47 protein-coding genes, 1 tRNA gene and 1 pseudogene are annotated in these 57671 nt (G+C 53.9%); 16 read left to right on the plus strand and 33 right to left on the minus strand.

Annotation, left to right across the window (positions count from 1 at the left end; genetic code table 11):
* The 6 genes from AC1RN6_RS13190 to AC1RN6_RS13215 all read right to left on the minus strand — a co-directional run.
* Nucleotides 1–1943, minus strand: a 1943-nt coding sequence (locus AC1RN6_RS13190) for a PAS domain S-box protein (protein WP_493005906.1), incomplete at its 3' end; no start/stop codon positions are given.
* A 33-nt stretch (nucleotides 1944–1976) separates the two neighbouring features.
* Nucleotides 1977–3140, minus strand: a complete 1164-nt coding sequence (locus AC1RN6_RS13195) for a response regulator (RefSeq protein WP_493005907.1) — start codon at nucleotides 3138–3140, stop codon at nucleotides 1977–1979.
* 406 nt (nucleotides 3141–3546) lie between these two features.
* Nucleotides 3547–5064: a sensor domain-containing diguanylate cyclase gene (locus AC1RN6_RS13200; RefSeq protein WP_493005908.1), complete on the minus strand. Its 1518-nt coding sequence runs from the start codon at nucleotides 5062–5064 to the stop codon at nucleotides 3547–3549.
* 399 nt (nucleotides 5065–5463) lie between these two features.
* On the minus strand, nucleotides 5464–6207 hold the full coding sequence (locus AC1RN6_RS13205) for an SDR family NAD(P)-dependent oxidoreductase (protein WP_493005909.1): 744 nt from the start codon (nucleotides 6205–6207) through the stop codon (nucleotides 5464–5466).
* A 96-nt stretch (nucleotides 6208–6303) separates the two neighbouring features.
* A complete protein-coding gene (locus AC1RN6_RS13210; RefSeq protein ID WP_493005910.1) occupies nucleotides 6304–7158 on the minus strand; it encodes a pirin family protein in 855 nt (284 codons plus the stop codon).
* Between the two features lie 8 nt (nucleotides 7159–7166).
* Entirely contained in the window at nucleotides 7167–7931 is a 765-nt protein-coding gene (locus tag AC1RN6_RS13215) for an isochorismatase family protein (protein ID WP_493005911.1), read from the minus strand.
* A 104-nt stretch (nucleotides 7932–8035) separates the two neighbouring features.
* Between AC1RN6_RS13215 and AC1RN6_RS13220 the strand changes: the two genes are divergently transcribed.
* Nucleotides 8036–8989: a LysR substrate-binding domain-containing protein gene (locus AC1RN6_RS13220; RefSeq protein ID WP_493005912.1), complete on the plus strand. Its 954-nt coding sequence runs from the start codon at nucleotides 8036–8038 to the stop codon at nucleotides 8987–8989.
* A gap of 800 nt (nucleotides 8990–9789) precedes the next feature.
* On the opposite strand, the gene AC1RN6_RS13225 is transcribed toward AC1RN6_RS13220, so the two are convergent.
* From AC1RN6_RS13225 to AC1RN6_RS13240, 4 genes are read right to left on the minus strand one after another with little or no spacing between them, the layout of a single operon-like run.
* Complete coding sequence (locus tag AC1RN6_RS13225; RefSeq protein WP_493005913.1) at nucleotides 9790–10644, minus strand: transporter substrate-binding domain-containing protein; 855 nt, start codon at nucleotides 10642–10644, stop codon at nucleotides 9790–9792.
* Nucleotides 10645–10695: 51 nt separating this feature from the next.
* Entirely contained in the window at nucleotides 10696–11484 is a 789-nt protein-coding gene (locus AC1RN6_RS13230) for an ABC transporter ATP-binding protein (protein WP_493005914.1), read from the minus strand.
* Entirely contained in the window at nucleotides 11481–12206 is a 726-nt protein-coding gene (locus tag AC1RN6_RS13235; RefSeq protein WP_493005915.1) for an ABC transporter permease, read from the minus strand. Before AC1RN6_RS13235 ends, AC1RN6_RS13230 begins: the two co-directional genes overlap by 4 nt.
* A complete protein-coding gene (locus AC1RN6_RS13240; protein WP_493005916.1) occupies nucleotides 12206–12928 on the minus strand; it encodes an ABC transporter permease in 723 nt (240 codons plus the stop codon). The genes AC1RN6_RS13235 and AC1RN6_RS13240 overlap by 1 nt, the downstream gene beginning before the upstream one ends.
* A gap of 302 nt (nucleotides 12929–13230) precedes the next feature.
* Between AC1RN6_RS13240 and AC1RN6_RS13245 the strand changes: the two genes are divergently transcribed.
* From AC1RN6_RS13245 to AC1RN6_RS13260, 4 genes are all read left to right on the plus strand, one after another.
* Complete coding sequence (locus tag AC1RN6_RS13245; protein ID WP_493005917.1) at nucleotides 13231–13779, plus strand: hypothetical protein; 549 nt, start codon at nucleotides 13231–13233, stop codon at nucleotides 13777–13779.
* A complete protein-coding gene (locus AC1RN6_RS13250) occupies nucleotides 13779–14321 on the plus strand; it encodes a cucumopine synthase-related protein (protein WP_493005918.1) in 543 nt (180 codons plus the stop codon). Before AC1RN6_RS13245 ends, AC1RN6_RS13250 begins: the two co-directional genes overlap by 1 nt.
* Nucleotides 14322–14560: 239 nt before the next feature.
* On the plus strand, nucleotides 14561–16111 hold the full coding sequence (hutH, locus tag AC1RN6_RS13255) for a histidine ammonia-lyase (protein ID WP_493005919.1): 1551 nt from the start codon (nucleotides 14561–14563) through the stop codon (nucleotides 16109–16111).
* A 34-nt stretch (nucleotides 16112–16145) separates the two neighbouring features.
* On the plus strand, nucleotides 16146–16502 hold the full coding sequence (locus AC1RN6_RS13260; RefSeq protein ID WP_493005920.1) for a hypothetical protein: 357 nt from the start codon (nucleotides 16146–16148) through the stop codon (nucleotides 16500–16502).
* Nucleotides 16503–16582: 80 nt separating this feature from the next.
* Here AC1RN6_RS13260 and AC1RN6_RS13265 read toward each other — a convergent pair whose 3' ends face one another.
* A complete protein-coding gene (locus tag AC1RN6_RS13265) occupies nucleotides 16583–17503 on the minus strand; it encodes an IS3 family transposase (protein WP_493006443.1) in 921 nt (306 codons plus the stop codon).
* Nucleotides 17452–17814, minus strand: a complete 363-nt coding sequence (locus AC1RN6_RS13270) for a transposase (RefSeq protein ID WP_493005921.1) — start codon at nucleotides 17812–17814, stop codon at nucleotides 17452–17454. Before AC1RN6_RS13270 ends, AC1RN6_RS13265 begins: the two co-directional genes overlap by 52 nt.
* Nucleotides 17815–18275: 461 nt before the next feature.
* Between AC1RN6_RS13270 and AC1RN6_RS13275 the strand changes: the two genes are divergently transcribed.
* Nucleotides 18276–19250 (plus strand): porin, encoded by a 975-nt coding sequence (locus AC1RN6_RS13275; protein ID WP_493005922.1) that lies wholly within the window; start codon nucleotides 18276–18278, stop codon nucleotides 19248–19250.
* Nucleotides 19251–19601: 351 nt separating this feature from the next.
* The gene (locus tag AC1RN6_RS13280; protein WP_493005923.1) at nucleotides 19602–20990 is read left to right on the plus strand and encodes an MFS transporter; all 1389 of its coding nucleotides are present in this window, start codon (nucleotides 19602–19604) and stop codon (nucleotides 20988–20990) included.
* A gap of 576 nt (nucleotides 20991–21566) precedes the next feature.
* Here AC1RN6_RS13280 and AC1RN6_RS13285 read toward each other — a convergent pair.
* From AC1RN6_RS13285 to AC1RN6_RS13295, 3 genes are all read right to left on the minus strand, one after another.
* Nucleotides 21567–22094: a hypothetical protein gene (locus AC1RN6_RS13285; RefSeq protein WP_493005924.1), complete on the minus strand. Its 528-nt coding sequence runs from the start codon at nucleotides 22092–22094 to the stop codon at nucleotides 21567–21569.
* A 373-nt stretch (nucleotides 22095–22467) separates the two neighbouring features.
* Complete coding sequence (locus AC1RN6_RS13290) at nucleotides 22468–22965, minus strand: hypothetical protein (protein WP_493005925.1); 498 nt, start codon at nucleotides 22963–22965, stop codon at nucleotides 22468–22470.
* A gap of 323 nt (nucleotides 22966–23288) precedes the next feature.
* Nucleotides 23289–23639: a helix-turn-helix transcriptional regulator gene (locus AC1RN6_RS13295; RefSeq protein ID WP_493005926.1), complete on the minus strand. Its 351-nt coding sequence runs from the start codon at nucleotides 23637–23639 to the stop codon at nucleotides 23289–23291.
* 786 nt (nucleotides 23640–24425) lie between these two features.
* Between AC1RN6_RS13295 and AC1RN6_RS13300 the strand changes: the two genes are divergently transcribed.
* The 3 genes from AC1RN6_RS13300 to AC1RN6_RS13310 all read left to right on the plus strand — a co-directional run bounded on the left by AC1RN6_RS13300 (nucleotide 24426) and on the right by AC1RN6_RS13310 (nucleotide 26704).
* On the plus strand, nucleotides 24426–25214 hold the full coding sequence (locus AC1RN6_RS13300; protein ID WP_493005927.1) for a replication-relaxation family protein: 789 nt from the start codon (nucleotides 24426–24428) through the stop codon (nucleotides 25212–25214).
* A 255-nt stretch (nucleotides 25215–25469) separates the two neighbouring features.
* A complete protein-coding gene (locus AC1RN6_RS13305) occupies nucleotides 25470–25694 on the plus strand; it encodes a hypothetical protein (RefSeq protein ID WP_493005928.1) in 225 nt (74 codons plus the stop codon).
* A gap of 440 nt (nucleotides 25695–26134) precedes the next feature.
* On the plus strand, nucleotides 26135–26704 hold the full coding sequence (locus tag AC1RN6_RS13310) for a hypothetical protein (RefSeq protein WP_493005929.1): 570 nt from the start codon (nucleotides 26135–26137) through the stop codon (nucleotides 26702–26704).
* 173 nt (nucleotides 26705–26877) lie between these two features.
* On the opposite strand, the gene AC1RN6_RS13315 is transcribed toward AC1RN6_RS13310, so the two are convergent.
* The 3 genes from AC1RN6_RS13315 to AC1RN6_RS13325 are packed head-to-tail and all read right to left on the minus strand — an operon-like array spanning nucleotide 26878 to nucleotide 29167.
* Nucleotides 26878–27705: a hypothetical protein gene (locus AC1RN6_RS13315; RefSeq protein WP_493005930.1), complete on the minus strand. Its 828-nt coding sequence runs from the start codon at nucleotides 27703–27705 to the stop codon at nucleotides 26878–26880.
* Nucleotides 27706–27760: 55 nt separating this feature from the next.
* Complete coding sequence (locus AC1RN6_RS13320; RefSeq protein WP_493005931.1) at nucleotides 27761–28534, minus strand: hypothetical protein; 774 nt, start codon at nucleotides 28532–28534, stop codon at nucleotides 27761–27763.
* Between the two features lie 3 nt (nucleotides 28535–28537).
* Complete coding sequence (locus AC1RN6_RS13325) at nucleotides 28538–29167, minus strand: hypothetical protein (protein WP_493005932.1); 630 nt, start codon at nucleotides 29165–29167, stop codon at nucleotides 28538–28540.
* A 186-nt stretch (nucleotides 29168–29353) separates the two neighbouring features.
* Between AC1RN6_RS13325 and AC1RN6_RS13330 the strand changes: the two genes are divergently transcribed.
* The gene (locus tag AC1RN6_RS13330; protein WP_493005933.1) at nucleotides 29354–29578 is read left to right on the plus strand and encodes a helix-turn-helix domain-containing protein; all 225 of its coding nucleotides are present in this window, start codon (nucleotides 29354–29356) and stop codon (nucleotides 29576–29578) included.
* 62 nt (nucleotides 29579–29640) lie between these two features.
* On the opposite strand, the gene AC1RN6_RS13335 is transcribed toward AC1RN6_RS13330, so the two are convergent.
* Together AC1RN6_RS13335 and AC1RN6_RS13340 are read right to left on the minus strand one after the other, a co-directional pair.
* Nucleotides 29641–33690 (minus strand): helix-turn-helix domain-containing protein, encoded by a 4050-nt coding sequence (locus AC1RN6_RS13335; RefSeq protein ID WP_493005934.1) that lies wholly within the window; start codon nucleotides 33688–33690, stop codon nucleotides 29641–29643.
* Between the two features lie 296 nt (nucleotides 33691–33986).
* The gene (locus tag AC1RN6_RS13340) at nucleotides 33987–34949 is read right to left on the minus strand and encodes a replication initiation protein (RefSeq protein WP_493005935.1); all 963 of its coding nucleotides are present in this window, start codon (nucleotides 34947–34949) and stop codon (nucleotides 33987–33989) included.
* 413 nt (nucleotides 34950–35362) lie between these two features.
* On the opposite strand from AC1RN6_RS13340, the gene AC1RN6_RS13345 reads away from it, so the two are divergent.
* Nucleotides 35363–35632: a hypothetical protein gene (locus AC1RN6_RS13345; protein ID WP_493005936.1), complete on the plus strand. Its 270-nt coding sequence runs from the start codon at nucleotides 35363–35365 to the stop codon at nucleotides 35630–35632.
* Between the two features lie 208 nt (nucleotides 35633–35840).
* On the opposite strand, the gene AC1RN6_RS13350 is transcribed toward AC1RN6_RS13345, so the two are convergent.
* The 5 genes and pseudogenes from AC1RN6_RS13350 to rpoD form a co-directional block, all read right to left on the minus strand.
* Complete coding sequence (locus AC1RN6_RS13350; RefSeq protein ID WP_493005937.1) at nucleotides 35841–36095, minus strand: hypothetical protein; 255 nt, start codon at nucleotides 36093–36095, stop codon at nucleotides 35841–35843.
* A gap of 181 nt (nucleotides 36096–36276) precedes the next feature.
* Nucleotides 36277–36381 (minus strand): annotated as a pseudogene (locus AC1RN6_RS13355) (hypothetical protein); the annotation flags it as partial.
* Between the two features lie 170 nt (nucleotides 36382–36551).
* On the minus strand, nucleotides 36552–37712 hold the full coding sequence (locus AC1RN6_RS13360) for a site-specific integrase (RefSeq protein ID WP_493005938.1): 1161 nt from the start codon (nucleotides 37710–37712) through the stop codon (nucleotides 36552–36554).
* Between the two features lie 126 nt (nucleotides 37713–37838).
* Nucleotides 37839–37917 (minus strand) — tRNA-Ile (locus AC1RN6_RS13365).
* 33 nt (nucleotides 37918–37950) lie between these two features.
* On the minus strand, nucleotides 37951–40176 hold the full coding sequence (gene rpoD, locus AC1RN6_RS13370; RefSeq protein ID WP_493005939.1) for an RNA polymerase sigma factor RpoD: 2226 nt from the start codon (nucleotides 40174–40176) through the stop codon (nucleotides 37951–37953).
* On the opposite strand from rpoD, the gene AC1RN6_RS13375 reads away from it, so the two are divergent.
* Nucleotides 40091–40561, plus strand: coding sequence for a hypothetical protein (locus tag AC1RN6_RS13375; RefSeq protein ID WP_493006459.1), 471 nt, complete (start codon nucleotides 40091–40093; stop codon nucleotides 40559–40561). The two genes, rpoD and AC1RN6_RS13375, sit on opposite strands and share 86 nt — an antisense overlap.
* A 308-nt stretch (nucleotides 40562–40869) precedes the next feature.
* On the opposite strand, the gene dnaG is transcribed toward AC1RN6_RS13375, so the two are convergent.
* The 8 genes from dnaG to AC1RN6_RS13415 all read right to left on the minus strand — a co-directional run bounded on the left by dnaG (nucleotide 40870) and on the right by AC1RN6_RS13415 (nucleotide 53925).
* Nucleotides 40870–42678 carry a DNA primase gene (gene dnaG, locus AC1RN6_RS13380; protein ID WP_493005940.1) on the minus strand — a complete coding sequence of 603 codons (1809 nt, stop codon included), beginning with the start codon at nucleotides 42676–42678 and terminating at the stop codon, nucleotides 40870–40872.
* A gap of 23 nt (nucleotides 42679–42701) precedes the next feature.
* On the minus strand, nucleotides 42702–43151 hold the full coding sequence (locus AC1RN6_RS13385; RefSeq protein ID WP_493005941.1) for a GatB/YqeY domain-containing protein: 450 nt from the start codon (nucleotides 43149–43151) through the stop codon (nucleotides 42702–42704).
* Nucleotides 43152–43446: 295 nt separating this feature from the next.
* The gene (gene rpsU / locus AC1RN6_RS13390) at nucleotides 43447–43659 is read right to left on the minus strand and encodes a 30S ribosomal protein S21 (RefSeq protein WP_005665410.1); all 213 of its coding nucleotides are present in this window, start codon (nucleotides 43657–43659) and stop codon (nucleotides 43447–43449) included.
* A gap of 177 nt (nucleotides 43660–43836) precedes the next feature.
* Nucleotides 43837–45036, minus strand: coding sequence for a BaiN/RdsA family NAD(P)/FAD-dependent oxidoreductase (locus AC1RN6_RS13395; protein WP_493005942.1), 1200 nt, complete (start codon nucleotides 45034–45036; stop codon nucleotides 43837–43839).
* A gap of 43 nt (nucleotides 45037–45079) precedes the next feature.
* Entirely contained in the window at nucleotides 45080–46333 is a 1254-nt protein-coding gene (locus AC1RN6_RS13400; RefSeq protein ID WP_493005943.1) for a YbdK family carboxylate-amine ligase, read from the minus strand.
* Nucleotides 46330–47538 (minus strand): cation:proton antiporter, encoded by a 1209-nt coding sequence (locus AC1RN6_RS13405; protein ID WP_493005944.1) that lies wholly within the window; start codon nucleotides 47536–47538, stop codon nucleotides 46330–46332. Before AC1RN6_RS13405 ends, AC1RN6_RS13400 begins: the two co-directional genes overlap by 4 nt.
* Nucleotides 47539–47758: 220 nt before the next feature.
* Complete coding sequence (locus AC1RN6_RS13410) at nucleotides 47759–51193, minus strand: UvrD-helicase domain-containing protein (protein ID WP_493005945.1); 3435 nt, start codon at nucleotides 51191–51193, stop codon at nucleotides 47759–47761.
* Complete coding sequence (locus tag AC1RN6_RS13415) at nucleotides 51190–53925, minus strand: PD-(D/E)XK nuclease family protein (RefSeq protein ID WP_493005946.1); 2736 nt, start codon at nucleotides 53923–53925, stop codon at nucleotides 51190–51192. The genes AC1RN6_RS13410 and AC1RN6_RS13415 overlap by 4 nt, the downstream gene beginning before the upstream one ends.
* A 406-nt stretch (nucleotides 53926–54331) precedes the next feature.
* On the opposite strand from AC1RN6_RS13415, the gene trxA reads away from it, so the two are divergent.
* From trxA to AC1RN6_RS13430, 3 genes are all read left to right on the plus strand, one after another.
* Nucleotides 54332–54658: a thioredoxin TrxA gene (gene trxA / locus AC1RN6_RS13420; protein ID WP_493005947.1), complete on the plus strand. Its 327-nt coding sequence runs from the start codon at nucleotides 54332–54334 to the stop codon at nucleotides 54656–54658.
* A gap of 150 nt (nucleotides 54659–54808) precedes the next feature.
* A complete protein-coding gene (gene rho / locus AC1RN6_RS13425) occupies nucleotides 54809–56071 on the plus strand; it encodes a transcription termination factor Rho (protein WP_094565211.1) in 1263 nt (420 codons plus the stop codon).
* A gap of 550 nt (nucleotides 56072–56621) precedes the next feature.
* Nucleotides 56622–57608, plus strand: coding sequence for a LysR substrate-binding domain-containing protein (locus AC1RN6_RS13430; protein ID WP_493005948.1), 987 nt, complete (start codon nucleotides 56622–56624; stop codon nucleotides 57606–57608).
* Nucleotides 57609–57671: the final 63 nt, after the last annotated feature.

A 57671-nucleotide genomic window follows, 5' to 3' on the forward strand; every position in this document is an offset into this window, starting at 1 on the left:
AAGCCGGATGCCTTGTCCCTGAAGGACAATTCGTCCGCGCTCATGCCCGTAAGAATTTCCAGCTGCCGGTTGCAATAAATTAGCGAGCCGTCGTCTTGCCGTTCGATGGACATGGCGACCGGGCTGCTGTCGAGCACCCGGCGCATGCGTTTTTCGCTTTCCTGAACCTTGGCTTCCATGGCACGGCGCTCGCTGGTGTCGCGCACCGACGCGCAGACGCATTGACCGTATTCTCCCACCGCAGGCAATGATGCTAGTCCGATCTCAACCGAGAACATGCTGCCGTCCTTGCGAACGCCCTGGAGATCCGTCAGGCCGCCGCCCATCTGCCGGGTTCCCTCTTCGCTCATGAAACCTTTACGCAATCCGGCATGATGGGGACGAACCGAGGCCGGCACCAATTGTTCCACGGACAGTCCAAGCAATTCGCCGGTTTCATAGCCGAACAGGCCGTCAAGCTGCGTATTGGTGAGAATGATCTTGCCATATTCATCCACCACCAGCATGCCGTCCGGCGCCGACTCGACGACGCCGCGAAACCAGGCTTCGGTCTCCTTGAGCGCGGATTGCTGAGCCTCCAACTCGGTCGCCTGCTCTTCCAGACGCGTCGCCTGCTTCTGCGATTGCGTCAGCAACTGCTGCACGGTCAACGAGCGATCCAGGATCTCCATGCTGATGGCAAGGCGCGGAAGCACCTCCTGCAGCAGCGTCCTGGCGGTGTCGCTTGCCGTATCGAAGCAGGCCAGCTCCAGCACACCGGCCAGCTTGTCGCCGCTGAGAATCGGCAGCACCATGATTTCAGTGCAGGCGATATCGCCCAGGGAAGACTGAATGCGCCAGGCGCCCTCGCCCCCTTGCCGTATCGTTATTGGCAGGCAGTCTTTGGCGCACTGCCCCAGCAAGCCAACGCCGGGTTCAATGGTGGTCGCCGGAGCATGATCGCCATCCATGGCATAGCTATCTGCCAGAACCAGCAGTTGCCGCGCCTCATCCCAGCGGTAGAGCAAGCCCTGGCCGATATGAAGAAACGGAGCCAGATGCTGGAAGAACAACTCCGCCAGTTTCTCCGGTGAATCTGACTGCTGCAGTGCGGCTTGAATCTTGGATTCTTGCGATTTGATCCAGCGCTGGCCTTCCAGCTGGATGGATTCCTTTTGCAGCGAGGCGATGGCCCGCGCCAGATCGCCGGTCTCGTTTTGATAATCCGTATGGGGAATATCCAGATGTAACCTGCCGGCCGCAAGTTCTTCTACTGCTGTTGTGACCCGGTTGATAGGAAACCTGATCGAACGGCCAATCAGCCATGAAAAAACCAGGGCCCACGCCAATCCACCGAGTAGCAAAACGTAAGTCAATACATTGCGGGTAAAGGCGAAACTCTGGACGTTCACCGTGGTGTCGCGGACACCAAACTCCTTGACGTCGGCAATTTCCTCCAGCACCTGGTCTGCACTGCGGTTGATTTCCTTGAAACTGAGACTCTCGATCAAGGATGCCGCTTCCGGTCGCATGCCATGTTTGGCGAGGTCCAGTGCTTCCGAAGTGGTGCGCTGCATACGTGCAAGGAGCACTTCGAACTGCTCCAGCCGTTTGACATTATCCGGTTTGAACAGCGTCGGCCGGGTCAGCTGCATGGCTTGCTGTACGTGCTGATAAGCGTCGTCCATCTCCTGCAGCGCTTCGTCGCGCTCACCGACGGATTCCGCGTTCACCATGCGATGCGCAGCCAGTACCATGTGCGAAAAATGAATTCGCGCATCCTGCACCCTAGCAATGCCAACGATGCCTTCTTCCTGCAATCGCTGCAAGTCCCGGCTCAGGTCGGCCTGCGTCTGCAAGCTTTGAATGCCAAGCGCAAGCGACAGCAGCAGCAGCGAAACAAAACCGACTACCAGCTTGTGGCGAAGCGGCAGGCGCTCCAGCATCTGCAAAGATAAGCTCATGCGGCCCCTTGTGTCATGCATTCAACGAAAGATTCAGTGCGAACCGGAAAGGGATTGCACCGCGGCGGCTTTCTGCGCCATGTCGTGGTCGGAATCTGCGAATTGCGCGGCAACTGCCTGAAATTTGTCAGAACAGGCCAGGAAGGCGTCGCAAACATCGGGATCGAAGTGTTTTCCGTGTCCCTCGGTCATGATGCGCGTGGCCTCCTCGTGCGACATGCCGTTCTTGTAGACGCGCCGACTGATCAGGGCATCGTAGACATCCGCCACCGCCATGAGCCGGGCTGAAATCGGAATGTCATCTCCGGCCTTGCCTTCGGGGTAGCCCGAACCATCCCATTTTTCCTGATGGCCGTAGGCGATTTCCTTGGCAAAATGAAGAAATTCCACATCCATGCCAAGTTGCTGCTCCGCATGAGCGATCGCGTCACGTCCCAACGTGGTGTGGGTCTTCATGATCTCGAATTCTTCCGGCGTGAACTTGCCCGGCTTGAGCAGGATACGATCAGGGATGCCAATCTTACCGATGTCGTGCAAAGGTGCCGATTTGAACAGAAGCCTGATCGTATCGTCGTCGAGGAAGTGCCGGAACCGTGGATGATCACGTAGATGTTCGGCCAGTATTTTCATGTAATGCTGGGTGCGGCGAATGTGATTGCCGGTCTCGTTGTCCCGGGTTTCGGCCAACGAGGCCATGGCATGAATGGTCACATCCTGAATCGCCATGACTTCCAGTGTGCGCCGGGTGACTTCCTGCTCCAGATAATCGCTCTTGTCTTTCAGGAAGTCGGCAGCGGCCTTGACCTTGAGCTGCGTCTCCACTCGCGCCAGCACCACAGGCGGGCTGATCGGCTTGGTAATGTAATCGGCCGCGCCCATTTCCAACCCGCGCGTTTCATCCTCGGAGGATGCCCTTGCGGTCAGAAAGATAAGGGGGATGTCTCGCGTACGCGGATCGGCCTTCAGTGATTGCGCAACCTCGTGTCCCGACAGGCCGGGCATCATGATGTCCAGCAGGATCAGATCCGGCAGGGGATCGGTCTGGACGATGCGCAACGCCTTCTCGCCATTGTTGGCTACCTTGATTGTGTAGCGATCTCCTTCCTTGAGAAGACTCGCCATCAGCAGCAGGTTATCCGGGCTGTCGTCGACAATCAAAATGATCGGCTTGCGGGCGAAATCGTGCGCTAATTCCATTACATACTCCGGTGCGGGTTTCGGGTGTATTTGTTTTATAAATGTTTCGCGAGCCATTCCTGATGGCTTATATCACTGGAGGTCATTAGTGATGTTTATTCTCGTTAGCAATGTAGCAGAAGGCATGTTTAATATCATGCTCGCCGACACATTTTTCCGTTGTCTTTTTTTGCAATTTTCAGTACCCAGCGCTTTTGATACCCGCGACCTACGTCTCCTGCATTTAGGTCCGCATCATGAACGGGAGTGACATTATCTCGTGAAAACTACGTCACGTTCTCGTGGTCGCATTAGCTTCACCTATGAACGTGGACCTCATCGCAGTAACCGCCCACTTCCAGCCGAAGGCAGCCGTGGCATCGTTAATTTTTTCGGCAATAGAGCGGACCAACATCACGTAACGCATTTAAGCGCCATAAATCCGGTTCCGTCCCTTGCGCTTAGCTTCATATAGATGTTGATCGGCTACTTCCACGCATGCGGCCAGCGTCGAGCCATGCTTTGGAACGACGGCTGCTACACCCGCGCTAAACGTGACGATCGACGAGCCTTTATTCGCTATATGAGGCAACGCCAATGCTTCAACTTCGCGGCGCAATCGATCGAGCACATCGTATGCGTGCAGAGCGTCTTGTCCGGGTAGAATGACAATGAATTCCTCGCCTCCATAGCGGGCTATGAAATCGCTACCATTACGCAACCCGGCTGCGAGGGTCTGCGCAACAGCACAGAGACATTCGTCTCCAGCCTGATGCCCATAGTGGTCGTTATATGCTTTGAAATGATCGATATCGACCATTGCCACGGCAAACCATTCTTTATTCCGCATGGCGCGTTGCCATTCGAGCTCTCCAATATTGGCGTACTCCCTGCGATTCGGGAGCCCAGTCAAACCATCGGTTGTACTCAATTGCGCTAATCTATGATTGGCCCGATAAATTAGATAAGCGCCTACCAAAACAACTAAAGAGAAAATGCTTGTGGTTATCCAGGCATTCCGGGCTTCGCGCCGCCAGTTGACAAATACATCGTCCGTCGACAAACCGACCACCAAGCCCAATGGTTGCCCGGCGATACGCTGGACATAAAAAATACGCTCTATGTCGTCAATGGAGGAATTTTTTACGGCGAATCTGGAACTCTCGGTAGAATTTATAAAGTTCTCCAGATTGGACGATATAATTTTTTTTCCACTGACCTGCATGTCTTGCTTTCCATGCACGTATCGGATAACTACCCGCGGATCATTATCGAACAAGACAAATTCGTCTTGATCGCCCAATTTCATTTCCTTTCCTAAAAGTCTTTCAGCCATACCGTCCAGTTCAACAGCAGCAAATACAACTCCGGCGAACTCTCCGTTTGGTAAATTAAATCGGCGTGCACAGATCACCACCCACTTCTTTAACCCTCGGCCAAACACAGGTTCGGAAATCACCATGCCGGCGTTCGGATTCGCCTTCAACTGTTGAAAATAGGCCCGGTCGCCCGCGTTAAGCCCGACAGCATTTTCAAGTCCAAACAGTACCTCACCAGACGCGTTGGTCACACGCAGCGCGCTCAGAGACGGAACCCGACGCCGTATCTCTGACAACATGGTGTTGAAAGCTTGCTTGTCGACACTCTTCAAACCTTGTTGCTGTCGAGCGTGATCGGTTACGGCGGAAAGGGTGATGTCGATATTTTGGAATGAACCGGCAATGCTCGCCGCAATAGTAGAGCCTAGATTTAGTGCAGTTAGGCGAGCGCGGTCCTTGTATTGCTCGTGACTCAGCTGCAAGTTTTTTGCTTGAAAGACAATCGCCACGGCAATTAGCAACATCGGGACGGCGATATGTAAAAGACCATTGAAATGAATGGACGTTGCCGACGCAGGGCGAGGTAACGCTGACGGCAGTTGGATAGTTCCTAATCTGGCAGACATTTCGCCCCCCTGGTCTTGGTATGTCTAATCGTATTGGCGACGATTTTCGCGCTGATCCGGAAATTTGATTGCGATCGCCACATATGGCTGGTCGTCAAGTCGTCAAGCGTCCGGATCAAGATAGCGCTCGACAAGCCTGGACCAGAACGCAGCACCAATCGCAAGGTTCTGATCATTGAAGTAGTAGTGAGGGCCAGCCGATCCAGCGAACGATGACATTGAGAGGTAGTCCCTGATTTTCGGCAGATTGGCGAGTCTGGTAGATATCTACTCCGTCTCTTAACGTCTTCGCTAACGCCTCTTCTGCGCTTTGGCTGGTTAGCGGTAACCGCGCGCAAAATACGGATTTTGTTCCTTGTAATAGGGGAAACTGCACGATGACAACATGCATGGTGCCTCCTACAGCGCATCGGTCAAGCCGCCGTCAGTCAGGATAGTTCGTCCCGTGATCCAACGCGAATCATCCGACGTCAGGAAGACGATGACGTCAGCAATATCTGCCGGCTCCCCGATGCGACCTGCAGGCGTGCCCGCAATGACCGCCTGACGACGGGCTTCGGGGGTGGCCGCGGTCATGTCCGTACTGGTCATGGATGGTGCCACGGCATTGACGGTGATACCGCGTGCGCCAAGCTCCTTGGCAAAGGCGTTGGTTAAGACGGAAACTGCGGCTTTGCTTGCCGAATAGATCGCTGTCCCGGGACGTGGCGCGTAGATGAGGTTGCTGGAAACGTTGACAACGCGCCCGCCCGCATCGGGGAAATGCGGGACAGCAGCCTGGGTCATATTCAGGACACCGCCGATGTTGACACTGAACACGCGGCTTACGTGCTCGGCGTCGATATCGCCAAAGGTGCGCGCTTCAAACATACCGGCGTTGTTGACCAGAATGTTGATATGGCCGAATTGGGCCACGATCGTATCTATGACGCTCTGTGCTGCTGCCTGATCGGCCACATCCGCCGCGAACGCTGCGGCCGTGCCACCTGCAGCCGTGATGGCATCCACGACCGAATCCGCCTGCGCGCGATTACCGCGGTACACAATGGCAACGACCGTGCCTTGCGCAGCGAGTTTCTTGGCAATCGCTGCGCCGATTCCGCGTGAGCCGCCAGTAACAACAGCAATTTTGTTCGTCGTCATGATTTGCACTCCATTTGGTTAGAGACCCCGATGCCCTGCTCATAGAAGGGATCGGGGTGGATTTGGTATAACTGCCAGCATCAGGCTAGTCATGCTTCAAAGCAGACGGGATGCCACCGATCCAAACTTTCCTGCACGAAGGTCGCGCACTGCCGCATCGAGCGCCGCTTCGCTCTCGAAGACAAACGGCCCGTTAGAAATGACGGGTTCATCGATCCTCTCGGCTGCCAGTACGACGCAGTGCGCCCTTTCGTCAGCGCGCAGGCCGATGATGCCGCCACTGCTGTCGGCACTGGCACAGAGGGCCTGATCGGGCTGCAGTTCGGTACTGCCGTCCACGACAACGCTCCCCTGGACCACATGCACCCATGCATTCCATTCGCCCGGCAAAGGCACTTCGACGGACGCGCCAGGCCCTTCAAGCTGAATATCGAGCATCAGGATGGGACGGGGTGCCCGGGTTGGGGAGGACCGACCCTGGAAATCTCCAGCAACCACGCGCACACGCGTACCCGCCTCTGTCTGGATGATGGGCATCCGGTCGCGGTCGATGTGGAACGAATCCGGCGGCAGTTGCTTCAGGGATGCCGGCAGATTCACGAAAATCTGCAGCGCATGAATGTGCGCCGATTCCGCCGGAAGCTGGGTGTGCAGGATCCCGCGACCCGCCATCGTCCAATGTAGATCACCGGCACCGAACGTCGCATTGTTGTCAATCGAATCGCGGCTCTGCATGGAACCCTTCGTGTCCTCGAAAACGAGCGTAACCGCAGAAATCCCCGCGTGGGGGTGGATATCAAAAGTGGGCTGCCACATATGGAAGTGATCCACCATTACGAAGGGGGACATCGCCGCACCTCCGAACGCATCGTGCCGGAACTGAGCGACGGTGCATCCGGCGCCTATTGGCTGCGTCGTCGCCGTCGCTACTTTTGAAAATCGGATGCTCATGACTTTCCTCACTGCTTCTTCGATTGTGGGGTGTTCTTCAACTGCCAGACCAGCGTCGCGAAGGGAATGTCCAGCGCGTTGTACACGTCATGCGCCTTCGGGTCCGCGTTGTCGCCAAGCAACTCTACACCTGCTGTAGCGTAGTCCGTCACCGGCACCCCCGCGAGGGTGAGCCGCTGCAGACCGCTCACTCGCTTGGCTTCGTTGAACGTCCCGGAAGCATCGAGCACCACACGGGCGTCGTAGCCGGCCGCCTTGGCGGACATGGCGGGGAATGCCGCGCACACCTCCAGCGAGACGCCGGCAATCAGTATCTGCTTGCGGCCGGTATTTTCGACGGCGGCCTGCACCTTCGGGTCGTCCCAGGCATTGATCACCGTACGAGTGATAACCGGAACCCCGGGTAGGGCCGCAGTCAGTTCGGGGATGATCGGACCCCACAGGCCATCTGGCATGGTGGCCGTCAGCACGACGGGGATGCCCAGTGCCTTGGCGGCCTTGGCCAGTGCAACAACGTTGTGTTTGAGGTCCGCCACGGCGATGTCGCGCACGCCGGTGTACAAGCCAATCTGCTGATCGACCAGCAGCAGCACCGTGTTTTGGCGCGACAGCATTCCCAATTGTTTTGGCATAAGCTGGGCCATATTGGCTACGGTGGTTTGGCCGGCTTGAGCCGACTTGGCGTCGGCCGCCATGGCGGCGCTTCCACATGCCATAAGCAGTGCACTGGCGACCAGTTGAACCACTGCTTTTTTTGTGAAGGACTTCGACATTTAGGACCCCATAAATTAAGTACTGGAATTATATGCATTCACTCATCGTCCCGAAAGATGGGAAAAAGTTGACTCATCGTTTAAAAAAGTAGGATGATACTTAAATGCTGAACCTGAGAGATGTCTTCTATTTTGTGCAAGTAGTGAATCATGGTGGATTCACCGCTGCCGCACGAGTTCTGCGCACGTCAAAGTCGACATTGAGCTTGCGCCTACAACAGCTGGAGATGGATCTGGGAATCCAGTTACTCCATCGGAACTCCCGTAAACTTGGATTGACAAACGCAGGCGACGATTTTTACGGCCATGCGCAATCTTTGCTTCGGGCCGCTGAGGCTGCGGAAAATTTCGGCCGCCAGCGACAGAGCGAACCCAGTGGCACGATCCGCATCACTTCGTCCGTGACAGTCGCGCAGTTTGCATTGCGAGAAATTCTTCCGGCCTTCATGCGCATGTATCCGAAAGTCAATATTGAACAGCACGCCTCTGATGTGATAACGGACATTGTTGGAGAAGGATATGACCTGGCCATTCGTGCGCACACCGACCCTCTGCCTGATTCGTCGCTCGTGCATCGTAGATTGGCAGAGGTTCCCTGGTTTTTGTTCGCCTCTCCTGCATATCTCGATGACAAAGGTGTTCCGCATGACCCCGACGATCTAGTGACCCACAGCACCATCGCACACGGGCGGGGAACAACGAAAAGCTGGTCACTTCAATGCGAGGAAGAAACAGCTGCTGTGGTGCAAATTACCCCACGCTTCGTGAGCAACGAGATGGTCACATTAAAGCAGGCGGCCTGTGCCGACTTGGGCATTGTCTCGCTTCCGGGCTACGTGTGCCGAGAAGATGTGGCGGCGAAACGGTTGGCCCGGGTGTTGCCGCAATGGCGAGCCGCCAACTCGCGTCTGACCGCCGTCCTGCCCACTCGACAGGGTTGGCTGCCTTCGGTACGGGTACTTTTGGATTACCTGGTAGACGAACTGCCCTGCGCGGTCGAGTCACCGGCACGAAGCCAACAACAATCGGACCGGTTGGGCACCGAGAAGTCAGCGTAGTGGATGCTCGCTACGCCAAGATGGAAAGAGAATTTTTTTTCAGTCAGCGATTTAATTGAGGATCAGCAAAAGTTCGCACTCAGAACAGCAGATGTTCCTTTGCTCGCCGAATTGACCCGACCTAATTGACCCACCTTCGACTAGCGAAGGCAGCAACGCGATCATACGAACCTTCAAAACCCAACGAACATGGATCTGCATGCAACTGTCGCAGACTGCACCGTTGTTTGCGGGATTTACTGGATTCTGTTTTAAGCCAAGCGGATAGCTTTAGGGCGTATCTGTCCAGAGCGCTGGGTGTATTACGTTCTGCATAGACAGATTCTACCGCTTCAGAGCGTAGATAGCGTCCTCATTCCAGCGCGATGCTTTGTCTAAGTTCAGCGTCACCAATTCGGAACGACGCAAGCGGGCCACGCTGGCCGCCCTAGCCATTCGCACTGCGGGCGTCCAGCACGGCCGGTACCGGACCGACCATCGGCGAGAGTCCCTTGGACCGCGTACGAAGAAAAGCAGCAGGTTTATCAAGGATAGCCTGGACTATAAGGACAAGTATATGCATCACTTTTTGAAACGAAATGCGCAATCTATGAGTGGTAAAACCTATTACTTTGGCAATATAAAAACTGTTCTCTCATGCATTTACCAAGAATGCTGCGGGAGTGCATCGTATCGCTAATTTCTATGGCGCTACGTGTTCAGGTTGGTGCCAGATCAAAGATCGCATAGCTACACATACCGACGGAGCAACTCTTGTGCCCCAAGTCGGTATAGTGAATAGCTACGCGATAGCCTCACACCTAGCGCGGTGTCACATCTATATGGAAAGTTGCTTCCGACAATCTCTTGATCGTCCCATCAGCTTGCGCAGCTTGAATCGCCTTATCAAACATAGCCTTCAATTCAGCATCCTCCTTGCGAAGGCCCACCCCAGCACCTTTGCCGAGAACACCACCTTGAAAGCATGCTCCGGCGAGAATGATATTCTCGTTTCCAGCCTTTGCTGCCGTACCAAGGAGTGAATCCTTAGCGCCAACAATTGCATCGACTCGTCCGGCTAAAAGATCTAAATCCCGGGCCTCCGGTGTCTTATATTGGCGTATTGCCGATGTGTCCTTGAAGTAGGCATTAATGAAATCTACCGAGTTACCAGACGAAAGTGTACCGATAATTTTGCCTTTCAAACCACGTTGAACTTTCTCCATTGCTTGCCCTGGTGAAGTCCCCGATGTGAGGGGCACGATCAAATTCTCCACGGGCAGCTGTTTTGCAACATCGCTGCCTTTCAATGTTGCAAAGGTGGAGCACAGGGCAGCATAAGGCACCGAAAAAGCGATTACCTGCTCACGTTTTGGCGTAATTGCAAGATCATCGATAATGGCGTCATATTTCCCAGCATTTAACGCCGGAATCATGCTATCAAACGCCTGCGCAGTGATTGTGCACTTCACTTTCATTCGATCACATAAATTCTTTGCAAGTTCGATCTCAAAACCCGCCAACGTACCATCTGGCTTGGTGAAATTCCAAGGGACAAAACCTCCTTCAGTTACGATCCTAATTTCGGTCCATTTTTTCTCTTGCGCGGTACAAGTTTGTGAAAAAAAAGCCATGCTGACAATGGCAAGCACCAAGGTAACGAACACTTTTCTCATACGATCTCCTCTTTTTATCAACGATAAAATAATTGTTTGCCAGCTGAAGTCTTACGATCGCCCGGTGACAAATTGACGGAAGCGGCTTGATTTGCTCGCACTGAAAACTTCGTGTGGTGCGCCATCCTCCTCCACTTGTCCCTGATGCAGAAAAAGAACCCGACTGGACACGTCCCTGGCAAAAGCCATCTCGTGTGTAACAACCAACATGGTGCGCCCCTCCTCAGCCAAGGTACGCATGACGCGCAGAACCTCAGACACAAGCTCTGGATCAAGTGCGGATGTCGGTTCGTCAAACAACATTAGGCGGGGACGCATGGCCAAAGCTCGTGCAATCGCAGCACGCTGTTGCTGCCCCCCAGAAAGGTGAGCAGGATAATAATCCCCCTTACTGCCCATTCCAACTTTTTCTAACAGCTCCCGTGCTTCTTCTATGCACTCAGCGCGCGGTCGTTTCTGAACATAGATAGGTGCCTCAATAATATTCTCTAAGACGGTCATATGAGACCAGAGATTAAATCCTTGAAATACCATCCCTACACGTGATCGGATACGATCAACCTGAGCATGGTCGACTCGTCGTAACAAATTCTTATGCCCCGGCTGCAATCGAATAACTTCGCCGGCAACAGCTACCTCACCAGAATCAGGAACTTCAAGCATGTTGATGCAGCGAAGCAGCGTCGACTTCCCAGAGCCGGATGAGCCGAGAATAGAGATTACTTCGCCATCCCGAGCCTCAAGCGAAACTCCCTTCAATACCTCAACACCACCGAAACTCTTATGAATGTTCTTTAAATGCACAGCGGCTGGCTGCACCTCGACTTTTGCGTCGCTCATATCGCCGTCTCCTTAACTGATTGAATTGGACTGATGGGGCGGCTTCGGAGATGCGGGGTGAGCCTATACTCCGCCATCGTCACGATCCGCGTCAAAATGAAATTAATACCAAAATAAATCGAGCCAGCAACCACAAAAACTTCGACAGGGCGATATGTCTCAGATGCGATTGAGGCAGCAATTCCAGTCACATCCATCAAGGTAACTAGCGAAGCAAGAGAGGTTCCTTTTACCATGGCAATTACTTCATTCCCATAGGCTGGGAGTGCCTGACGTATAGCTACCGGCAGAACAATGCGATGAAACATCAGAAATCGACTCATACCGCATGCACGAGCTGCTTCCAATTCGCCGCGCGGAACCGACTGAAGACCTCCACGAATAATCTCACTTGCATAAGCAGATGTATTAATGGTCAACGCTAGTAGGGCGCACCAATGAGGCTCGCGAAAGAACGCCCACAAAAAACTCATACGAATCGCCTCAAATTGCCCCAAGCCGTAATAGATAAGGAAGAGCATGACAAGCAATGGGACACTGCGAATTATCTGAACGTAAAGCCAAGCCACCGAAGCTAGCAAGCGCATACCTGAAATACGCATCAGTGCAATGGGAAGCCCAAGCATTGCTCCGAGCACAACGGCACCGGCAGCAAGCTCAAGTGTCAAAGGGAGGCCTGGCAGCAGGTTGACCAGAGTATCAAAAAGAAAATTCAAATCCATTATGCAACCCTCCTGATACCACGTGTACTACGCCTTTCAGCCATCTGTATAACGAGCCCCGACACCACGCTCAGTAAAAAGTACAAAGCAGCTGCTGCGAGGAAAAAGTCGAACGGAAGCCGAGTTGAACCGGCCGCGACCTGAGCTTGTCGCATTAACTCGGCAAGTCCCGTTACTGAAAGCAAGGAGGATTCTTTCAGGGCATTGACCCATACATTACCGATTCCTGGCAATGCATGCCGCAATGTAAGTGGTGCGATAATCCGTCGAAAACGCAGCATCCGTCGCATGCCGCAAGCCCTTGCAGCCTCAATCTCTCCTTTGCCAACAGACTGAAAAGCTCCTCTGAACACTTCCGTCGCTTGCGCACCAGTGGTAACCCCAATGGCAATCGTACCGGCAATAAAACCCGGAAAACCGATAAACCCTGATGCCCCATAAAAACGACCTATTGCCGTCAATACCGAACTACTTCCAAAGTAGATGAGGTAGATGATGAGCAGATCCGGAACACCACGCAGAATAGTGGTATATGCATTGGCCACTCCGCGAACGAATTTCCCTCCACATATCTTCGCCCACGCCCCGAAAACTCCAATCACCGCACCAAGAAGTACGCCACATACGGCCACAGCCAATGAGAGCGCAGCACCAAATAAGAGCGTCCCGCCCCAACCTGCAGGACCAAACCCCATTAGCTCAAAGAAACCAGACTGATTCATAGATCCTTCTACCAGAAGCAATGACCCTTAGGGGTCGCGTTAATGATGGGATACACATACAGAGTCTTCATGATGCTGCGTTTTTAAAAAATAAGGCAAACATGCATCACTCGAATCAGTATATTACATAAATAATTTCATACACAAATATTTTGTAATATTCCATACATTTTAATTACATCTATCAGATATCCCGCCTTCTACTCACTGCGGCCGAACTTTTACGCCCCCATTACAAATAATAAACCCCATCGAGCCGAAGCAAATCTCACGCCATAGTGAACACAAGCCCACTATCGACATTGACCATCAACATCCTTAAAAAAAATCTCGCATGTATTGTTTTATTACTTGAATCTTTGAATGGATTATTCTATTCTACGAATATCCATCCGGATATGTATAAATCAATACAAGAGGTGTTCTCAATGTCATCAACTAATTTGCTCGAGTTTCATGCTCCGAGCTTAGATTTGAAGTTTCGCGTCCAACTACTGACTAGCGAAAACCCAGATGTGGTTGCGCAAGTTCTCCAACAGCTCCCCTTGGATAGCGTGCTCGGTCACGTTGTCATTTCGGGAGAAGCGATCTGGTTGCCAACCAAGATCGTGCATTTGGGGAAAAGCAATATGGTAAAGCGCTCTCCAGGAGCGGTATATCTATACGCACCTGGTCAGACGATCTGTTTGACCTATGGCGCCATCACTGAAAGTGCGCTTGTCAACAAATTCGGCCAAGTGCTGGAAAGCGATCTTCCTCTGCTTAGCCGCTTGGGCGAGCATGTCTGGGATCAAACGATTGCTCAGCCACGTAAGAACTTAGTGCACATCACAATTAAGAGGGCTGCGTAATGTCTATTAAAAAATTTGAAGGTAACTGGCGTGAAGCAAAAACAGAGATCGAACGCCAGATCGATCGCGTCTGGATTACGGAGCCAGAAGAGATTCAAAAAATTCGATGGGGCATCATTGATAGCGGCGCAGGCAGCGGCCAACAATCCTTCAGCGTGCTCGTACATCTTGAAGCGTATCTGATGCTAGTCGGAGCCGACGTGATGTATCGATTTTTGAAGGTGTCTCAATATCCAGATGTGGAATTGCAGACCTTAACAAAGATGACCAAAGAATTTTTGAGTGCAACTTTCAATGTCTTCGAATTCCTGACTGATCTTGGACTTACGAACATGCATGAGATCGGACAGGCGTATGCCGATTCACTCGATACACTTTCGACCAAGGAAGAGTATGTTGAATTGACGGGTGCAATGATGACTTATGTCATCCGAATGCATCGTTGGGTTCATTTCATTTTCCCGTGGAATCTGGGTGTGGCATTCCCACATCGGACTCCATCTGAAGTTGCTCAAATTGCAGCAATTGCAGGGAAGAATTAGTCGCATTGGCAAACAGTCGGCCAGATTGTAGGCATCTGGCCGAAGTGTATTGATCTGACTATCTAGCAAACGCAACGACTCGTAGTGTTGCGTCTCGAGGTTAATAGCAACAAGTGAAGATGCTCTGAGAGAAGAGCGCCTCCAACACGGTGAGTCGGCATGCTTACAAAATTACGAGAGACCAGCAGTCTTTTGTGGTTGATGCTGGTGAAAAATATTTTATAAGTTAAGGATTTCAAATGAATACATCGAAAGAAACTCTCGTTCTTTCACCTGGCCAGGTAAGCCTCTCCGATCTGCGCCGCATATATCTAGGTGAAGTCAAACTGAGACTTGCAGAGGGCGCGCGCGCGGCATTGGTTACATCCCAGGCGGTTGTTCAGAAAATCGTCGACGATGGTCGAGTTGTATATGGAGTAAATACTGGATTTGGCAAGTTGGCCTCAACAACGATTCCTGCGGAACGATTGGCCGACTTACAAAGAAATTTGGTTCTATCTCATAGTGTAGGTACGGGCGCTCTGTTACCAGATGGTGTTGTTCGTCTTATTCTAGCGACAAAAGCAATTAGCCTATCCCGAGGCCACTCAGGCGTCCGCCCAGAACTTGTAGATGCACTGTTGGCACTGTTTAACAATAATTTACTCCCACACATTCCAGCCAAAGGTTCGGTTGGGGCGTCAGGTGATCTCGCACCTCTTGCACATTTGTCTTGTGTTCTGATCGGCGCTGGCAGCGTCAAAGCTGCTGGAAAAAATGCTCCTATGACCGGTACTGAAGCGATGACATCGCTGGGTCTTACACCGTTCACCCTAGGTCCAAAGGAAGGATTGGCGCTACTCAATGGCACACAAGTTTCGACTTCCCTAGCCTTGGCGGGCCTGTTTGGAGCTGAGAATGTTTTTGCTGCTGGCATTTTTGCAGGAACATTGTCTCTTGAGGCAATCAAAGGTTCCGTTGCGCCATATGACCCAAGAATCCACGCTGCGCGTGGTCAGACAGGGCAGATTGCTGTTGCTGCAGCGGTACGTTCACTACTTGAGGGCAGTGAAATTGTACCTTCGCATATTAATTGCGGGCGCGTGCAAGACCCATACTCAATCCGCTGCGTCCCCCAAGTAATGGGTGCTTGTTTGGATAATTTGACACATGCGGCTCGCGTACTGACAATCGAAGCAAATGCTGCGTCAGACAATCCGTTAATATTTTCAGAGACTGGCGACGTTATTTCTGGAGGAAATTTCCACGCGGAGCCTGTTGCTTTCGCAGCTGATATCATTGCCTTGGCTATTGCAGAAATTGGGGCGATTTCCGAACGTCGGCTGGCTCTATTGCTGGACACTCATCTCTCCGGATTGCCACCATTTCTTATCCGCGATAGCGGTGTCAATTCTGGATTCATGATCATGCAAGTGACGGCAGCCGCTCTCGCGTCAGAAAATAAGTCACTGGCCCATCCAGCCAGCGTAGATAGCCTACCGACCTCTGCTAACCAGGAAGATCACGTTTCGATGGCTACCTTCGCAGCACGTAGACTCACTGATATGGTTGAAAATACCGCGGTCGTCGTTGGCATTGAAGCTATGGCAGCAGCTCAGGGCATGGAATTCCAAAGGCCGCTAAAAAGCTCATCTGCTGTTGAAACGATGTTCTCGGATATTCGAGAACGAGTCGCTTTTCTTGAAGAGGATCGCTATTTAGCTTCTGATATCGAGACAATGCAGCGTTGGGTGATGCACACAGAGTGGCCGGAAACAATTCAGAACTTGTTACCAAGCGCTCAATCGTAAATTCATAAACGTTGCGGTTTTAAAGAGGCCCTTCATGAAGATTAACAGCAGAATCTGGTTGCTGCCGGCAATTGCAGCTGTGATCTTCAGTGTGGGGACACCCCGCAACGGGAGTGAGTCCTACTTTGCAATATTGGAAGGAGTGCTGTTAGCTGTTGTTATTCTAGGTACACTAGCCATGATTTGCCACGCTGTAGTTCAGGCAGTCTTGAAGGACCTCGGCGGTGAATCTGGTTATGCGAAAGCGCTTGCGGAAGCAATTGTAAGTGGGGATCTTTCGATGACCATTTTAAAGTCCCAAGAAGACACTGCTAGTTTGCTGGCCACGCTTGGTGAGGTGAAACAACGATCGACGGATATAGTATCTGATACACATATATCATCCAAGTAATCTAAAACCGAACGCCAGCCATTTTAAGAGTTAGCCTTCGGCGTTATTTTTTAGTTTGGGGCTAGGAAGCCTACTTGATTTCAAAGCCCCAAGCGCACCAACTTGCTTTGGTAAAATTCCAAGGGACAAACCTGCCTTCGGCGAATCTCCGAATTTCCACCTACTTTTCTCTTGCGCAATGCAAATTTGTGAAAACAGTCCTGAGTATGGCGGGCACGCGCTTCCATTGGTGTTCCTTTGCTCGCAGCATTGACCCTATCTAACTGATCCACTTTCCATTGCCGAGAGAACGCGGCAACGCGATCATAAGCCCCTTCAAATCCCAACGCGCACAGATCCGCCTGCGCGTTGTGATAGCGGTTGGCTGGTGCGCTCATCGAACCAATCAAGCCGAATTCTTCCAGCGCGTCTCGGTACAAGGCACGTTCATATTGGCATCCGCGGTCGGTGTGGTGGATGCATGTGCTTGGCACCGGCTTGCGGTTTCGATAAGCCGCCGTCAGCGCGGCCAGGGTCAAGGGCGTGTCGATACGCTTGGATAAGGCGTAGCCAATTACCTTACGACTGCAAGCATTCAGAACAACGGCCAGGTAGATAAAGCCGGATGCAATTCGGATATAGGTGATATCGGCTACCCAGACGCGATCTGGCTCTGTTGGAATGATGTTTCGGTACAGATTGGGGAAGACGGCAACATCAGCCTCAGAGCCGGCCACCGGCTTGAATCTACACCGGTGGTAGCCGTACACCTCGTGCTCACGCATGATCCTCGCCACGCGTTTGTGATTGACCACATGCCCGCGTGCCTTCAACTCCAAAGTGATTCGACGATAGCCATAACCTGGAAGGACATCGTGGATGTCTTCTATTAGTTGAGCCAGATCATGATCGTTAAGTGCCGCAGTGGCTGGCTTAGGCGGGTAATAGTAGGTGCTACGCGGCAGATTGATCATTTGGCATCCTCGTCGGATGGCGCAGGCTTGGGGCCGCTGATGATCGATGAGTTCTCGTTGTTGCTGACGAGTTGCAGGCGTGGTGTTTTTTTAAGGAGATCGAGTTCCATCGTGAGCTGGCCGACCTTCCGCTCCAAAGCGGCAATGTGCGCTTCGTACTCTGCGACCGTTGATGCCGCCGCATCTTCCCGATCCAGCTCACCACGATCAAACTGCCCCAGCCACATCTGCATGAGATTGGCTGACAAGTTGTGCGTCTTGAGCGCCTCTCGACGCCCGAGCTTTCCGCTGCGAACGGCACTGCAGATCTGAATCTTGAACTGCAGACTGTGCCGCCGATATGGTCCTCGTGCTGCCATGATGTCGCTCCTCCTGAGAAGGCTCGACAAGCGTATCACTTCATCGACCGGCGCTAGTCCAACCCGATGGGTTCACTCCACGGGACTTACAAACACGTGCGATGGTGACACTCACACTACGACTAACAGTGGAAAATTGAAAAAAGACTGTGTTTCACATTCTATTTACATGAATTTATACATTCAATAAAAATAATAAAACCATTAAACACCAATAAATGTGCAGCTTACAGAGGAACAAGCAAAAATATAAATTAAACAAATCAACCAAAATTACAACAATGTTAATGAATGAATAAATTCATCTATACTAAATAAAAAATATTCAATACAATTATTTTCAGTCGCAAGGGGCGTCTTTCCCAAAGGTGGCCAATTAAGAGCCCCCCCCCCCAACGCGACCGCGCCATTGGTTCTAGCGGACCGGGGCTCTATAAACTTACTATTGATGGGGAGTTTCAATGAAAAAGGTCTTTGCAGGTACTTTGCTATGTACGTTCGCAAGTATTGCCAATGCACAGTCCAATATCACGGTGTATGGGTTGATCGACACGGGTTTTGGAAGCAGAAATGGTGGAAATTATGAAGGTGGTCCAGCAACGTTCGCAGCAACGGACAATGGAAACTCCTCATCTATGTTCGGGTTCAAAGGAACGGAAGACCTTGGAGGTGGAATGCAAGCCAACTTTAAGTTGGAGGAAGGCTTCCATCCGAACACCGGCGCAAATAAGGCAGGTACGGCTTTCAACAGAGAAGCATGGGTTGGCCTGTCAGGTAACTTTGGTCAATTCCGAGCAGGCCTCCAAGACTCGACAGTCGATTTAGTTCTTGGACAGTACGATCTAAACTGGGGCCCGAATATTACTTCCTCGTACGGAAATTTGGGACTTCAAGCAATCTATGACGTCTCTTATGGAACACAGCGTCCATCACAAATTCAGTATTGGACACCAAAATTCGGTGGTTTTTCTGCCCAGCTTGGCTTCATTCCAAGAAGTGCTATCACACTATCCAAGCCACAAAACGTCTATCAAGTGGGTGCCAACTATGTGATCGGGCACTTCTCTGTTGGCGCAGCGTACGAATCCGCGCATGCGGATAGCTCCAGTCTTCGTGCGAACTGGGGCACTAGCGCCAAATATGATTTTGGACCATTCGTCGTCTCAACTAACTACTACAGTAATGCGGTTAAAGCGAATGGACAGGGGTATGGTGCTGGCGTCATGGTACCAATTGGAACAACCTTTGACGTAGGTACTCAAGTAGCACACAACACTGGCGTAAACGGCACTGCATGGGAATTGTTTTCCCACTACTACTTGAGTAAGCGGACAAGCTTCTACGCTTATTACGGCGGGATGAATAACAACGCACAGATCTTTGACAAGGCGACTAAAGGCAGCAGCTATGTCGCAGGTATTATTCATAAGTTCTGATGAACAGGAGAGCAGAGAGGCAAAGGTAACTTTGCCCAACCTCCCAAGCCTCTACCAATGACGTCTCCTCTGATCCACTTCACGGTGATAGAGTTCGGCCCGCGTATCCAATATTGGTTTGGATCCGGGCCTTTTTTTTTGATGCCCAGTATCGTTGCGTCAGAACGCACGAATAACATTGCTGAGCGATTATCCCGAGCCTAACTCCTTGCTTCGCTGAGATTCTCAGAGGATGCGCCGCCCAGTTCCTAGCTCAACGAGGATGCTGAAAATGACGTCAATATGTGACACACTTTCGCTTCATCAACGAGTGTCTCGATAAAATTGGTTTTCTATTTTTTTGGAGGGAACATGGAAGTCAACGTCCAAGACGCTCAGAACGTCCGGACATTTCAAGACGCTGATGGGTTACCGGCCGATAAGCGGCTGCTTGCCATCCTGACCGTATTTCTGGCGATGGGAATCGCAGTAATGGACGGGTCGATTGCCAATTTGGCCCTACCCGTAATCGCACGTGATCTGATGACCTCGGAGGCGCAAGCCATCTGGATTATCAATAGCTATCAAATCGCGCTGGCAGTGTTTTTGCTGCCGCTGGCATCCCTCGGTGAAGTAATTGGTTACCGGCGCGTGTATCTGACGGGACTGATCTTCTTCATCGCCGCATCCCTGGCGTGTGCAATTAGCGGAACCATGCTTCAGATAAGCTTGGCTCGCATCTTCCAGGGAATTGGCGCCGCCGGAATTCTCAGTGTCAATTCGGCGCTCGTGCGTTTTATTTTCCCGACCAGACTGTTGGGACGAGCGATTGGATACAACGCCTTAGTCGCAGGTACTGCATCGGCGCTCGGACCAACGGTTGCCGGCTTCATTCTGCACGTCGCCTCCTGGCATTGGCTATTCCTGATCAACATTCCGCTGGGACTCATTTCTTTTGTTATCGGCATCAAGGCTTTGCCGTTTAATCCTTTGCCTAAGCGAAAGTTCGATACCAAGAGCGCCTTGGTCTGCATGTTGTTCATTGGCCTTCTGCTCTATACGGTCGACACAATCGGACACGCCGAAGGGTGGGCTACAGTCATGACATGTGCGGTACTGACAGCCGTCAGTTTATTGATTTTGTTAAAGGTTCAATCAACATCGGCACCCATGCTGCCATTGGATCTATTGCGAATCCCGCTGTTTGCCCTATCTGTCAGTACCTCGTTTTGTGCTTTTGCAGCGCAGATGGCCGCACTCGTCGTGTTGCCGTTTATGATGCAGAACTATCTGGAAATGGGGGCAGGACGCTCAGGTTTTCTGTTGACCGCATGGCCCATTTCGGTAGCGTTAACCGGTGTTTTTGCAGGAAAATTATCTGACCGGATCATGGCTGGTTTATTGGGAGGGATTGGCTTGGCCGTACTCACCGTGGGTCTTGCCATGCTATTGATGTTGAATGCTCAGACATCCGATACAACGATCGTATTCCTGTTCGCTATCTGCGGAATCGGTTTCGGTTTGTTCCAGGCCCCCAATAACAAGACCATCATGAGTTCTGCGCCGAAGGCCCGCACGGGCGGCGCCAGCGGTATGCTGGGGACTGCCCGCCTGACTGGACAAACACTCGGCGCTTCAGTGGTGGCTCTGATGCTGACTGAATCGGCTTCGCCGTATAAGTTGGTTCTTATAAGTGCAGCAGTCCTTTCCGGGGCGGCTTGCCTGGTCAGTCTATCTCGTATTCGTTACCACGTAGATTGATGATGTCCAGCCCTTAAACTAGCCCCCCCTTTCATTGGTCAGGCGGCATTCCACTATCGGCTGGGCTACGCAATTTCCAACTTTTGTCTGTTCTCGAATGCGTGTGACCTGCTCCCCAATTTAGTCCGAAACCAAGGTAGAGTTTGAGGTTAAAAAACTATCTGCAAATCTGTTCGGTGTCAGGTATCCTTCTAGTAGCGTGGTTCTCAAAATAAACCGACAAAAAAAGAAATTGCCAGCTTGATTAAGAGTGTCACATAGGCGTCGGTGTGCCTATGTGACTGTTATATGCCAAGAGCCAGAGTATGCTTTAGTGCCAATACGGTAGTGTTTTGTATTCCGGATGCATTGAGCCAGTTCGGCTTACCAGGTTCGGTGAGCGCAGCGGCCAATTCTCGCACTGGCTGAAAGCTCCCAGAGAATACTCAACATTGGCGATGGTTACCAGACAGACTGTGAGAAATTCAGTTGGCAAAAATAATAATGATGAAATTAAAGCACTTCGTTATATTAAAAAGCTGGTGCTAAATAAATAAAAGGTGCTTCTTCAAGCACCTTTAAGTAATTTAAATATCTTCAGCTGCTACGCATTTCCTCCCATCCGACGTTGGAAACATCATTCATGGTATGGATCGCTCCATTTTTCCCTACATATTCAAACATAGCGTGCATATTTCTGTACCAGTCATAGAAGCTAATGTCTCCTAGAGCCTGGGCTGCCAAATTCCATTTTTCAAAATCTTCCGCCAACTTGACCGAATGGTTCGATCCGAAAATCCCCGAACATTCGGTAAAAAGATGGAAAAATGGCCCAGCATCCTCAGCCCATTGTGGCCCGTGTTCATATTTCTGTGTACTCTGATTGTACGAAACTAGATGGGCAAGTTTGCCTGAGCGCCAGTCTTCCGGCGTTTCAAGAGCAAGATTAAACCACTCCTTTTCAGCGTACCGATAATATGCACCGCTTTCTAGGCTCCAGTCCTTTTCAGGGAATCGTTGATCTGCAAAAAAAGGCCAGGTGTTCTCAGGCAGTTCGTCACTTTTCGCCATCTCTACTGTGAAACCATCAATTTTTTTCAGATCCTTATAGGCCAGATAGTACAAGCACATCACTTTTCTCCAAAACGATATAGATTATTCAAAGTCGGGCATGCTGCGGCGATGGCTAGTGCCAATACACACAGCAGTTTCCTGAGACGGTATAGTGTTTTTCTATATTGATAAATAGTGATTTTTACTCATTCCTTGCATTCGCATAGAGCTTTGTATTATCCCGTTCAAATTACGTTCATATTTCAACGCCACTATTCACCCGAGCTCAGAATGCATGAAAAAGTCGAAACAAGTTTTGAATACCATCAGCGCTAGCCCGATCACGCTAGTGCGCTATGACCGATAAGTGATTTTTGATGTCCATTGGGATAATCATATAACTACCCGTACGGTATCGCGCTAGTGCGTCTAGCCTTTACTCCCATCAGTCGTCTGAAAAGTCGACTTCCCGGATAACATCGCCTCGCAGAGCGTCAAATATACGACGAGCCTCGCGATACCAGTCGTAAAAATCGGAATCGCCTAGTTCCTTTGCTTCCGCCTCCCAGACATCAAAGTCCACCATCAACTTGGCGGCTTCAAATGGCTGATATATGGACGTTTTTCCTGTAAAGAGCTCATAGAAAGGACCTGTACCATCTGGATACCGCTCGTCACCTTCGTACTTCTTTGCATGATCGTTATAGAAAACTAAGTGCTTCAGTGTGTCGTTGTGTTTGCCCACTTTTGTTATAAGGTCCCACTCCTCCAGGATTACGTCAAGAAATGGGTCGGCAAATGTATTCTTATGGCGTCCTCTAGACAGACCGACACAAGGCATATAAAAAACGCACTGTGCATAGTTACCCCACGATTCAGTAAACTCCGTCGGAATATAGGTAATTTCTTGCAATTCGTGATCGACAAAATAGCGTGACGGCATTCTTCTTCTCCTAGAAACAAAATGTGCAAACGGTTGGACCAAACAAACTAAACATGAGTTTGTTTGGCTGGGTTACCTCTTGCTCGAGGTACCGTATAGCGCCATTTGATGTTGATGAGCGGAGTTAAATTGAATGTCTTGAATGCGTAGCCGACGCTAGGGCTGGCTGAGCTACCGTTGAAATTGTGAGATTGGCTATAGAAATCGCGTGGAAATACAGTGTGTTTTGTAGAAATGAGCCCTGAAACACAATTGTAAACTCGGTAGGCACGTGCGCAAGGAATGCAGATAGTTGTAATCTTTTGCTTGTGAGGGTTAGTGTTTCACGATTTGATGGGGGCGTCGGAAGCCGAGCGTTTTCCTCGCAGCTTATGAACTCGCTGTCGTTGCTTTAACTTGCGCACCGACACCACTGGGCTACTCGTTTTCGGCACCATCGCTAGAAGCCATGGATATCGCCCCATCGCACGTAACACCAATAAATAGGTTCGTAGCGATGTTCCTTTTCCTGCTTCAAGGTTTCTCAGCGTTCTCACGCTCACGCCGGCAGATTCAGCCAATGCTTCTTGGGCGAGTTGAAGGCTGTTGATGCAATAACGCTTAATGTACTCACCGATTTCAGATTCCATTTCGTCTGAGGTCATTTGGTGAAAAGAAAATTCTGTTGCAGACATCCCACTTCTCCGAAAATTCTTCTATCTCTCTAGTAGGCTAAAGCGTGCCGATATTATTCGATTTAACTCTTTGTCAGCGCAAGCTTGCCTGTTACGACAGCTAAATGCGAACAATCGATTTAGCTTCAACCGTACTCCCTATTGCTGGGCGAGGAATGGAGCGAATGGACGTCTACACACCACACGGAAACACCCGAAGGGCTGCGTAGGGCGAACGCCCGGAGCAGCGTTCAGCGGCCCACCGCTGGACGTGTTTTATGGGGGAGCCGACAAGGCATGAGGCCCTCGGCCGAAAGCGCCCCAAGGCGCGGTGCCGTAGTTCGGGGGTGCTAGCACCCCGGCCCCGACCGCGGTCGGGCAAATGCGTTCGGCAAGTCCGGAGCTCACGTGACAACGTGGCGATGGGCGGTGCGCTGCAAGCGCATGCAGAAGGCATTTGCCCGAGCGCAGCTCGGGGCCGCGGGACAGTCCGACCCTAGTCGGACAGTGGTGGCCGGCCGTCCAGGCCGAAACAGCCACCACGGTGTCCGCAAGCAGGGCTTTTCCCTGCGCGCAGCGTGTTTGGTAAAACACGCGTAGAACACCTTGCTCACTAGATGACGACATCCCAACCGACATGTATTTCATAGAAGGCCGATAGCCTACCTCACCTTTCCGACGTTAGAGTAAGACGTAGGTCGTTAAACTCCTCCGACTTCAATGCATCAAGAAATAGGATTGCATGCCTTCGTCTTTGCATGCTCCACCGGTAGAGCTATACAAAGAAACATATCTATCGGAGTGAACATGAACAAAAAAGCACAAGGAGACTTGTATCGTCATCACGTGATGCAGTTTTTGTCCGTAGTCGGTTACGCCACAACACGGCAGATTGCGAAAGACGTTTGGGGAAGATGCGACATTAGTACCCGCAAGATGGCCGGGAGGACGCTGCGGTGGCTCCATGAGCACCGTCTTATCGTTTCCAAACGAGATGGCCAAGGCGTCAATAAGGTGAACAACGAACTCTTGTTTGCATTAACTGCAGTCGGCGCGGAAGAGACACGTCGGCATGGTTCTCCTCTTGTCGCGGACAAGGTACATGGTCGGGACTATCTCCGGCATTCTCACCAGCACCGCACCGCATGTAATAGTGTCTACGTTGCTTGGCCCACGACAATGGACATCTGGTCTGAACTCCAAATTCGAGCTGGCGAATGCCCTCTAAATAGCTTCACGTATATCGTCGACGGTATTCGTTGCACCAAAATTCCCGACCTCATCGCAAGTACGGGCGATGGCGGCTTCGAGTGGATAGAGGTTGAAAACTCATGGCGTAGCGATAAAGACCTTTCAAAGGCCATCGACTGCATGCGCGCAATGTTCAACGGCAACAGCAAAATCAGATGCATGCACTTCATTGTCACAGTTGCGGGGGCTCGGACAATTGGAGCGCGTTTGAAGAAAAAGCTGACTGATGGTCTGGACTCAGGTTGGGCGCCCTCGATAAGGGCCCGCGATGCGCGCATCATAGCCAACCACATCAAGGTGTCAGTGCTTGTTCCTGAAACATTGGTGTTGGAACGAATCGATTGAATATGTGTTTAGTTTGACATGCAGATTCTTAAGGCCGACACGGCAACATTGCGCTGCCAAACCACGGCGCAGCTATGGCTTGGCAATGCAATGTTGCCGAAAAACAACGATTGGTATAACGTTAAAAACCTGTTCTGCCAAGTCTAAAAATATTCTCGTTGTGCGGCTCTGAATCTCGTTGTTATCGTAGTTCAACGCGCACTACGAGGACTGGATTAAGCCGGTAGCGCGCTCTGAATCCAACTTGGAGCTTTCATGAAAAAACATACCGACTGGTTAGAAAAAGTACAGACCATCAACAGTACGACCGAGACTCGAAAAGCTGCCTTGAAATTAGCCAAGGCGAAAACCACCCACGAGCTGGCTACGGCTGAGCGGTCGCTGGTTGCAGTTGCATTGACTCAATTGGCAAGGCAATTGGCGGAGGAAATTTATGCGCCGGCAGGTGGCAAGCACATTCGCCGTGCGAGTTGCCGTTGACCCTACCTAAGGACATCTTGAGCGCTTGCGTTCATGACTTCCGTTCCGACCTACTGCGGCAATCCGTTTGAAACGAACTTCAACCGTCTATGGCAGTTGCACCTTGAAACACCAAGGACCGCATTTGCATGCGGTCCTTGGCGCAAACCATACTTAGCAGGTCGGACACTGAGCCGCGACAGCCTAGGAATATCGCAGGATGGTTTGGAGTTATACGTGCGGCCGACCTCCCCACACGTGACGGCGTTATTTCCTTGAGTTGAGTAGCCGTCACTGCAGTATATGCGTCCACACATAGGATGATTGTAGAAAGCCACCGCGCAAGAAAAATTTATTAAGCGTCTTCGTTGATTGGCATGGAACGTCCCGTCTTTAACCCCAAAGATACAGAATCTTTGAAGTCGAAAACGCTTTAACTTTACAAGGGAATTTCACAATACATGGATACAAAAAAACGCTCCCTCCGTATCATCAACGGTGGATTAGAGGCCGACAAGGAACGCGAATACAAGCGCCTTCACCCAGCCGTCCAAATTCGTCATGCTTACGCTGCCCCAAATGTGGAGGCGAATGAGGTGCGCGGGTCGAATAGTTTGCGCTTGGTAGGTGGCACTGAGGCAAAAGGGCCTGGACGGAAAATTTTCGATATCTCGGCAGGGGATGCTATCAATTGGGCGGGGGCGAGCTGCGAGATGCGCCGGCAGCGCGCGGTTAACGCAATTTTCTCCTTTGACGTTGGCCAAGGTGTGACGGTCCTCAACTTAGTTGAAGAATTCAGAATCAATATGACCGCACCGGCCACCATCGAACAAGAGCTGGTCTACATGGAGCGTAATGGACATATTTACGGCCTGTTCTTAGACTTGGGCATTGCAATCATAGCGGCAGCCGAAGAGCAGGGATTGGACGTTTCGGCCTATGCGACAGTTTTTAGGCCAGCCAGGTTGCTTCGTTATTTACCTCAATTGAAAGAATACGACGATATCCTGCCCGGGCTGGCTTTGGCATAAAAACGGCCGACAACGCGCCGACCGGTAGTTGTCAAACGAAAAGTGGGGTTGCCAAACGCCGATAGATAAGAAAAGACCGGGCATCGAGCCGTCTTTCTTTTCTGATACGTCAGGAAGTTGAATAAGCTAAATGGGTTCATAGAAGGCTGGTCGAAATGGCCAGCCTTTCCCACTCAAATGTGCGAGTTATCGAACCCATATGTATTGCCACCAACGTCTATCTGTCCGCCCTGCACCATTGGAAGCCCTGTCGCCGGATTTACCAGCGGGCCAGAATCGGCACTCAACTCTGGTAGAGAACTCTCCGCGAAACCTTGAAACACCTCTTCCGAGAGATGCTCCGCTTTGGACGAAAGATATTCCGCAATCCTTGCTTTATCTTGTCGTTGGCGCTCCTCTTCCTGGATGACTCTGAATCTCATCGGAGAGTAGACCTCATCAACAGTGGCATCTAAATCCAGAAGAATGGGCCTGGATGCATTGACCACGAACTTACCGTCTACGATTTTGACGGCCCCTTCCTGCAATATTCCACCTCGCTCAAGGCCTTGAATAAAACTAGCGAGCTCTTTCAGCTTTATGTCAAAGATATCGGGTGCTCCGACGACCACAATATCCGCTCGATGCCTTCCGCCGCCCAGAAATTGAGGCATGGTGTTAGCCCATACGGTTTTAATTCCACCTAAGAAGCCATACTGCTTCCGCTTCATCGTGAACGTCAGAGCATGCGCCGCGTCTGCCGAACAGCTTCTCTTGGCCATCTTTTTCAAATGCTTAATCGCATTCGCACGTCCAGTCGTGATTGTCGGCGTATTGCCTTGGTAATACGCCCATCGGCATGCGACAAGCTCGTTATAAAACGCCTTTTCAATCCACGGAGGGCCAATGATGACGATATTAGATAACCGTGATGGTGATATGCGAATAGAAGCCAACATGCGCTCTAGTTGGGTGAGGGGGGCTTCCGAGGAACGATAAGCTTTGATTTTTTCGGAGTTCATTTTTTGAATATGCATGCCAAAGAGGAGCAATGGAATTAACTGCCCAGTGGAAAGATTATTTGGTAAATAGTTCGTTTATCTTCAACTGAGTCCAACAAGATTCAACCTTTTCGCTGACCGTTTTCTCAAGCTCCTTCAGCCGCGCATTGCTCTCTGCAGCGAGCTCATAAGCTTGCGTCAAGGCGCACAGCGAAACTTCCAAGATTTCTCTATCCACCGATTCGTCTTGAGCTACCTTGTCGAATAGAACGCATTGAAGTCCAGCCATGTCCCACGCAAGCGCGGCATTGCGTTCCAGCGATTGATACGCTCCTGACACATGAAAGTCCGATTTAATAATCGTGGGCTTGCTTGCCAGGGGTTGTGGCTCCCCCGATATTTGGAGGCGCGCCTCATGCAATTTTCTTTTGTAATCCAACGAAAGCGATTCCATCGCCTTTTCATTTCCAAGAATTTTATTAAGCTTGAATTTGAGCTCAGAGAATGTACATTCTCTAACCTTCTTTTCTTCCCAATACTCTTCGGCTGCCAACTCAACGTACGATGTAATGCTATCCAGATGCCATCCTGCGTCGCCCATAAACGGGTCAGCAGCTATGTCTTGAATTTTTTGCAGCATCAAGGGCTTGCACCATTTCGCACAAACAGAATAAGGAGCGGTTAGCGCCTCAATCAATGCTTCCGCTCTACCTTTTCTTACGTAGAAGAATGAACTTCCGTCACTTAACGCCTCCTCCCTGCAGGCCTGTTTGATTTCATCGCGGCGTGCCGCGAGTAGTTGATTGACTGCTGATATATCTTTTTCATTTGGGGTTGTTTCGTTTGTCATCGCTTAGGGCCCGATTTTAAGCAGTTCATTAGTCGACTCTCTCGAAGCTGAATTTTCGTTCGAAGTGTCCCGAGCCCCCTCTGACTCACTCGTGTGCTCATTTGAAGACTTGACCTGCATCACTGTGAATTGAAGAAACTCTCTAATCTGCGCGTCATTCCTTGAAACTCGTTCAATCCGTGCCATAACCTGTTCAAACCATTTAGGGCGGTCTTGTGGCTTCATGCCCTTCAAATCTTCCGCTGTGATTTGATGCTTCTCTAAAAAGATGCCTGGGTTCCGCCATTTATCTGCGCCCCGAAAAATGGCCTCATCCGGTTTGCCGGGACAAACTTTACGGTTAATGATGAATGCCTGGCCGGCGACCTTATCTGGCTCTGGTGGTAAAACGGTTTCAATTTCTCCGTTCCTGATAGTTTCTGGCCAATCTCTCGCGTACGGAACCATTACTCCGATGAATTTGCACTTACTCTCATCGCGCCACCATTCACGATGCGTACTTATCGGTGTTGCGACATCCCTGATTTCATATGTCCTCTGAACTTCATAGTCGGCATCTGAATAGAGCGTGATATTGGCAAGCATCGTGCTTCCCAAAAACAGCCCGTTCAGGATATTTAGTACATCCAGCATTCCCCCTCCTACGTTTTTGCTTCTTAAACACCCTGCTTGCGTCGATAGCTAACACCAGATATCGGCTGGGACCATGTGAATGGCCACTATAAGTGTCAAATATACTATTTCCCACAGGAATTGTCACTCATAGCGAGTCGTCTTATATAGGTCAAATCCATAGCATCCTCGTATTTGGGCGCAGGTATGAGGACATCGGAAGAGGCGGAGATTTGCGCCCAGTTTGGCAAGCATCTAGCACGACTCCGCAAAGAGATGGGCTGGTCGCAAGAAAAGCTTGCATTGGAAAGCGGTATCGCCCGCAGCTACATCGGAGATGTTGAGCGTGGGATGCGAAACATTGCGCTAGTCAATATCTGCAAAATCGCGGATACGATGGAAATTGCCCGAGCAGAATTAATGAAATTTTAGTTTCAGCGGCATTTCAAAGACACCGCCGAAACTTCGTTAGATACGAACGAGGGCAGTTTCTTCTATTCCTCGTCATCCTCATCAAATATACGTCGCGTTCTTCTTTCATGAGACATATTGTGACGCGCGCTTTTCAGTAAACTATCGTACAAGTCATATGTTGGCTCAGCCCGACTTAAGGTGCTGAGCTTTTCAAGGCAATGCTTCTCGAGCTGCACGTCTTCTGGAAATGGCTCCCCTGGCGAGCCATGTCGTACTCCTGAGCCCGTAGCCGCCACGATGGCGGCCCGAATCTCCTCGAGCGCCTCATCACCAATCCGCTCAGCCACGTTGAACAAGTTTCGGATAAATTCGGGAAAGGCATAAACGAAGGAGCTTTGAGCTTCTCGCAATATCAAAGCGACGATGATGGCTCGCTCGTTTCCACCTTGAGCCATCCAAGCAAGTAATGTTTCCAATAATGCGGCGTCATAGCTCCCCCACATACCAGAAACGACTCCACCGATTCTGTGCAAACTACCGTCAATTGTCGTGTGCGTTAGCCCCCAGTCAAGGAATTCAGTTAAATATTGCGTACCCGATTCGATTTTATTGAAGCCAATTCCATCACCAGCACCGCCGTACTCTTTGTATAACGGCGTAAATCTCCATGTCCCCTCCCGTGCACACTCATTCATTCGGGCTTTCACTAGATTGACTACTGCACGAGGATTCTTTTGGACCGATTGAGTCAAAAATGCTCTTATCCAGTAATCATCCAACTCATGAAGTTCAGAAAGCTTTTGCAATAAGCAAGCACGATTGTTTTCTAAAATTTCGGGGGGGATTCCGTTACCACCCGCAACCCACATAAAATATTCATGCGTAACGGGAGAGGAAATATTGAAATCAGCAGCGCAAATCAGCTTCATCGCCAATGCTGGATTTGTTACAGCAATTTGACGTAATAGTGACGTCGATGCAAACATTACGGACTCTTCCTTGGAAGCGAAAATTCGCTCAAACAGCTCAATTTCGTCTGTTCGATACGGCTCGGAAGGTACGTGACCGGCATATGCCTCCGCCAACTGCTTCAATTCTTTGTCCGATTTTTTTGAGCGCTCAACATATTGCTCAACGAGCGAAGGGTCGCCAGTCCCCACAACTACACTTAAAGCTTTCGCGACATAGTTTGCTAGACACCCTGCGACATCATTGATATTCCGAGTGAGAATTTCCTTGGCCAATGCAGGGGAGGCGTCTAATAAGTAGCCCATGAAGATGAATGGTGCTCCGTACCCCTGCGCCAAGCTGCTCATTTCGTTCAAGCATGATTCGATTTCGCTGTACAGCGTTGGCACATCTGGGAACGCTGCCATAATTTCATCGCATAGTTCCTTCCGCCCCCTCTCAAACTCCGGCTTTCCAAGATACTGGTCTATTTTCCCGGTTTCTACACCCCAGCCATCAACAAATGCCCGCGTCAAACGCGTTCTTAAATCTCTATCAAGCATCTTGATAATCGGTTTGGCAAGTGCTGCCGTTTCGGGCTTGCCATGGTATGCATGCCATCGCAGTGATTGAGCAAGACGTACTAGCACGACAGGAGACAAGTACACTTCCTTTACAATCGCATCAATCTCTTTCAGATGCTTTGCATGTTCCCCTGCCCATTCATCCGCGTTTACATCGCCCGGGAGAGCTCCGCTCAATGCAGCTTGCCAAGTCTGTGCAGCCAGAAATGCTCGCTTGTCGGTCCCCTGCCTTAGGTACTTTAACAACGCGTTTGTAACTTGATTACGAACATCTTGTACGCGTCCCAAGGCCACCTTATAACGAGTAATTGTCATCGCTCCTTTTGCGTATCTCGTAGAGTCGAACTCAGTCTCTAGGGGGCCGAGGAGTATCTCAAATGGCGTGTGCAGCGAGGAGAGAGATGTCGGCCGCTCGAGGAGCGCTAATGCGAATGAAATAACTTTTTGCACATATTCGACTGGCTTATTTAACTGAAATTTTGCCAATTCCTTCAAAATCCGAATCGCATGCCCCGGTTGCTGATGTAACGGCCGCCCATCATCACGCCCAGCTTTCCATAAAAGGCTACACCCTTCCTCAAGATGGTCGTATGTAAAGGATGCATTGCGGACGATATTACAAACGTGCGCATCATCTCCATGCCCTTCCTTAATAAGCCGTTTGGCAAAATCCAAGGCAAACCTGGGTTGGTAGTAAGCCATTGCCTCCACCGCTTGCACATGCTTATTTACGTAGTCGTCATGCCATTGTAAACGGGGCGCCAAGCTGCCCATGACAACACTGTCATCTGTTTTTCCTTCGCGTAAGCGCCAATCTAGGCGAGCCAAATTGACCAGCAGATTTTTCAAATGGTCACTGTTCGCAATTTCAAAGATAGCACCGACGCTCTCATTGGCAGCTCCATCAGGCTGGAGATAGTTTGAACGGATAATTTCGTCTGCCAAAAGGTCTGGAGCCAATCGTGAGCGAATACCTCTTTTGAACAGAACACCTGCCTGCCCTAGAAGTAGCATCAGTCGCTTCGACTCAGATTCAGTTAGCCCATCAACGTCAGTAAGTATCTTGAGCAGATTCGGGTCGTCTGGAATTACTGGCTGAAGTAGCGCAGTAACTCGAAGCACAGCCCTTAGTTTATGCTCCTCATGTTTGGGAACGAGTCTCGCAGTGATGACATCCTGTAACCTCGATAGCACATATTTACGAAACTCCGCACTGTTTGAAAGGAGCTGTAGAGATATAGCGTCCTTAGCCACAAGCTGGGACGCCAAAACGGTGACCAACGGTGTGGTATACGTCGCTTCAGCAATTTCATCCGCAGCAGCTAGCGAGGCGCCGCTCTCTGCCAAAACTGATTCAGCCAGTTTCTTCGCCTGCTCTTTAGTCTGCGGCTTCATCTCCACAAGCTTAACCAGTGATTCCGTGAGACTGAAATTGGCCGCTTGGTTGAGCAGACTCGCCTCTCCGTATGGACGAAGGGTTACCAGCAGTCTTGTGCGGTTTGCTGGGTCCGCAGCATATTGCAGCATGATGTCCATATCGTCGCGGTCATGCACATCGTCAGCAACCAAAATAGTAACTGCGCCACTTCGGTCGCGAAACCCATCCAAATGGTGCGATTTAATATCCTCAGTAGGAGAAGCGAATCTCACCCGGAGCTTCTCATTCGAAAGCTGACGGGCGATTTCACGTAGCAGACGGGTTTTTCCGGCTCCTGGATTCCCAACTAGGCAGGTAACTGCGACTTTTTCATCTCGCACCGATAGCAATAATTGTGTGACCTCGTCTTCTCGCCCCACTAGGGCCCACGCGTGATTGAAAAATCGTTCCTGCACTAAAAATTGTGCGAAAAATCTATCTTCGTCTTGTATCGGCCCAGGCTCCTCCTCACCAAGCAAGTCAAAACGCTGACCATGAAAAAAACGGTCGACTAAATCTAGGCGGTCGCATAACGGAAGCTCATGGAACTTTCTAGTAATGTCCTCCCTGTCCCACATTTCCCAAGCAGCGTGAATTGCCATTGCATCTCTGGCACTTGGGCTGGCAACGCTAGACAACAGAAGCACTTTAAGGTCTGCAACATAGGTTTGAGTTGCTACCGCGGCATGGACTTTCTGCGGTCCGAATTCGATAACTCGCTTGCATTGGAAGGTATGGGTCCCAAATTTCCCATTTGCGACGATATCGATACCATGCTGCTTATGGCCGGTACTCCCATAGCGATAAACGTGCCCACCCAATGGTTTGTAGAGGCGGTCCAGGAAAGCTGTACAAAAGAGCTCGAAGGTGTCAGGCGTCAAGGCTGATAAGGGAAGCGGCTTATCGAAAGACGTCGCAGTTTCTCTTTGTTGGTCACTCACTACATCAAAATAGCCTGCAGCCTGAACTAGCACCCCTTCTTTCGCCTTCACAGCCCGCTCCAACTGCGCCACCTCCTTTGCTCTTGGTCTTCCCTGCCCCTTTTCCCATCGACTGACCGTTTGCTGGGTGACGTCCAACATAGCAGCCAAGTCCTGCTGCTTTGCATAGCCTGCGGCGATTCGAAGTTCTGAAAGGAGCTCACCGAACTCACGGTAAGGAAATTCATTTTGGGCAGCCATATTCACTCCAATATTCATGCACATACTAAATAGTGTACAAGTAGTTATACAATAAATCAATCGTATAAGTTTTCAGATGTAACAGCATAGTACGAGCTAGCTAGAATGCACCGCACGAACTTCTCGTCGGCACCTATGGCAGAGTCCCAAAAGGAAGATAACCGGCTTGCCTGCCACTTCGGCTACGGTGCTGACTATCCACTTGAGGGGCTGTTTGGTTCACGATGGATTTACGGAATTTCTCACGCGTGGCGATTTCGTTGGCCGCTCCTTGGCGGCTGCTACCTGTTAAGGCTTCACTTACCACCTTCCCGCAACCAAGAACTGACGGTCGGATGTGATACGCCTAGCTCTGTAGCGATTGCACGCATCGACAAGCCTTGCTGAGCCAACTCAGAAGCCATGGCTCGTTGCAGCTCGGATGCTGCGCGTCGTGACTTGCCTGACGCCACACCGCCACGACGCCCCACCCTTGCTTGGGAGTCGTGGAAGCCTGACGGGGTCGTATTCCGCCATGTCCACTTGGCTACGCTCCGCCCTATTCCTATGGCCTCATTCACGCCCAAAGGTATTTGGAATACATTCAAGTCCACCGCCTTTTGAATACAGTCTTCACGCCACAGGTCTGAGTTTCTCGCATCCCAGTAGTTACGAATAGCTCGGACTGCCCAAAACATCAATGTCTCGAAGAGGTCGCAGTTACGGCTGTATCCATCCCGTTTTGGGCGAGGCGGTTCCCGTTTCGGCAAATCGACATATTCAGCCAAGAGTCCTAGTTCGTATGCAGGGCAGTTGGCAGGCTCCCAGAGTCTCCACTTGTCGTTCAGAGGATTTTTTGCGAGAGGTCCGTTAAAAGCGACGTCTGCCTTCAAACGTCGGATGTAGGCACGTTCAATCGCCGCCAAGTAGCGCTGTGGATGGGAGCGACCGGCGTCTGTCATGCAAACAGGTGAGGCAAGGGCGTAGCCGATATGTGCATGTCCATTACTGGAATTAACAGCGACATAGGTAGGCGGGGGTAGGTAGGCATCTTCCCAAGCGCTTGCAGCTTCTCGCCTGTCTATATCAAAAATTAGCCAGCAGGCCATTGCTGGATTGCTCATTTGCATATATGGCCGAGATAGCGCGGTGGAAAGAGGTCGGACTTCTGCGAAGTCTTTTTGGAGGCCGCACCACGGTTTGCGGGGCGCATATTCTTCAATAAGTTGACGAAGGGCGAGGGAGGACAAGGCACACCTATGGGTGTGCCGCGATGACAATCTATTTAATGTCCTCTATTTCCCGCATATTTCCTCCGCCATCGCGGCGGGTTATGAAATAGCGCTAAGACGTGAATGACGCGTCCAGCGAAGCTGTCGACACCATCTCTTCTTACATAGAGAAAGGGATTTTCGGCAGCCAGGCATCGGGCACGGCTGTCGAGGTGACATTAGGTATACGTCATTTCGAGGCTCATGCCGGCAGGCTCTCTTCAAATCTCAGGAATTAAGCTCATCGAAAAAAATCCTTAGAGGTAAATGCACTTGTAGTCAGTGGCGATTTTTTAAGTGTGGTGAAAATCTGAACTACACACGGAAGGCTGTTGAGTCTTTTATGAGGGGGAGCCCCTTCCTATACTCAATAACCTGATGATTTTTTCAGTAAATTTCTACAACTACACCGAATTTAAACTATGACCAATCACATGGAACATACTGCAGGAGCTGTTACCCCAGCTGACTTTATCAACCGCTTTGGCCGCCGCGTTCTCACGGACTCTGGCAGTCCTGGAATGGATGGCCGCGAAGGCGTGGGTTCGACGACGGAACTTATGCTGGCTTCGTTTGCTAGCCTGCTTATCGATGTCGGAGACCGTTTGGATAACTCCCAATACGACGAACTAATGCAATGGATTGAGATGTGTCGGGCTAAAGGTCCCTATGGGTCGCCATTATCAAAATGATATGTAGCGTAGCTAAGAGCACTCTTCTATAGCAACGCATTTGAACGTTGGTTCATCAAATCTGACGACAAATTTAAAAAGTAAGTCAGCATGACGAGTCGGTGATTGAAGCGCATGCATAAAAAACCCAGAGCAATTGCTTTGGGTTTTCCACGGCACATTCGAAACAGACATGTCGCATGCCCCTCTAATTTTTCCTGTTTTTTGACTAATCTGGTACTTTCAATTTCGGCAAATACAGCAGAGCCGTATCGTAGGATGCACTTGCATTAGCTGCCGATGCTGGCCAGGTGGTGGAACGACGCAACCATTGAAGCGCGTGGCTTTTCGGTACGTCTTCAGGGAGTGTTTGCCAGTGCATTCCGCGCCAGTTCAACACTTGCCGGTCACTGGAGACATAGTTACCGGTCGCTTCCACCCGCTCTGCGAATTCGATGGGGTCGTAGGGATGATTCTTGCTCATTTGACTCGGGTACTTAATGTGAGCGGCGGGTTGCCGTGAGCTGTTCAGCGATGGTTGGCCTCCCGCGTCGGCGCGGCGGCTCTACAGCGATTGTTGTCGGTGCTGAAACCGACGGCGACAGTTTCTGCTGTAACCATGTGTCAACGTCCTCGCGTCGAAACCGCAAGAGTCGGCCCAGCTTCAAACAAGGAGGAAGGTCGCCACCGCCGGAGTGGCGGTTGTAGATGGTCTGCTCAGCGATGCCCAGCATTGCGGCCAGGTCTTTGGGGGAAAGAAGGGGAAGCATTTGTCTCGTTCCTGTGTCATGCAGTCACGTGACTGCTCTAAGTATAGGAAGAAACGGGTAATGAAGCGCAAATAATCGTAATTAGTGGAAGTTCGCGGTATCTACAGGTATTTTTGCTCCGAATTGCGCTTGCACCCACCAGTGCAGCGCGGGTGCCAGCGCAGTAACCATCAGGCCGTTCGTCCCGCAGGCGGCTGGGCGGATACGGGTGTGCTTTGCTTAACCATGAAGGACATCGTCGTGATAGCTCCTGTTGGCGCAAAGTTAGAGACGGTTGCATGCCCTGCAGCTGGCGGCAACTGAGTGGGAACACTGTTCGCCAACGTGGATTTGGCCGCCAGGCGACGAACTATTTCGACTATGTCAGCATCCTTTGGGTTGTAATAACGCATCGCCATCTGGAGCGTCTTCCAGCCCATGAGTTTCGCAAGCTCGTGTGCTTGCATAGCGGGCGCAAATCGCGATGCCGCTTCATGGCGCAGGTCATGAAAACGCAAGCCCTCGATGCCCGCCGCTTTGCATGTTCTGGCAAATGCGGTGTCCAGCCCAGCAGTGTCATAGAAACTGTTGATAACAAGTGGCCCGACACGGGGAAGCGTCTGGAGCACGCTCTCCGCCTTATGCGTCAGACCAACTGTGCGGCGGCTGCCGTTCTTGGTTTTCTCAAGCCGCACACAGCACTTTTCGAGGTCAACTTGGCTCCATTTGAGGCTCAAAATTTCGCCGATGCGCATGCCGGTCTCCAGGGCGAGGTCAACGCAGGCTTCCAGCCAAATAGCGGCGCATGCCCTTGGGCGATGAATCGCTGTCCGCAGGCGCTGCTCTTCATCGCCTTCAAGGCGGCGTTCGCGGCCATCACCAGGCTTGGGCTTTGACACGGCCTTCAGCGCATGCGTCAACGGCCAACTCCATTCGTTTTCGGCATGGGAATACAGATGTGAGAGCAAGGCAAGTTCCAGCCGCACAGTATTGTTACCGACCTGCTTCAGACGTTGGTCTCGGTAGCTTGCAAAGTCCTTGGCTTGCAGGCTGACCATGAGCCGCTGGGCCAATGGGTGGCGCAGAAGCTGTTTAATTCGGTTGCGCTCGGCTGTTGGGGCTCTCTTCGTCGGAGTAACAGACTCCAAATACTTTTCCAGAGCATTGCCAAGAGTGATGCCGGCTAGAGCTCGCCGGTCACGAAACGTTCCCACGTCCATCTGCGCCTCAATTTGCCGCCCCCAAGATTCGGCTTGGGCTTTAGTGCGAAAGGTTTCGGTTTGAGAGGGGTAGCCTTTGCGGCGGACGATTACTTGCCACTGATGCGGACCACGGTTGCTAACGGATGCCATACTATCTCCAAAATGAAGTATAGCGTTGCGGCACCCCATGACCGGGGCGGTGCAGCAGATTTGCAGCAATAAATAGCTAAAAAGGACTTAGCCCACCAATAAGGTGAGCTAAGTCCTTGTTTTATATGGTGGCCCCCCCGTGAGTCGAACACGGCACCAACGGATTATGAGTCCGCTGCTCTAACCAAGCATGAGCTAGGGGGCCTGAGTCTAATCGGGATGTGAATCCCGATCTGACTTAGTTACCTTCCAGGAAGCTCTTGAGCTTGTCGGAGCGTGACGGATGGCGCAGCTTGCGCAGCGCTTTTGCTTCTATTTGACGGATACGCTCGCGGGTGACGTCGAATTGCTTGCCGACTTCTTCCAGCGTGTGGTCGGTTGACATTTCTATACCGAAACGCATGCGCAGCACTTTGGCTTCGCGTGGTGTCAGGGAGTCGAGGATGTCCTTGACCACGCCGCGCATCGAAGCATGCAACGCTGCATCGGCCGGGGCCAGTGTGTTGTTGTCTTCGATGAAGTCGCCCAGATGCGAATCGTCGTCGTCGCCGATCGGCGTTTCCATGGAGATCGGTTCTTTGGCGATCTTCATGATCTTGCGGATCTTGTCTTCCGGCATTTCCATCTTGATGGCCAGCGTCGCCGGATCAGGTTCTGCACCGGTTTCTTGCAGGATCTGACGCGAGATGCGGTTCATCTTGTTGATGGTTTCGATCATGTGCACCGGAATACGGATGGTGCGCGCCTGGTCGGCGATCGAGCGCGTGATTGCCTGGCGAATCCACCATGTCGCATAGGTCGAGAACTTGTAGCCGCGACGGTATTCGAACTTGTCCACTGCCTTCATCAGGCCGATGTTGCCTTCCTGGATCAGATCGAGGAATTGCAGGCCGCGATTGGTGTACTTCTTGGCGATCGAAATCACGAGACGCAGGTTGGCCTCGGTCATTTCACGCTTGGCCATGCGGGCCTTCTTCTCGCCGGCGCCCATCTTCTTGTTGATGCCACGCAGGTCTGGCAGCGGCAACACGACGCGCGCTTGCAGGTCGATCAGCTTTTGTTGCAGTTCTTTAATCGCAGGCACGTTACGGCTCAGCACGGCGCTGTAGTCGTGGTTGGCGCTGACTTCGCCATCAACCCAGTCCAGGTTGATTTCGTTGCCAGGGAAAACCTTGATGAAGTGCGTGCGCGGCATGTTGCACTTGTTGACGGCGACGTCGAGGATCTGACGTTCGATCTGACGGACCTGGTCAACTTGTGCACGCAATGTGTCGCACAGCTTTTCAACGACTTTGGCGGTGAAGCGGATGCCCAGCAACTCGTTGGAAATGATTTCCTGCGCCTTGACGTACGGCTTCGAGTTGTAGCCTTCTTTTTCGAAGGCTTTGCGCATGTTGTCGAATTGGGTGGAGATGGTCGCGAACTTGCCGAGCGCGTCGCGCTTCAGCTGTTCCAACTGCTCAGCAGAGAAACCGGCTGCACCGGAACCGCTGCTTTCGCCTTCTTCTTCCTCTTCTTCTTCGTCTTCTTCGTCCTCGTCTTCTTCCTCTTCATCGGAGGCAGCGGCGGCGACAACAACTTCGCCTTCGCTCATGTCAACGAGGCCGTCGACGATTTCGTCAACTTTGATTTCTTCGTTCTTGATCTTGTCGGCAGCGGCCAGGATTTCAGCGATGGTGGTCGGGCAAGCCGAGATCGCCTGGATCATGTCCTTCAAGCCGTCTTCGATACGCTTGGCGATTTCGATTTCGCCTTCGCGGGTCAGCAGTTCGACCGAGCCCATTTCACGCATGTACATACGGACTGGGTCGGTAGTACGGCCGAAATCGGAGTCGACAGTCGACAGCGCTGCTTCGGCAGCGGCTTCGGCGTCATCGTCGCTGGCAACGTTGGCGACGTTGTCGGACAGCAGCAATGTTTCAGCATCGGGCGCGTGTTCGTACACGGAGATGCCCATGTCATTGAAGGTGCCAATGATGCCTTCGATTGCTTCCGGATCGACGATGTTTTCCGGCAGGTGATCGTTGATTTCGGAGAAGGTCAGGTAGCCGCGCTCTTTACCTTGTTTGATCAGGGTCTTGAGCTTTTGACGGCGGCGTTCGAGTTCTTCTTCGGTTGCTTCTGTGTCGGACGAGAACGCGTCTTTCAGCAGCGCCTTTTCCTTGGCCTTGCGGTCCTTGGCTTTGGCTTTGTCGACGGCCTTGAGTTCGGCGCGCTCAACCGCGTTCAGCGCGGCGATTTCGTCGTTCTCAGGCTGGAATTCCTTCGGCTTGCGGCCACGGCGGCCAGGCACCTTGACGGACGGCAAAATGTAGCCGGACGTGTCAATGGCTGCCAGTGCAGCGGCATCAGTCGTTTGGCTTACGCCAGGCGCGATCATGACGCTGACGTCTTTGGCTTCGCTCTTGGCTGCTGCTTTGGCGGCAGGCTTAGCGGTTTTCGGTTCAGGTTTCTTGGTTGTCACAGAAGCTTTCGATTGCACAGAAGCCGTCTTTACGTTGGCTTCAGATAAGTTCTTCTTCGTTGGCGTCGCAGTCGCTTTGGCTGCCGGTTTGGCTACCACTGGCGCTGCAGCGCGAACCGCTTTGGGAGCAGTTTTGGCACTGGATTTTTTCGCCGCCGCTGCCGGTGCAGCTTTCGCTGGCGACGTTACCGCCTTTACTGCCGTTGCTGCTACTTTGCCGGAGGGCTTGGCAACAGCTGCTTTCTTTGGGACCGATCGTATTACAGATGCCGAAGGGGTCGATTTGCTTGCCGGCTTGGTGGCCGGTTTGGTGCTTTTTGCGGAAGGTGTCGGAGTTTTTGCGGTTTTCTTCATTGCATTTGCCATAGAATCAACTGCCAAGTGAGTCAAACTCATTGCGCCAATCAAACCATGTACTTCATGCACCCCGTATCCGATATTCGGTAGACACGAACTGCCCGCGCAACGTTCCTAAATCTTTCGTCCCCTGCTTTCTGCTGTGTCCATGCGATAGCTTATGTGCTGTAAATCGCCCTATGGACCGATGGTTCATTGAATCTTTTCCGCATCACGGAGTATGTTTCGCCGCGGAACTAAAGCCCTAGATTATACCATATATAGGGTGTTTTCCCCCAAGATCAAGCCAATCCTACACAACATCCAGTATTTTGCAGGACAGACCCAGTCTCATTTTCAACTGAATTCAGCACCGCTCAGACGCTTCAGATGCTCTTTTTGCTGCATCAATTCGCGATAACGGCTGCGTGCGGTGTCGTCCCTGAGTCCGCTGCTTGCCAATTGTTCCATTTCATCCTCAACGCCGCGCATCTTGGTTTGGCGGACAGCGCCGGCCATTTCTTGCCGGACGACATCGAATTCGGACTCGGTTTCGGCCGCGATTTCGGCGATCAGGCTTTCAAAATCCGGCCCGGCGTCGCGCAGCAGCTCGACCAGCGTGGCGAAATTGGCTTGCTCGCCCATGCTCTGGCAAGCCTCGACCAGACGCGACAACATGTCCGCCCGATCCGGCGCCAGGCGGCCGATAGCCTGCATCGCACCGTCGTCCAGATCCGCCGCCAGGGCGGGATGCGCCACCAGCAGGCGGATGATCTGACGCTCCAGCCCTACCGGGGCCATGCGCTTGCTCTTCGGCGGCGGCGCGCGGCGTGCAGTCGTTTGCACCACCGGCTTGGCCAGTTCGAACAAGGCTTCTATTTCAGCCGGTGAGGTCTGCGTGACCTGCGCCAGGCTGCGCACAATTTGCAAGCGCAAGGACGACGGCGGCAGAGCCTGCAGCATCGGCTTGGCATCAAACTGCGCGCGTGCGCGGCCTTCCGGCGTAGTCATGTCATTGTCGCCGACCACTTCCTTGATCAGGAACTGCGACAGCGGCATGGCTTCTTTAATCTGCTGCTCAAACGCGTCTGCGCCCATTTCGCGCACATAGCTGTCCGGATCGTGCTCGGTCGGCAGGAACAGGAACTTGATGATCTTGTTGTCCGATGCGTGCACCAGACAGGCATCCAGCGCACGCCGCGCAGCGCGCCGGCCGGCCGAGTCGCCGTCGAAGCTGAACACCACCTCATCGGTCTGGCGCAACAGCTTTTGCACGTGGATCGGCGTACACGCCGTTCCCAGCGTCGCCACCGCCTGCGGGAAACCCAGCTGCGCCAGCGCCACCACATCCATATAGCCTTCGGTCACCAGCACATAACCCGCTTCGCGGATCGCCTGGCGCGCTTCGAAGAGGCCGTACAGCTCGCTACCCTTCTGAAATAGCGGCGTTTCCGGAGAGTTCAAGTACTTTGGCTCGCCGCCGTCCATGACGCGGCCGCCAAAGCCGATCACCTGACCCTTGGTATTGCGGATCGGAAACATGACGCGATGACGGAAGCGGTCATAGCGCTTGCGCCCCATGCGCTGGGCACCCTCTTCTTCACTTTTGTCGATCACCAGACCGGCTTCGACCAGCGCCGGCACTTCATAATCAGGGAACACCTTGCGCAGACTGTCCCATTCGTCGGGCGAGTAGCCCAGACCGAACTTGGCGGCGATTTCGCCGGTCAGTCCGCGGCCTTTCAGATACTCGACCGCATTCGGCGCCGTCCGCAGCTGCTGGCGATAAAAATCGCAGGCCGCCGACATCGCATCCGACAAGGCCATGCTCTTGGCCTGCTGCTCGGCGCGCTGCTGCGGCGGGATGCGGTCGTCATTGTCCGGCACCACCATGCCCACGCCCTGCGCGAGGTCTTTGACCGCCTCGACAAAGCCCAGGCCGGAATATTCGATCAGGAAACTGATGGCCGTTCCATGTGCGCCGCAGCCGAAGCAGTGATAAAACTGCTTGGTCGGACTGACCGTAAAACTCGGCGATTTTTCGTTATGGAACGGGCACAGGCCCATGAAGTTGGCGCCGCCCTTTTTGAGCTGTACGTACTTGCCAACCACATCGACTATATCGACGCGGTTGAGCAAATCCTGAATGAACGACTGTGGAATCACAGAGAATTAGCGTCCTGACAAGATCAGGCAGCGGTCAAGGCAGCCTTGACCAGTGCGGAGACGGCAGTCATGTCGGCACGCCCGGCCAGCTTAGGCTTGAGAACCCCCATGACCTTGCCCATATCCTGCGGACCGGCAGCACCGGTAGCGGCAACGGCGGCCTGTACTTCAGCCTTGATTTCGTCGTCGGACAGGCCGGCAGGCATGTAAGTGACCAGAATGGCCAGCTCAGCCTTTTCGATATCGGCCAAATCCTGGCGACCGCCGGCTTCAAACTGGCTGATGGAATCCTTGCGCTGCTTGACCATCTTGTCGATGATCGCCAACACCATCGTGTCGTCGAGCTCAACGCGCTCGTCGACTTCTTTTTGCTTCATCGCAGCCGTAATCAGACGGATCGTACCCAGCCTGGCCGTTTCCTTGGCGCGCATCGCGGCCTTCATGTCTTCGGTGATTTGCTCTTTCAGACCCATTGCATTCTCCAGAGATAGCGATTTATTCAGACTAGCACAAGCCTCACGTCCCAGCCGCCGAAGTGCGTCGCAAAGGACTTATATGAGGCCACGTAGGCCGTCGATAAGCGTAGCGAGCAGGACCGACATGTGGATCGAGGAGCGCAATCGTACTCAGGTACGATGAGCACCGCAGGCCGAATGCCGGTTCGCGCAGTAGCTTTACAAGGCCTTGCGAAATGCGAAAACCCGCTGTGGTCGGACCAGAGCGGGTTTAACGTGGTCGCGCACACCGAGGCGGCGCGACGGGAATGTCTTAGTACAGCTTCTTAGGCAGTTGTTGGCTGCGGATGCGCTTGTAATGACGCTTCACTGCAGCTGCCAGCTTGCGCTTGCGTTCTGCTGTCGGCTTTTCGTAAAACTCGCGCGCGCGCAACTCGGTCAACAGGCCGGTTTTTTCAATAGTGCGCTTGAAGCGGCGCATGGCGACTTCGAACGGCTCGTTTTCTTTAAGACGAATAGTGGTCATGTAGATTCAAACCAAAGAGGTTAGGTTAGATACGGAAAGAACGCGATTTTAGCAGACCGCGACACCAAATGGAAGCTAATGCGTGGCTTTTTTCCAACCAGCCCGCAAAAAACCTAAATAAATCAAGGATATGGGATGCGTGCCGGAAACATACACCCCGACATACACGCCCCCCCACTATTCAATAGACTGCCCCGCCGCCACGCCGGAAGCCCAGGCCCACTGGAAGTTGTAGCCGCCCAGCCAGCCGGTGACGTCGACCGCCTCACCGATAAAGTGCAGACCCGGCACCTTGGTGGCCATCATGCTTTGCTGCGACAGCTCGCGCGTGTCGACGCCGCCCATGGTGACTTCGGCCTTGCGGTAGCCTTCCGAGCCGTTCGGCTTGATGGTCCAGCGATTGAGCGCCTCACCCAGCTTGCGCAGTTCTTTATCAGGCATGTCGGCAATGCGCGCCGCACCGTCGAAACCGTTGGCCTTGAGCAAGCCGTCCGCCAGACGCGCCGGCAGCCATTGCGCCAGCAGGTTGCCGAGGTTCTTCTTGAGCGTGGTCTTGCCTTCGATGAAAGTCTCTGCAACGTCGATCTGGGGCAGCAGATTCAGCGTGAGCGACGCGCCCGGCTGCCAGAAGCTGGAAATCTGCAGGATCGCCGGGCCGGACAAGCCGCGATGGGTAAACAACAAGTCTTCGAGGAAATAGCCGCGCTCTTTCTTGACGCCGGTTTCGACCTCGACTTCCAGCGCGATGCCTGCCAGGTCGACAAACGGCTGCCAGCCGGCGCCGTCGAAGGTCAGCGGCACCAGGCCGGGATGCGGCTCGACCAGCTTGAGGTCGAATTGCCTGGCGATACGGTAAGCGAAGTCGGTGGCGCCGATCTTCGGGATCGACAAGCCGCCGGTGGCGATGACGACGTGACGTGCCAGAATTTCGCCGCTGTCCGTTTCCAGGCGGAACAGCTCCCCGTCCTTGCCGACCGACGCCACGCCGCAAGGCATGCGCCATTCGACATGACCGAGATCGCACTCGGCCTTGAGCATTTCGATGATGTCTTCCGAGGTGTCGTCGCAAAACAGCTGGCCCTTGTGCTTCTCATGGAAACCAATGCGGTAGCGTTTGACCAGCGCGAGGAAATCCTGCGGCGTGTAGCGCGACAAGGCGCTTTTGCAGAAATGCGGATTTTGCGAGAGGAAGTTCTGCGGCGTCGCACCGATGTTGGTGAAATTGCAGCGGCCGCCGCCGGAGATGCGGATCTTCTCGGCCAGCTTAGCGGAATGGTCGATCAGCACGACCGACTTGCCGCGCTGACCGGCGACGGCCGCGCACATCATGCCTGCGGCGCCGGCGCCGATTACTGCTACATCGAATGGTGTTGTCATGTTTGCTTTCGCCAACTTGCTTTACTGGCGAAAGCAAACGGCATTATTGGAAGTAAGAAGGCGGCGACTGATCCATCCACAGCTCGGACGACATGCGCATCATATCGTTGAGCGAGCCGCGCTGGGCAAATGCCTGGCGCAGCCAGCCGGCATCGCTGAGCCGGTTGTGCGCCATATGGCGCAGGCGCTTCAGGGTGATCAGTTCGACTTCGTTTTGCACGTACGGCTGCAACAACTGCAATTGCAGCAACAAATGCTCGAAGATCGGCAGTTTACTCGAAGTCGCCGGCGTATCGCCATGCAAAGCCAGCATGCCGTTCAGACCGAAGCGGCTGGCTTCGAAACGATTGTACTGATACAGCAGGTAGAAATCGTCGCGCATCTCGAACGGCCGTTCGGTCAGGATCCAGCGCGCCAGCAGTTGCGCATAGGCACCCAGATGCGCTGCATGCTCGATGGTCAGCGGCGTGTCGCAGACGCGGATTTCGACGGTGCCGTATTCGGGCTTCGGACGAATGTCCCAGTAAAAATCCTTCATGCTGCCGATGATGCCCATTTGCAGCAGTTCGTCGTAATAGGTTTCGAACTCGCTCCACCTGGTCTGCACCGGCGCCGTACCCGACAGCGGAAAAGCGCGCACCACGTTGCTGCGCGAGGAGTCGAACTTGGTGTCCGCCCCCTGATAGAACGGCGACGCCGCCGACAGTGCGATGAAGTGTGGCACGAAACGCGAAAATGCATGCGTCAGGTACAACGCGTCGTCGCCATTGGGCACGCCGATGTGGATATGCTGGCCGAACACCGTGAAAGTTTTCGCCAGGTAACCGTATTTTTCATGCAGATGAAAGAAGCGCTCGCTCGGAGTGATGCGCTGCTCATTCCAATGCTGGAAGGGATGCGCACCGCCGCCAGAAACGTCGATGTTGAGATGCTGCGCACCGCGATTCAATGCGGCGCGCAAGCCCTTGAGTTCTTCGATCAGATCATCGACGCGCGTGTGGATGCCGGAGTTGAGCTCGATCATCCCTTGCGTCATTTCTAGCTTGATCTGTTTTTGCAGATCGCGCGGCGCAATCCAGGTCAGCAGATCGACCGCATCGCTGGCGAGGTTGTAATTGCGGCGATTGACCAGTTGCAGTTCCAGCTCGATACCCATTGTGAAAGGCGTCGACGAGGTGAACGGCAGGATGCCTGCACTGCTGGTTGCGTGCGGCGTCAGGTGCGGACTGGCGGCATTGTCCGGCTTGTCAGCCTTGTCCGCAGTCAGTGCGTCTTCTTGGATAAGTGTAGTTGTCATTCGCGTCCACTTTCACCAGATTTGATTAAGGCGAATTGCGTCGCCACCGGGCCAAACAATTCGAGAACGATCAGACATCCCGCCAGCAGCGGCACGACATCGGCCGTCGTATGCGGATACAGATTGGAAATCGTCTGCATCAGGCCCAGCCCTGCTTCGGTCATCGGCAAGGTGCCGAGCGTGAGCAATCCCGCCTGCTTCCAGTTCATGCGCGCAAAGCGGGCAAACACGAATACACCGCAACCCATGGCCACGAAACGCGCCGCGATCAGGATCAGCACCGACCAGCCGACCATTGTCAGATCCGCCAGACGCATCGAGGCGCCCACTGTCACAAACAGCATCACCACGAACAATTCGTTGGCAACGCCGAACTCCAGCTCCATCAGGTCGTACTGGCGATCAAGATTCTTCGACAGAATCGCGAAGATCAGCATCGTCAGCATCACCGGCAGATGCAAGGCATGCGCCACGCCGATGGCCAGTGCGATGACCGAAATCACCAGCACGAACTGGCGGCTGCCCTGACGTCCCAGCAAACGCGCCAGCGGCATCATCAGCCAGTAGGTCAGATACGCCAAGACGAAAGAACCGATCAGCGAATACGCCGTATGCTCAACCAGCGTCAGCACCGGCGTGCCGGACTCATGCGCAATCACCGGCAGCAAGGCGTACGCGGCAAGGATCGCGACGAAATTGTTCAGCGCCGTCATCGTCGCCAAGCGGCGCGTCACCTGGCCTTCGGCCTTCAGATCACGCAGCACCACCAGCACCACCGCCGGCGCCGTGGCAATCGCCCACACGCCGCCGAGCAACGCCAGCACCTGCGAGGTGCCGAACCACGACAAAGCCAGACTGACGAATACAAAACACAGCACGGCGGAGGTCGCCACCGTGGCGAGCAGCCACTTCTCGCGCCTGAGCCAGCCGATATCGACATAACGCCCGAGTTGATACACCACCAGCGCGACAGCGATGTCGGCAAAGATATTGGTAACGCTCAGTACATCGCCCGACAACCAGTTCAGACCGCCGCCGCCGAGAATGAAACCGACGATCAGATAACCCGTGATACGCGGCACCCATGGCGACTTCGACACGATATGACCGGCTATCAACCCGAATAGCAACAAGCTACCGAACAGCAGCAACGCGTTCCATTGAACCGGTTGCGCAAGGGCGAAAGACGGAAGAGTCCACTGCATAGCTCCTCCTGACAATTTTAGATTTGACGTGCATCCGGCGGCGTCGGTTGTTCCGGGATATCCCCTGCCCGACGCTGATCTGCTGATGCAATGATGATGAATATGAAGTGACGCTTATCGAAAAGTATCCCGAGAGCTAACCCGAGGATAAACCAGTTTTATATTAAACGAAATTTTTTCCTATCTTGTGATCGTCATGTTTTGAATGGTGAAAGCGCCATCATTGTTCCCAAAATTGCCCGTCCGAGGTTATCAGTGCAGACCTGATTCGCTTGTCAGAAAACACTGACAATGCCGCGTCGCGATAGCGTGCAAGCTGCGCTGCATAAGCAACGCGTTCGCTGTCGAGCAGATTGCGCTTGTAGTCGAGAATCCAGACTTCATCGTCGAACACGACCACGCGGTCGCAACGCAATACGCCGTCGCCGGTCACGATGTCCATTTCATTGCGCGCATGGCGATACAAGGCGGGATTGAAGAACCGCTCCAGCGCCGGTTGCGCCAGCATGGTGGCCGCCTGTGCACGTATCGTCGTCGCCAGCGGACGCGGACACGGCAGCCAGCGTGCGATCACCGCATCGTCCGGCAATACCGGCGGCCATGTGCGCGCGTGCGTCATGCGCTCCAGCAAGGCATGCAAAGCGACGCCTTCTTCGATGGCATCGTTGCTGTAATTCTCCGTCGCCGGTGTAATCGACATCGGTTGCGACATCGGTTGCGATACCGGTTGCGACAACGGATCAAACAATGCCAATGAAAACGTTTGCTCAGTTGCGGCGAGCTCGTCGTTGCGCTGCGCCTGCGGATGGATTTCTTCCATCCCCGCAACGTCGCCGGTGCGGTCGAACAGACGGTGATACCAGCTGCCCTCCTGCACACCGCCTTCCAATGCGCCACGCGTGCTCGCCACACCGCTGACGATCAGCAACTGCTTGGCCCGCGTGATGGCGACGTAGAGCAGGTTCCAGTCCTCCTGCTGCTTGAATCCTTCTTCGGAATCGAACCAGCGGTCGCGCGCCAGCCCGCGTTCGTTCTTGCGTCCGAAGGCGGAGAAATGTGTCGGCGCGTCTTCATCCTGCGGCCAGTCGCACAGGATGCCGACGTTGTCGTTGGCAGGATCGCTGTGATTAGTATCAAGCATCACGACCACCGGCGCCTCCAGCCCCTTGGCGCTGTGCACGGTGAGAATGCGCACGGCGTCGGCGGCAGCATCGATGCTGGCCTCGTCCGGCGCATCGCTCTCGGCATGACGCTGCAGCACGCGCAAGGCGTCGATGAATTTCGGCAGGCTGGGGTAACGGCCGGCATCCAGATTAAGCGCCAGCTCGACGAAGGCTTCGATGTTGCCCAATGCCTGCGTACGCATGGCAGGCGCCACCGATTGCGCATAGCGCGCCACCAGTTGGCCCTGATGCAGAATCATGTCGAGCAAATCGTGCACTGGATAATGCGGCGCGGCTTCCAGCCATTGCGATAACAACTGCACTGCACGGCCGACGGCAGGCGAAGCGTTGCCCGTTTGCTGCTGCGCGCGGACGCGGTGCCACCAGTCACCCTCTTCACGTTGCGCCAATGCGATCAGATCGTTATCGGACGCGCCGATGATGGGACTTTTGAGTACATGCGTGAGTGCGCGCGTGTCGTTGGGCGTAATCAGGAAGGTCAGCAGCGCAATCAGGTCGGCGATTTCCAGCGAGTCGAGCAGACCGCCGCGCTTGTCGGAAACAAAAGGAATGCCGGCGTCGCGCAAGGCGCTTTCGTAAGCGATCAGATGGCGGCGTTTTTTCACCAGCAGCATCACATCGCCCCACTTGAGCGCGCGTTCGCCATCCTCGCCTTTGACGGTAATGCGGCTGCGCGCCTGCAAGATCGCCTGGGCGATCAGCTTGCCTTCGTCGCGGCGGCGAGCGTCATCCTCTTCTTCGCGCGGCGTGGTCAGCGGATTGCGCATGGGTGTTTGCGCTTCAGCAGCAGTTTCAACTTCGGCGACGGTCTCGGCCCCCTCTGCCTCCGGCGCCTGCACCAGCGGCAGCTTCCACACGCCCCCGCCCGGCATGCCCAGCGTCGTCTGCGGTGCGAACAAGGTATTGCGCCCGGTGAAACTGGTATTGAGTACGTCGACGATGACCGTCGCATTGCGGCGCGTCTGGTTGGCGCGCAAGACAGCTGCGCCCTGCTGCTGCAACATGTCGCGCGCTGCCGAAAACACCCTCGGCTCGGCACGGCGGAAACGATAAATCGATTGCTTGGGATCGCCCACGACAAATACCGTCGGCTGTGCCGCATCGCCGCCATAGGCGCGCAACCATGAGCGCACGATGCTCCATTGCAGTGGATTGGTATCCTGGAATTCATCCAGCAAGATGTGCTTGTAGCGCGCATCGAGACGGCTTTGCAGATAGGCGGCGCTCTCTTCGTTGGTCAGCAGGCGATAGGCCTGCCATTCCAGATCGGCGAAATCGAATACGCGCTGCTCGGCCTTCACGTCCTGATATGCATCTAGATACGCACGGCCGGCGACGAACAAGGCGCGATTGAGCTTGAGCACGATGCCTTCGGCGCTACGGCGTTGCAGCCGTTTGAGCGCGTTGCCGGTCAGTTCGAAAGTTTCTTCGAACAACGAAACGGCGACTTCTTCATCGACACCGTAGTGTTCGACCAGCGCCGCCTTCAGGGCTTTGGTGCGCGCATTGTTGCCGCGCGTTTTTTCCGCGTCATCGTAGAACTGCGATGCCAGCGCGGTGAAATTCTCCGCCGACGGCTCCCCCGTGACCAGCGTTTCGATGATGGTGGCGCGCTTCTGATTGGCCACTGCGCCTTTGCCGAGCACGGAAGAAATTTCGTACAGCTTCGCCTTCAGCGCTTCATCCGACCAGACGTCGAGGCGCGCGTCGCGCAGCGCGTCCGGTCCACACAAATTCTCCAGCCATTGCAACGGCATCTCGTCGGAAGACAACGGCGGCATGGTCGCCGCCCACCATTCGGCGCGCTTGTCGAGGAAGGAATCCAGCAAGCGTTTGGCGCCGCTGTCGCCGGCCAGATCGTACAGCTCCAGCAAAGCTTGTTTGATCTCGCTCTGCGGCGGCTTCTGCACAGCTTGCATGAAGCGGCGATAGGCCTCGTTCATCAACTCGCCGTTTTTCTCTGTCAGCGAATAGCCGTGCGGCACGCCCGATGCAAGCGGGGCGATTTGCAGCAAGCGCGCAAACCAGCTGTGAAAGGTGTCGATGGAGAGGCTTTGCTGTCCCGACAAGATCTGCTCATACAGCGCGCGCGCCTGCGGCATCACACGCGGCAGTTCAGCTTCGCTGATGCCGCGCTCCAGCAACAATCCCCGCGCTTTTTCCGCCGGCGCCAGCGTCAGCTCATGCAGCAGCTCCATCAGACGCTCGCGCATTTCCTGCGCGGCTTTGCGGGTGAAGGTGATCGCCAGCAATTCGGCAGGCTTGGCCCCGGCCAGCAGCAGACGCAGCATGCGCGCCACCAGCAGCCAGGTCTTGCCGCTGCCGGCGCAGGCTTCCACTACGACCGAATGGCGCGGATCGCAGGCGGCTGCGGTGAAGGCCGCTGCGTCAGCAGGTTGGCCGTTAATCTCGTAAGCCGAAATAGGCATAACCGTCGGCGCAATATCGTTTGTATCTTCCATGGCGCTCATTGCCAGACTCCCTTGCGGCACAAGCCGCGTACTTCGCAATACTGGCAAACCGATTCGATACCGTTGGCGGGCAGCGGTGCGCCCTGCGTGACGGCGTGCATGACGGTGCTGATCTGCTGTTGCAATGCCTGCTGCCGCCGCTCGAAATCAGGTGCGGCGACGTCGCCGGTTTTATCCTTGAAGGTTTCCAGCGCGACGTAGTGCGCGGCAGCCATGGTTTGTCCGGACAGCAGACCGTAGAACGGCAACTGATGATCTTCGGCGTCCTTCAGCTTGGTGACCAGCGATGGCAAGGGGCGCGTCTTGTAGTCGAGCACGGCGCGCTCGCCTTCTGCATTCTCGTCGACGCGGTCGAGGCGGCCGTGCAATTCGATACCGCCGCCCGGCCATTCCAGCATGTGTTGCAAAGCGATTTCACCGAAGGCGAAATGCCAGCCCAGCCCTTCGCGGTCGTTGGCCCAGACCAGATACGCCGGCATCACCTTCTGCCAGCGCGCAGCGTAGCCGAGCGCAGCCGGATGCTGGCTGATGGCTTTGCCGAATACCTCGCCGGAGATCGCAGTGAGCAAAGCTGCGCGTTGCTCCAGCGGCGTCTTCTGATCGCGCACGGTCTCGTGATAGGTCATCAGGATTTCATGCAGCCAGCCGCCGTAGTCGCGCTTTTCCGGCATGTCCGACAGCTCGTCCATGACGTTCACGCGCAGCATGCGCAACGCGAAGAATTGATACGGGCAGGCGACAAAGGTGTTGTAGCCGCTGGCCGACAGTTTGGGCGGCAGCAGCGTCGGCGCCGACGGCGCCGGCATGCTTGCCGGCTCGGCCTGCAATTGCTGCAACGGCAGTTGATGGCGCACCACGCGGATCGGCTCCATGCCGGCTCTTGCCAGGCATAGCTCCATGCGTTCCAGCCACGGGCTCATGGGATTGGGTTCGCCATCCTTGTGCGTCTGCCAGCTCAGGACCACTTCGCGGTTGGCGCACAAGAGTTCGGTGAGATCGCGTAATTGCTGATGCTGGCGGCTCAGGCGTGTCGGCAAGCCGAGTTCGTGCCGCACCGCGTTGGAGAAGAACAAGGTCTCCTGCGGCTGCGACGGCAGATGCTCGGCGTCGGCGCCGATCACCAGTACGGCGTCGAAGTTGCGCAGGCGCGCGCCGTTGAGCGGCAACATGACCACGCGGCGATCGGTGATCGGCGGCATGAAGGTCACGGCGTCGAGTTGCAGATTCAGCAAGGCGCGCCATTCGGCGAAAGAAAACAGTTCGCTGCCGTCCGCATTGCGCGCACTGTCGTCGCCCAGATCCTGCAGCAATTGCAGCGCCTGCTGGCCGGCGGTGTCGCCTTCGAAAGCGCTGCGCATGTCGAGCGCATCGAGCAATTGCTGGGCGCAGTCGCTCCAGGCCGACAGGCTCTTGCGGCCTTCAAAGACGGCGGCTTGCCGGGCCACGGCAGTGAGACAATCGGCAGCGGCGGATTCATTGTTGAAGACGGCGAGGATGCTGCGCCATTCGCCGGCGATGTTCTGGCGCCGCAATTGCCATTCGATCTGCATCACGGCCGCGGGCTTGTCGGCCATGCCGGCGAAAATGAACGGCGACTTCAGCAAATCCAATAACGCGGTGGTTTCGCCGCGCGAAGTGACGACGTCGCACCATGCGGCCAGCGCGGCGGCGGCGCGCGTGGTGGAGAGCTTCCAGCCGGTTTCGTCGGCTACAGAGACCTCGGCGCGCTCCAGCAAGGCGCGCAGGCGGCGGGCGCTGACGCGGTCTTGCGCGACGATGGCGATATCTTTTTTACCTTTCTGCAGCCAGTCCAGCACGATCAGCGCGCTTTGCTGCGACGCTTCTTCGAGGCTGCCGGCCGGGCACAGCGCCATGGTCGGCGCATCCATCTGCGGCGCGAACAGATCGTCCGGCATCGGGGCCAATGGCGCCTCGCACAACTCCGGCCAGGCAGTCTGATAGAGCAAGGGAATATCCGGTCCACGCCAGTCGATGACGACCGGCTGTACGTCGGCGCGTTCGGCATAGGCTTCAAGGAAGGCCAGCTCCATCGGCTCCGGCGCGACCGGGCTGATCCAGATCAGCGGCGCCAGCGCACCGTGTTGCGGCTGCTGCGCCAGAGCCAGCATGCGGGCGTAGCGACGTACGGTCTTGTCGTTGCCGTCGAGCTGGCTCTTCCAGATCGACCACACCAGTTGCGCCTCGTCCGAAAGCATGCTGCGCGCCGATGGCGACAATTGATTCAGGGCGGCTTGCCAGCGCTCGTCGGCGTCGCCTGGCGTTTTTTCCATGGCCGGCAGCAGCGCCTGTGTAAGCTCATCCGAGAGCGACAGCAGCGTCTGCGCCAGCGGCAGCAAATCGGTGTTGCGGCGCGCGGTGAACATCTTCTTGAGCCAGCCGTGCTGGCGCAATTGCGCATACAGCTGCATCAGCCGCTCGCTGTCGGCGGTTGCCGGTTCGGGCTCCTGCATGGCCAGCCAGCCTGCCATGGTGTTGATGCGCGGCGGGATGAACGCGCGCGTGCCGGGAGCGATCTTCGCCAGCTCCTGAGCCAGCGCCGCACGCCAGTGCACTGCATGCGAAAACGCCGGCACCACCACCTGGCAACCAGAAAAGTCCCGCGACCCGGCCCGCACCGCCTGACCCAGCGCATGATCGGCGTCCAGCAGCGCGGCCGCGGTTTGCGGCCAGAAATCGACGGACGGACTGATCAGCAAGGGCGAATGAAGCATGCGATGGGAATCTGGGAAAAATGGACAACAAAATGAAAATAAATATCTATCAAAAGCATTGCCGAAAACTATCGCCCGGCCATGCCTTTGCGGCATTGTATGCGAGAGACCGCCCGAATGCGCGGGCGCGTGGGCCGCAGCACAGGCAAACGCCCGCGCAACAAGGCTTTCAATCTGAAACGCACTTTTTTCAAAAATGGGTTATGATTGCCTCCGTACCCCGCCGATTACCCGCTGCCGCACTTCAAAATAACTTGAATTAGGGCGCAACGACTCCATCTGCTTTGAGCAATTACTTGATAAGCACTGAGCAATTCTGGAAGCGTTGATGGCATACGCCAAGCATGCGGTATGTTCCCACGGCGCTATTTGACTACTTATATATCCCTCAGACCGAGGAAATACCATGAGCGAAAACATCAAACATATCTCCGACGCATCTTTTGAAGCGGACGTTTTGAAATCCGACAAGCCAGTCCTGGTGGACTTCTGGGCTGAATGGTGCGGACCTTGCAAAGCGATTGCGCCGATTCTGGAAGAAGTCGCCAAAGAATACGACGGCAAGCTGCAGATCGTGAAGCTGGACGTCGATTCGAACCAGGCTGTTCCAGCCAAGTTCGGCATCCGCGGCATTCCGACGCTGATCCTGTTCAAGAACGGTGCGGCAGCTGCGCAAAAAGTCGGTGCTTTGGCCAAGGGCCAGCTGACTTCGTTCATCGACAGCAACATCTAAGAAGATTCAAGGCGGCGATACGCTCGTATCGCCGCTTGTTGTGCTTACCGGTAGTCTGAACAAATTCGATACACGTAAGCCTGTTCTTTAATTTACACACCACGCAACTCCCTCCCCCACCTTTTACTATTCCCATCTCGGGACACTCATATGCACTTATCAGAATTAAAGGCGTTACACGTCTCCGCATTGCTTGAAATGGCAATTGGCCTGGACATCGATAACGCAGCGCGCCTGCGCAAACAAGAACTGATGTTCGCGATCCTCAAGAAGCGCGCGAAATCGGGAGAACAGATTTTTGGCGATGGCGCCCTTGAAGTCCTGCCTGACGGCTTCGGCTTCCTGCGCTCGCCCGACGCCAGCTACATGGCGTCCACCGACGACATTTACATTTCCCCTTCGCAAATCCGCCGCTTCAATCTGCACACCGGCGACTCCATCGAAGGCGAAGTGCGTACACCGAAAGACGGCGAGCGCTACTTCGCGCTGGTCAAGGTCGACAAGGTCAACGGCGAAGCGCCGGAAGCCTCCAAGCACCGCATCCTGTTTGAAAACCTGACGCCGCTGCATCCGAACAAGATCATGCAGCTGGAGCGCGAAATGCGCGGCGAAGAAAACATCACCGGCCGCATCATCGACCTGATCGCGCCTATCGGCCGCGGCCAGCGCGGTCTGCTGGTGGCGTCGCCGAAGTCGGGTAAATCGGTCATGCTGCAACACATCGCGCACGCCATCACCACCAACCATCCCGACACCGTGATGATCGTCCTGCTGATTGACGAACGTCCGGAAGAAGTGACCGAAATGCAGCGCTCGGTGCGCGGCGAAGTCGTGGCATCGACCTTCGACGAACCGGCAACGCGTCACGTGCAGGTCGCTGAAATGGTGCTGGAAAAAGCCAAGCGCCTGGTTGAAATGAAAAAAGACGTGGTCATCCTGCTGGACTCGATCACCCGTCTGGCACGCGCTTACAACACTGTGATCCCGGCATCCGGCAAGGTCCTGACCGGCGGTGTCGACGCCAACGCGCTGCAACGTCCGAAGCGTTTCTTCGGTGCTGCGCGTAACGTCGAAGAAGGCGGTTCGCTGACCATCATCGCCACCGCGCTGATCGAAACCGGCAGCCGTATGGATGACGTGATCTACGAAGAATTCAAAGGCACCGGCAACATGGAAGTCCACCTGGAACGCCGCCTCGCAGAGAAGCGCGTCTACCCGGCGATCAATCTCAGCAAGTCCGGCACACGCCGCGAAGAGCTGCTGATCAAGCCGGATCAGCTGCAAAAGATCTGGGTCCTGCGCAAGCTGATGTACGACATGGACGAAATCGAAGCGATGGAATTCATCCTCGACAAGATGAAGTCGACCAAGAACAACGCAGAGTTCTTCGACATGATGCGTCGCGGCAGCTAAAAGTGACCAACACAACGCCGCTGGCTGCGTTGCAACTCCTTGTCGCACATTCGTGCTGCCTGCGTCGTTGCGCCTTGCCAGCGACGCCGTGTTAGCCACTTTCAAGCTATCGGTTCTTCAAAAAATCCGCCCGAGCAATCCGGCGGATTTTTTTATTTCAGCACGATCCGTGCAAGCCGTTTGAGCAGCTGCCCTTCCTTTCTTCTCCGTCGTACCAGCGAACGCTGGGACCCAGTGTCGTGACGACGTGCGATACGCCCCTGGGTCCAGACTTTCGTCAGGACGACAGACGTATCAAAACGTCATGATTCGCAGCGACGAACAACGTTCGCGCATTTCGTCCTTACAATTCCGTCCTTACATTTTTTATAGCGGGCATGTGCCGCGAATACAGTAAACTGTCCCGACTAAATTCACCGGCCGACAACAACAGGTAGCGCCGCAATGGCACACCTCTTGCATGACCGGTGACCGAGCATTCCGCCGGAGTGCCGAGTTACTAACAAAACTGACCGGAACGATGCGTGACCGCACCGGCAGGGAGACAACGATGTCCGATGCAAAGACCAGCGGCGCCGGCAATCCGCGCGCCAATATTCCGTTAACCGACGTCATGCTGCGCCGCCTCAAGTTGAAGCCGCTGCTGATTTTTGAGCGTGTACTCAGTTCATCCTCGATCGCCCGCGCCGCGCGCGAACTCAATCTGACCCAGCCCGCCGTCACCAAAGCCATCCAGGAACTGGAAGCCGACCTCGACGTGCCGCTGTTCGAGCGCACCAATCGCGGCGTCACGCCGACTTGCTACGGCACCCTGCTCGGCACGCGCGTCAAGACCGTCATCGCCGAGCTGCGCTACCTCACCGACGAACTCAATACCTTCCGCACCGGCGACAGCGGCCACGTCATCATCGGCACCGTGATCTCGGCATCGGCGCGCCTGCTGCCGCAAGCGATCACGCGGCTCAAGCATCAGCGTCCCGGCGTGCTGGTCACCGTGCGCGACGGCCCGACCGATCAGCTGTTCCCCGCGCTGGCCACCGGCGAGCTCGATATCGTCGTCGGGCGTCTGCCGGAACGCGACCTGCCGCTGGCGCGCATGTATGCCTTCGAACACAGCGTGCTGTATCGCGAAGCGCTGTGCGCCGTGGTCGGTTGCAAGCATCCGCTGGCCAAGCGCATCGACATCCAGTTGTCCGACCTGCTCGACTGGCCGTGGATTTTCCCGCTGCAGGTGTCGCCGGCGCGATTGACAGCCGAGCATCTGTTCCTCGACGCCGGGCTCAGCATCCCGACCAATGTGGTGGAATCGCTGTCGGTGCTGACCAATATCGGCCTGATGCAGGACTCGCCGTCGATCTCGCTGATGCCGCGCGCCGTGGCCCAGCATTTCGCTAATCTCAACCTGCTTTCCATCCTCGAACTGGGCGACCTCGGCGACTTTGGCGACATCGGCTATTCCATCCGTACCGACCGCGAACCGACACCCGCTGCGCAGGCATTTATCAAGTGCCTCAAAGAGACCGCTGCCGAGTATTAAACTCCGCGAAAATCGACCAGCAGGCCGGGCCGGGCGCATCCTGGCGAGTCCGGCCTACTCGTC

The sequence above is a fragment of the Herbaspirillum sp. GW822-FHT03A08 genome (genome assembly GCF_058801885.1).

Excerpts from the sequence above, each read along its gene's own strand:
- AC1RN6_RS13195 (WP_493005907.1), bottom strand. The coding sequence starts at position 3,140 with ATGGAATTAGCGCACGATTTCGCCCGCAAGCCGATCATTTTGATTGTC.
- AC1RN6_RS13200 (WP_493005908.1), bottom strand. The coding sequence starts at position 5,064 with ATGTCTGCCAGATTAGGAACTATCCAACTGCCGTCAGCGTTACCTCGC.
- AC1RN6_RS13205 (WP_493005909.1), bottom strand. The coding sequence starts at position 6,207 with ATGACGACGAACAAAATTGCTGTTGTTACTGGCGGCTCACGCGGAATC.
- AC1RN6_RS13210 (WP_493005910.1), bottom strand. The coding sequence starts at position 7,158 with ATGAGCATCCGATTTTCAAAAGTAGCGACGGCGACGACGCAGCCAATA.
- AC1RN6_RS13215 (WP_493005911.1), bottom strand. The coding sequence starts at position 7,931 with ATGTCGAAGTCCTTCACAAAAAAAGCAGTGGTTCAACTGGTCGCCAGT.
- AC1RN6_RS13220 (WP_493005912.1), top strand. The coding sequence starts at position 8,036 with ATGCTGAACCTGAGAGATGTCTTCTATTTTGTGCAAGTAGTGAATCAT.
- AC1RN6_RS13225 (WP_493005913.1), bottom strand. The coding sequence starts at position 10,644 with ATGAGAAAAGTGTTCGTTACCTTGGTGCTTGCCATTGTCAGCATGGCT.
- AC1RN6_RS13230 (WP_493005914.1), bottom strand. The coding sequence starts at position 11,484 with ATGAGCGACGCAAAAGTCGAGGTGCAGCCAGCCGCTGTGCATTTAAAG.
- AC1RN6_RS13235 (WP_493005915.1), bottom strand. The coding sequence starts at position 12,206 with ATGGATTTGAATTTTCTTTTTGATACTCTGGTCAACCTGCTGCCAGGC.
- AC1RN6_RS13240 (WP_493005916.1), bottom strand. The coding sequence starts at position 12,928 with ATGAATCAGTCTGGTTTCTTTGAGCTAATGGGGTTTGGTCCTGCAGGT.
- AC1RN6_RS13250 (WP_493005918.1), top strand. The coding sequence starts at position 13,779 with ATGTCTATTAAAAAATTTGAAGGTAACTGGCGTGAAGCAAAAACAGAG.
- hutH (WP_493005919.1), top strand. The coding sequence starts at position 14,561 with ATGAATACATCGAAAGAAACTCTCGTTCTTTCACCTGGCCAGGTAAGC.
- AC1RN6_RS13260 (WP_493005920.1), top strand. The coding sequence starts at position 16,146 with ATGAAGATTAACAGCAGAATCTGGTTGCTGCCGGCAATTGCAGCTGTG.
- AC1RN6_RS13270 (WP_493005921.1), bottom strand. The coding sequence starts at position 17,814 with ATGGCAGCACGAGGACCATATCGGCGGCACAGTCTGCAGTTCAAGATT.
- AC1RN6_RS13275 (WP_493005922.1), top strand. The coding sequence starts at position 18,276 with ATGAAAAAGGTCTTTGCAGGTACTTTGCTATGTACGTTCGCAAGTATT.
- AC1RN6_RS13280 (WP_493005923.1), top strand. The coding sequence starts at position 19,602 with ATGGAAGTCAACGTCCAAGACGCTCAGAACGTCCGGACATTTCAAGAC.
- AC1RN6_RS13290 (WP_493005925.1), bottom strand. The coding sequence starts at position 22,965 with ATGCCGTCACGCTATTTTGTCGATCACGAATTGCAAGAAATTACCTAT.
- AC1RN6_RS13295 (WP_493005926.1), bottom strand. The coding sequence starts at position 23,639 with ATGTCTGCAACAGAATTTTCTTTTCACCAAATGACCTCAGACGAAATG.
- AC1RN6_RS13300 (WP_493005927.1), top strand. The coding sequence starts at position 24,426 with ATGAACAAAAAAGCACAAGGAGACTTGTATCGTCATCACGTGATGCAG.
- AC1RN6_RS13305 (WP_493005928.1), top strand. The coding sequence starts at position 25,470 with ATGAAAAAACATACCGACTGGTTAGAAAAAGTACAGACCATCAACAGT.
- AC1RN6_RS13310 (WP_493005929.1), top strand. The coding sequence starts at position 26,135 with ATGGATACAAAAAAACGCTCCCTCCGTATCATCAACGGTGGATTAGAG.
- AC1RN6_RS13315 (WP_493005930.1), bottom strand. The coding sequence starts at position 27,705 with ATGAACTCCGAAAAAATCAAAGCTTATCGTTCCTCGGAAGCCCCCCTC.
- AC1RN6_RS13320 (WP_493005931.1), bottom strand. The coding sequence starts at position 28,534 with ATGACAAACGAAACAACCCCAAATGAAAAAGATATATCAGCAGTCAAT.
- AC1RN6_RS13325 (WP_493005932.1), bottom strand. The coding sequence starts at position 29,167 with ATGCTGGATGTACTAAATATCCTGAACGGGCTGTTTTTGGGAAGCACG.
- AC1RN6_RS13330 (WP_493005933.1), top strand. The coding sequence starts at position 29,354 with ATGAGGACATCGGAAGAGGCGGAGATTTGCGCCCAGTTTGGCAAGCAT.
- AC1RN6_RS13335 (WP_493005934.1), bottom strand. The coding sequence starts at position 33,690 with ATGGCTGCCCAAAATGAATTTCCTTACCGTGAGTTCGGTGAGCTCCTT.
- AC1RN6_RS13345 (WP_493005936.1), top strand. The coding sequence starts at position 35,363 with ATGACCAATCACATGGAACATACTGCAGGAGCTGTTACCCCAGCTGAC.
- AC1RN6_RS13350 (WP_493005937.1), bottom strand. The coding sequence starts at position 36,095 with ATGAGCAAGAATCATCCCTACGACCCCATCGAATTCGCAGAGCGGGTG.
- AC1RN6_RS13360 (WP_493005938.1), bottom strand. The coding sequence starts at position 37,712 with ATGGCATCCGTTAGCAACCGTGGTCCGCATCAGTGGCAAGTAATCGTC.
- AC1RN6_RS13375 (WP_493006459.1), top strand. The coding sequence starts at position 40,091 with ATGACGCTGACGTCTTTGGCTTCGCTCTTGGCTGCTGCTTTGGCGGCA.
- AC1RN6_RS13385 (WP_493005941.1), bottom strand. The coding sequence starts at position 43,151 with ATGGGTCTGAAAGAGCAAATCACCGAAGACATGAAGGCCGCGATGCGC.
- rpsU (WP_005665410.1), bottom strand. The coding sequence starts at position 43,659 with ATGACCACTATTCGTCTTAAAGAAAACGAGCCGTTCGAAGTCGCCATG.
- AC1RN6_RS13395 (WP_493005942.1), bottom strand. The coding sequence starts at position 45,036 with ATGACAACACCATTCGATGTAGCAGTAATCGGCGCCGGCGCCGCAGGC.
- AC1RN6_RS13400 (WP_493005943.1), bottom strand. The coding sequence starts at position 46,333 with ATGACAACTACACTTATCCAAGAAGACGCACTGACTGCGGACAAGGCT.
- AC1RN6_RS13405 (WP_493005944.1), bottom strand. The coding sequence starts at position 47,538 with ATGCAGTGGACTCTTCCGTCTTTCGCCCTTGCGCAACCGGTTCAATGG.
- AC1RN6_RS13410 (WP_493005945.1), bottom strand. The coding sequence starts at position 51,193 with ATGAGCGCCATGGAAGATACAAACGATATTGCGCCGACGGTTATGCCT.
- AC1RN6_RS13415 (WP_493005946.1), bottom strand. The coding sequence starts at position 53,925 with ATGCTTCATTCGCCCTTGCTGATCAGTCCGTCCGTCGATTTCTGGCCG.
- trxA (WP_493005947.1), top strand. The coding sequence starts at position 54,332 with ATGAGCGAAAACATCAAACATATCTCCGACGCATCTTTTGAAGCGGAC.
- rho (WP_094565211.1), top strand. The coding sequence starts at position 54,809 with ATGCACTTATCAGAATTAAAGGCGTTACACGTCTCCGCATTGCTTGAA.
- AC1RN6_RS13430 (WP_493005948.1), top strand. The coding sequence starts at position 56,622 with ATGTCCGATGCAAAGACCAGCGGCGCCGGCAATCCGCGCGCCAATATT.